General features: G+C 62.3%; 55 protein-coding genes, 1 pseudogene and 1 riboswitch (1 of these 57 cut by a window edge). Of the genes and pseudogenes, 18 read left to right on the forward strand and 38 right to left on the reverse strand.

Annotated elements, in window-relative coordinates; all coding sequences use genetic code 11:
• Window positions 1-243 precede the first annotated feature (243 nt).
• The 22 genes from pgsA to SKZ59_RS20580 all read right to left on the reverse strand — a co-directional run bounded on the left by pgsA (window position 244) and on the right by SKZ59_RS20580 (window position 20267).
• Window positions 244-828 (reverse strand): CDP-diacylglycerol--glycerol-3-phosphate 3-phosphatidyltransferase, encoded by a 585-nt coding sequence (pgsA, locus tag SKZ59_RS20475; protein WP_319992799.1) that lies wholly within the window; start codon window positions 826-828, stop codon window positions 244-246.
• A 127-nt stretch (window positions 829-955) separates the two neighbouring features.
• Window positions 956-2836: an excinuclease ABC subunit UvrC gene (uvrC, locus tag SKZ59_RS20480; RefSeq protein WP_319992800.1), complete on the reverse strand. Its 1881-nt coding sequence runs from the start codon at window positions 2834-2836 to the stop codon at window positions 956-958.
• Window positions 2833-3273, reverse strand: coding sequence for a holo-ACP synthase (acpS, locus tag SKZ59_RS20485; protein WP_051991009.1), 441 nt, complete (start codon window positions 3271-3273; stop codon window positions 2833-2835). The genes uvrC and acpS overlap by 4 nt, the downstream gene beginning before the upstream one ends.
• Before the next feature lie 20 nt (window positions 3274-3293).
• Window positions 3294-4055 carry a pyridoxine 5'-phosphate synthase gene (gene pdxJ, locus SKZ59_RS20490; protein WP_319992801.1) on the reverse strand — a complete coding sequence of 254 codons (762 nt, stop codon included), beginning with the start codon at window positions 4053-4055 and terminating at the stop codon, window positions 3294-3296.
• A 30-nt stretch (window positions 4056-4085) separates the two neighbouring features.
• Entirely contained in the window at window positions 4086-4928 is an 843-nt protein-coding gene (recO, locus tag SKZ59_RS20495; protein ID WP_319992802.1) for a DNA repair protein RecO, read from the reverse strand.
• A 28-nt stretch (window positions 4929-4956) separates the two neighbouring features.
• On the reverse strand, window positions 4957-5859 hold the full coding sequence (gene era, locus SKZ59_RS20500; RefSeq protein ID WP_046683972.1) for a GTPase Era: 903 nt from the start codon (window positions 5857-5859) through the stop codon (window positions 4957-4959).
• Window position 5860: 1 nt separating this feature from the next.
• Window positions 5861-6676, reverse strand: a complete 816-nt coding sequence (rnc, locus tag SKZ59_RS20505; RefSeq protein WP_034749615.1) for a ribonuclease III — start codon at window positions 6674-6676, stop codon at window positions 5861-5863.
• 74 nt (window positions 6677-6750) lie between these two features.
• Window positions 6751-7668 carry a signal peptidase I gene (lepB, locus tag SKZ59_RS20510; RefSeq protein ID WP_058051300.1) on the reverse strand — a complete coding sequence of 306 codons (918 nt, stop codon included), beginning with the start codon at window positions 7666-7668 and terminating at the stop codon, window positions 6751-6753.
• Window positions 7669-7671: 3 nt separating this feature from the next.
• Window positions 7672-9462: a translation elongation factor 4 gene (gene lepA, locus SKZ59_RS20515; protein WP_034749621.1), complete on the reverse strand. Its 1791-nt coding sequence runs from the start codon at window positions 9460-9462 to the stop codon at window positions 7672-7674.
• 315 nt (window positions 9463-9777) lie between these two features.
• On the reverse strand, window positions 9778-10023 hold the full coding sequence (locus SKZ59_RS20520) for a glutaredoxin family protein (RefSeq protein ID WP_046683970.1): 246 nt from the start codon (window positions 10021-10023) through the stop codon (window positions 9778-9780).
• Window positions 10024-10077: 54 nt separating this feature from the next.
• Window positions 10078-11568 carry a DegQ family serine endoprotease gene (locus tag SKZ59_RS20525; protein ID WP_413774582.1) on the reverse strand — a complete coding sequence of 497 codons (1491 nt, stop codon included), beginning with the start codon at window positions 11566-11568 and terminating at the stop codon, window positions 10078-10080.
• Window positions 11569-11804: 236 nt separating this feature from the next.
• Window positions 11805-12140 carry a sigma-E factor negative regulatory protein gene (locus SKZ59_RS20530; RefSeq protein ID WP_319992803.1) on the reverse strand — a complete coding sequence of 112 codons (336 nt, stop codon included), beginning with the start codon at window positions 12138-12140 and terminating at the stop codon, window positions 11805-11807.
• 71 nt (window positions 12141-12211) lie between these two features.
• A complete protein-coding gene (gene rpoE / locus SKZ59_RS20535; protein WP_034749631.1) occupies window positions 12212-12835 on the reverse strand; it encodes an RNA polymerase sigma factor RpoE in 624 nt (207 codons plus the stop codon).
• A gap of 66 nt (window positions 12836-12901) precedes the next feature.
• Window positions 12902-13444 carry a hypothetical protein gene (locus SKZ59_RS20540; RefSeq protein ID WP_319992804.1) on the reverse strand — a complete coding sequence of 181 codons (543 nt, stop codon included), beginning with the start codon at window positions 13442-13444 and terminating at the stop codon, window positions 12902-12904.
• 120 nt (window positions 13445-13564) lie between these two features.
• Window positions 13565-14815, reverse strand: a complete 1251-nt coding sequence (gene fabF / locus SKZ59_RS20545) for a beta-ketoacyl-ACP synthase II (RefSeq protein ID WP_034749634.1) — start codon at window positions 14813-14815, stop codon at window positions 13565-13567.
• A gap of 29 nt (window positions 14816-14844) precedes the next feature.
• On the reverse strand, window positions 14845-15084 hold the full coding sequence (acpP, locus tag SKZ59_RS20550) for an acyl carrier protein (protein ID WP_008449912.1): 240 nt from the start codon (window positions 15082-15084) through the stop codon (window positions 14845-14847).
• A gap of 178 nt (window positions 15085-15262) precedes the next feature.
• Window positions 15263-16006 (reverse strand): 3-oxoacyl-ACP reductase FabG, encoded by a 744-nt coding sequence (gene fabG, locus SKZ59_RS20555; RefSeq protein WP_070280212.1) that lies wholly within the window; start codon window positions 16004-16006, stop codon window positions 15263-15265.
• A 49-nt stretch (window positions 16007-16055) separates the two neighbouring features.
• On the reverse strand, window positions 16056-16997 hold the full coding sequence (gene fabD, locus SKZ59_RS20560) for an ACP S-malonyltransferase (RefSeq protein ID WP_035820249.1): 942 nt from the start codon (window positions 16995-16997) through the stop codon (window positions 16056-16058).
• A 95-nt stretch (window positions 16998-17092) separates the two neighbouring features.
• Window positions 17093-18091 (reverse strand): beta-ketoacyl-ACP synthase III, encoded by a 999-nt coding sequence (locus SKZ59_RS20565; RefSeq protein WP_034749645.1) that lies wholly within the window; start codon window positions 18089-18091, stop codon window positions 17093-17095.
• 15 nt (window positions 18092-18106) lie between these two features.
• On the reverse strand, window positions 18107-19174 hold the full coding sequence (plsX, locus tag SKZ59_RS20570; RefSeq protein WP_034749647.1) for a phosphate acyltransferase PlsX: 1068 nt from the start codon (window positions 19172-19174) through the stop codon (window positions 18107-18109).
• A 210-nt stretch (window positions 19175-19384) separates the two neighbouring features.
• Window positions 19385-19567: a 50S ribosomal protein L32 gene (rpmF, locus tag SKZ59_RS20575; protein WP_034749653.1), complete on the reverse strand. Its 183-nt coding sequence runs from the start codon at window positions 19565-19567 to the stop codon at window positions 19385-19387.
• 202 nt (window positions 19568-19769) lie between these two features.
• Complete coding sequence (locus SKZ59_RS20580) at window positions 19770-20267, reverse strand: YceD family protein (RefSeq protein WP_070302036.1); 498 nt, start codon at window positions 20265-20267, stop codon at window positions 19770-19772.
• Window positions 20268-20489: 222 nt separating this feature from the next.
• Here SKZ59_RS20580 and SKZ59_RS20585 point away from each other — a divergent pair, with 222 nt between their 5' ends.
• Together SKZ59_RS20585 and SKZ59_RS20590 are read left to right on the forward strand one after the other, a co-directional pair.
• Complete coding sequence (locus tag SKZ59_RS20585; protein WP_070302286.1) at window positions 20490-21098, forward strand: Maf-like protein; 609 nt, start codon at window positions 20490-20492, stop codon at window positions 21096-21098.
• A 94-nt stretch (window positions 21099-21192) separates the two neighbouring features.
• A complete protein-coding gene (locus SKZ59_RS20590) occupies window positions 21193-21942 on the forward strand; it encodes an SAM-dependent methyltransferase (RefSeq protein ID WP_034749662.1) in 750 nt (249 codons plus the stop codon).
• A gap of 186 nt (window positions 21943-22128) precedes the next feature.
• On the opposite strand, the gene SKZ59_RS20595 is transcribed toward SKZ59_RS20590, so the two are convergent.
• Window positions 22129-23046, reverse strand: a complete 918-nt coding sequence (locus SKZ59_RS20595) for a 23S rRNA (adenine(2030)-N(6))-methyltransferase RlmJ (protein WP_034749665.1) — start codon at window positions 23044-23046, stop codon at window positions 22129-22131.
• Between the two features lie 275 nt (window positions 23047-23321).
• On the opposite strand from SKZ59_RS20595, the gene SKZ59_RS20600 reads away from it, so the two are divergent.
• Window positions 23322-23750, forward strand: a complete 429-nt coding sequence (locus SKZ59_RS20600; protein ID WP_034749668.1) for a thioredoxin family protein — start codon at window positions 23322-23324, stop codon at window positions 23748-23750.
• A gap of 6 nt (window positions 23751-23756) precedes the next feature.
• On the opposite strand, the gene SKZ59_RS20605 is transcribed toward SKZ59_RS20600, so the two are convergent.
• Together SKZ59_RS20605 and SKZ59_RS20610 are read right to left on the reverse strand one after the other, a co-directional pair.
• Entirely contained in the window at window positions 23757-26030 is a 2274-nt protein-coding gene (locus tag SKZ59_RS20605; protein ID WP_319992805.1) for a xanthine dehydrogenase family protein molybdopterin-binding subunit, read from the reverse strand.
• A gap of 10 nt (window positions 26031-26040) precedes the next feature.
• Entirely contained in the window at window positions 26041-29166 is a 3126-nt protein-coding gene (locus SKZ59_RS20610) for an EAL domain-containing protein (RefSeq protein WP_319992806.1), read from the reverse strand.
• A gap of 263 nt (window positions 29167-29429) precedes the next feature.
• Here SKZ59_RS20610 and SKZ59_RS20615 point away from each other — a divergent pair, with 263 nt between their 5' ends.
• The gene (locus SKZ59_RS20615; RefSeq protein ID WP_034779265.1) at window positions 29430-29936 is read left to right on the forward strand and encodes a DUF1993 family protein; all 507 of its coding nucleotides are present in this window, start codon (window positions 29430-29432) and stop codon (window positions 29934-29936) included.
• A 107-nt stretch (window positions 29937-30043) separates the two neighbouring features.
• On the opposite strand, the gene SKZ59_RS20620 is transcribed toward SKZ59_RS20615, so the two are convergent.
• The gene (locus SKZ59_RS20620) at window positions 30044-30238 is read right to left on the reverse strand and encodes a DUF1289 domain-containing protein (protein ID WP_034749680.1); all 195 of its coding nucleotides are present in this window, start codon (window positions 30236-30238) and stop codon (window positions 30044-30046) included.
• Window positions 30238-30810 (reverse strand): DUF1415 domain-containing protein, encoded by a 573-nt coding sequence (locus SKZ59_RS20625; protein WP_319992807.1) that lies wholly within the window; start codon window positions 30808-30810, stop codon window positions 30238-30240. Before SKZ59_RS20625 ends, SKZ59_RS20620 begins: the two co-directional genes overlap by 1 nt.
• 327 nt (window positions 30811-31137) lie before the next feature.
• Here SKZ59_RS20625 and SKZ59_RS20630 point away from each other — a divergent pair, with 327 nt between their 5' ends.
• The 5 genes and pseudogenes from SKZ59_RS20630 (at window position 31138) to SKZ59_RS20650 (ending at window position 36058) form a co-directional block, all read left to right on the forward strand.
• Window positions 31138-32550: a transglycosylase SLT domain-containing protein gene (locus SKZ59_RS20630; protein WP_034749684.1), complete on the forward strand. Its 1413-nt coding sequence runs from the start codon at window positions 31138-31140 to the stop codon at window positions 32548-32550.
• A gap of 102 nt (window positions 32551-32652) precedes the next feature.
• Window positions 32653-33441: an enoyl-ACP reductase FabI gene (gene fabI, locus SKZ59_RS20635; RefSeq protein ID WP_319992808.1), complete on the forward strand. Its 789-nt coding sequence runs from the start codon at window positions 32653-32655 to the stop codon at window positions 33439-33441.
• Window positions 33442-33468: 27 nt separating this feature from the next.
• Window positions 33469-33745 (forward strand): annotated as a pseudogene (locus SKZ59_RS20640) (hypothetical protein).
• A 5-nt stretch (window positions 33746-33750) separates the two neighbouring features.
• The gene (locus tag SKZ59_RS20645) at window positions 33751-34272 is read left to right on the forward strand and encodes a DNA-binding protein (RefSeq protein ID WP_319992809.1); all 522 of its coding nucleotides are present in this window, start codon (window positions 33751-33753) and stop codon (window positions 34270-34272) included.
• A 379-nt stretch (window positions 34273-34651) separates the two neighbouring features.
• The gene (locus SKZ59_RS20650; RefSeq protein WP_035820280.1) at window positions 34652-36058 is read left to right on the forward strand and encodes a DEAD/DEAH box helicase; all 1407 of its coding nucleotides are present in this window, start codon (window positions 34652-34654) and stop codon (window positions 36056-36058) included.
• A gap of 87 nt (window positions 36059-36145) precedes the next feature.
• Here the strand turns inward: SKZ59_RS20650 and SKZ59_RS20655 are convergent, their stop codons facing one another.
• From SKZ59_RS20655 to SKZ59_RS20670, 4 genes are all read right to left on the reverse strand, one after another.
• Entirely contained in the window at window positions 36146-36604 is a 459-nt protein-coding gene (locus SKZ59_RS20655) for an acyl-CoA thioesterase (RefSeq protein ID WP_034750191.1), read from the reverse strand.
• Window positions 36605-36687: 83 nt separating this feature from the next.
• A complete protein-coding gene (locus tag SKZ59_RS20660; protein WP_034749696.1) occupies window positions 36688-37056 on the reverse strand; it encodes a hypothetical protein in 369 nt (122 codons plus the stop codon).
• A gap of 129 nt (window positions 37057-37185) precedes the next feature.
• The gene (locus SKZ59_RS20665; protein ID WP_162995739.1) at window positions 37186-37323 is read right to left on the reverse strand and encodes a hypothetical protein; all 138 of its coding nucleotides are present in this window, start codon (window positions 37321-37323) and stop codon (window positions 37186-37188) included.
• A 240-nt stretch (window positions 37324-37563) separates the two neighbouring features.
• On the reverse strand, window positions 37564-37737 hold the full coding sequence (locus tag SKZ59_RS20670; protein ID WP_175560443.1) for a hypothetical protein: 174 nt from the start codon (window positions 37735-37737) through the stop codon (window positions 37564-37566).
• 138 nt (window positions 37738-37875) lie between these two features.
• On the opposite strand from SKZ59_RS20670, the gene SKZ59_RS20675 reads away from it, so the two are divergent.
• The 3 genes from SKZ59_RS20675 (at window position 37876) to SKZ59_RS20685 (ending at window position 41390) form a co-directional block, all read left to right on the forward strand.
• Window positions 37876-39108: a glycosyltransferase gene (locus SKZ59_RS20675; RefSeq protein ID WP_319992810.1), complete on the forward strand. Its 1233-nt coding sequence runs from the start codon at window positions 37876-37878 to the stop codon at window positions 39106-39108.
• Between the two features lie 189 nt (window positions 39109-39297).
• Window positions 39298-40281: an EDSAP-1 family PEP-CTERM protein gene (locus SKZ59_RS20680; RefSeq protein WP_034749700.1), complete on the forward strand. Its 984-nt coding sequence runs from the start codon at window positions 39298-39300 to the stop codon at window positions 40279-40281.
• Window positions 40282-40391: 110 nt separating this feature from the next.
• A complete protein-coding gene (locus SKZ59_RS20685; RefSeq protein WP_319992811.1) occupies window positions 40392-41390 on the forward strand; it encodes an EDSAP-1 family PEP-CTERM protein in 999 nt (332 codons plus the stop codon).
• A 34-nt stretch (window positions 41391-41424) separates the two neighbouring features.
• Here SKZ59_RS20685 and SKZ59_RS20690 read toward each other — a convergent pair whose 3' ends face one another.
• From SKZ59_RS20690 to SKZ59_RS20710, 5 genes are all read right to left on the reverse strand, one after another.
• Window positions 41425-42525, reverse strand: coding sequence for a nitroreductase family protein (locus SKZ59_RS20690; RefSeq protein WP_319992812.1), 1101 nt, complete (start codon window positions 42523-42525; stop codon window positions 41425-41427).
• Entirely contained in the window at window positions 42526-43395 is an 870-nt protein-coding gene (locus SKZ59_RS20695) for a ThiF family adenylyltransferase (RefSeq protein ID WP_034749708.1), read from the reverse strand. It abuts the gene before it with no gap.
• An 82-nt stretch (window positions 43396-43477) separates the two neighbouring features.
• The gene (locus SKZ59_RS20700; protein ID WP_319992813.1) at window positions 43478-45052 is read right to left on the reverse strand and encodes a methyl-accepting chemotaxis protein; all 1575 of its coding nucleotides are present in this window, start codon (window positions 45050-45052) and stop codon (window positions 43478-43480) included.
• Between the two features lie 122 nt (window positions 45053-45174).
• Complete coding sequence (locus tag SKZ59_RS20705) at window positions 45175-45372, reverse strand: hypothetical protein (RefSeq protein WP_010399555.1); 198 nt, start codon at window positions 45370-45372, stop codon at window positions 45175-45177.
• 95 nt (window positions 45373-45467) lie between these two features.
• Window positions 45468-48302 (reverse strand): insulinase family protein, encoded by a 2835-nt coding sequence (locus SKZ59_RS20710; protein WP_319992814.1) that lies wholly within the window; start codon window positions 48300-48302, stop codon window positions 45468-45470.
• Window positions 48303-48486: 184 nt separating this feature from the next.
• Window positions 48487-48637: riboswitch (FMN riboswitch) on the forward strand.
• Window positions 48638-48732: 95 nt separating this feature from the next.
• Between SKZ59_RS20710 and ribB the strand changes: the two genes are divergently transcribed.
• On the forward strand, window positions 48733-49380 hold the full coding sequence (gene ribB / locus SKZ59_RS20715) for a 3,4-dihydroxy-2-butanone-4-phosphate synthase (RefSeq protein ID WP_046683947.1): 648 nt from the start codon (window positions 48733-48735) through the stop codon (window positions 49378-49380).
• Window positions 49381-49384: 4 nt separating this feature from the next.
• Here ribB and SKZ59_RS20720 read toward each other — a convergent pair whose 3' ends face one another.
• Window positions 49385-50755: an MFS transporter gene (locus tag SKZ59_RS20720; protein WP_319992815.1), complete on the reverse strand. Its 1371-nt coding sequence runs from the start codon at window positions 50753-50755 to the stop codon at window positions 49385-49387.
• A gap of 115 nt (window positions 50756-50870) precedes the next feature.
• On the opposite strand from SKZ59_RS20720, the gene SKZ59_RS20725 reads away from it, so the two are divergent.
• The 5 genes from SKZ59_RS20725 to SKZ59_RS20745 all read left to right on the forward strand — a co-directional run bounded on the left by SKZ59_RS20725 (window position 50871) and on the right by SKZ59_RS20745 (window position 55773).
• The gene (locus SKZ59_RS20725) at window positions 50871-51746 is read left to right on the forward strand and encodes a LysR family transcriptional regulator (protein WP_319992816.1); all 876 of its coding nucleotides are present in this window, start codon (window positions 50871-50873) and stop codon (window positions 51744-51746) included.
• A gap of 61 nt (window positions 51747-51807) precedes the next feature.
• Window positions 51808-52626: an MlaE family ABC transporter permease gene (locus SKZ59_RS20730; RefSeq protein WP_128142558.1), complete on the forward strand. Its 819-nt coding sequence runs from the start codon at window positions 51808-51810 to the stop codon at window positions 52624-52626.
• A 52-nt stretch (window positions 52627-52678) separates the two neighbouring features.
• A complete protein-coding gene (locus tag SKZ59_RS20735) occupies window positions 52679-53689 on the forward strand; it encodes an MlaD family protein (RefSeq protein ID WP_319992817.1) in 1011 nt (336 codons plus the stop codon).
• Window positions 53686-54357 carry a hypothetical protein gene (locus SKZ59_RS20740; protein WP_319992818.1) on the forward strand — a complete coding sequence of 224 codons (672 nt, stop codon included), beginning with the start codon at window positions 53686-53688 and terminating at the stop codon, window positions 54355-54357. Before SKZ59_RS20735 ends, SKZ59_RS20740 begins: the two co-directional genes overlap by 4 nt.
• Before the next feature lie 87 nt (window positions 54358-54444).
• A complete protein-coding gene (locus SKZ59_RS20745; RefSeq protein ID WP_319992819.1) occupies window positions 54445-55773 on the forward strand; it encodes an ATP-binding protein in 1329 nt (442 codons plus the stop codon).
• Between the two features lie 10 nt (window positions 55774-55783).
• On the opposite strand, the gene SKZ59_RS20750 is transcribed toward SKZ59_RS20745, so the two are convergent.
• On the reverse strand, window positions 55784-56059 hold the final stretch of the coding sequence (locus SKZ59_RS20750; RefSeq protein WP_319992820.1) for an HD domain-containing phosphohydrolase. 1074 nt of this gene lie beyond the right edge of the window; the window shows 276 of its 1350 coding nt (coding positions 1075-1350); its start codon lies beyond the right edge, outside the window; its stop codon occupies window positions 55784-55786.

Raw genomic sequence — 56059 nt, forward strand, 5'->3', positions numbered from 1 at the left:
CAACTGAGCTACTCCCGCGTCATCAACAACAGGCCAGCATTATAGAGGGATTACAGGGGCTGTCAACGGGCAATATCTGGTGTTTTGCAAAATATTCCGCAGAAAGTAGCCAATACCGTCTTAAGGTCCTCCGAATAGCGTAGCGAGCAAGCGCAATATCGTGTTGAGTAGCGGAGCTGTACGAAGGTACAGCGAGCAACGGAGACGCGAGAGTGCGCTGCGCAGTAGCTAGGCGGAGCGGCCTTAATGCAGGTTATCGGCCTTTTCCTTGATGAGCGGCCATGCCAGGCGCAAGTAATAGAACATCGACCACACCGTCAGCACGCAGGCGATCCACAGCAGTTTTTCGCCCCACACGTGGGTGTCGATCGCGCCAAAGATCACTTCGTGGTACAGCAGCAAGGGAATGGCCGTCATTTGCGCGGCCGTCTTGATCTTGCCGATCGAGCTGACGGCCACCGATTTCGATGCGCCGATCTGCGCCATCCATTCGCGCAGCGCGGAAATCGTGATTTCGCGGCCGATGATGATGAAGGCCAGCACGGCATTGACACGGTCCAGTTGCACCAGCACCAGCAAGGCGCCCGCCACCATCAGCTTGTCGGCGACCGGGTCGAGGAAGGCGCCGAAGGCCGACGTCTGGTTCCAGCGCCGCGCGAGGAAACCATCGAACCAGTCGGTCACGGCCGCAACGATGAAGACCAGGGTGGCAACCAGGTTCTGGTCGCCATGCAGCAGCATCGACGGCGGCAGGTAAAAAACGCCGACGACAAGCGGAATCAGGGCCACGCGCAGCCAGGTCAGAAGGATGGGAATATTAAAAGGCATAAGAGAGCAATCGGCCGACGGGTAAATTGAATATGAAGAAAGTATGAAGAAAGCGCCACTAGTCTACATGGCCCAGGGGTATTAGCCTAGTCCGCTTGCCGCAACACCGGACCAGGCCATTGATCCATCAATGTAATTGCTTGTAGATCTCTTCCGCGAGTTGCGTGGAAATCCCCTCCACTGACATCAGGTCCTCGACGCTGGCGTCGACCACGCCGCGCAAGCCGCCAAAGCGCGACAGCAGTTTCTGGCGGCGCTTGGCGCCGATGCCTTCGATCTCTTCCAGCCGCGAGGTCTGGCGCGTCTTGGCCCGCTTGGCGCGCATGCCGGTAATGGCAAAGCGGTGCGCCTCGTCGCGGATTTGCGCGATCAGCATCAGGGCCGCCGATTCCTTGCCCAGTTCCTGCGCCGCGCGGCCATCGACGAACAGCAGGGTTTCCAGGCCCACCTTGCGCCCTTCTCCTTTCGCCACGCCGACAATCAAGCTGATATCGAGTCCCAGCTCGGCAAACACCTGGCGCGCCATCTCGATCTGCCCCTTGCCGCCGTCGATCAAGACAACGTCCGGCATGACGCCGTCGCCATTCGCCACCTTTTCGTAACGGCGCATGAGGACCTGGCGCATGGCCGCGTAATCGTCGCCGGGCGTGATGTCGTTGATGTTGTAGCGCCGGTACTCACCGTTCTGCATGGCGTGGTGATAGAACACGACGCACGAGGCCTGCGTCGCCTCGCCCTGCGTGTGGCTGATGTCGAAGCACTCGACGCGCAGGCTGTCGAGATCTTCCGTTTCCAGGCGCAGTGCCTCGGCCAGCGCGCGCGTGCGCGACTGCTGCGACCCCTGCTCGGACAACAAGCGCGCCAGCGAAATCTCGGCGCCCTTCTGCGCCATCTCCAGCCACTGGCGACGTTGTCCCTGCGGCTGGAAAATCAGGTTGATGCGGTGGCCGCACTGCTCCATCAGCGCCACCATCAGGGCCGGCTGATCGAATTCGATATTCAGGATCAGGGTGCCGGGAATGAATTTTTCCGTGTAGTGCTGGGCCAGGAAGGCGGCCAGCACTTCCACCTCGATGGCTTCCTCGGCAATCGCCGCCGCATCGCTGAGCTGGCTGGGGAAATACGCGCGGTCGCCTAGGTGCCGTCCGCCGCGCACCATGGCCAGGTTGACGCAGGCGCGTCCGCCCTGCACCAGCACGGCGATAATGTCGACGTCGGCGTCGCCCGTCGTTTCCATGCTTTGCTGGTGCAGCACGCGCGACAGCGAAGCGATCTGGTTGCGCACCACCACGGCCTGCTCGAATTTCAGCTCGGCGGCAAACGCATGCATCTTCTTTTCCAGGTCGGCCAGCACTTCGCTCTGGCGCCCGCGCAGGAAGCGCGCCGCGTTTTCCACGTCGTTCTTGTAGTCTTCCTTGCTGATCAGGTCCACGCACGGCGCGCTGCAGCGGCCGATCTGGTGCAGCAGGCAGGGCCGCGTGCGGTTCGCGTAGACACTGTCCTCGCAGGTGCGGATGAGAAACACCTTTTGCAGGATCTGCATCGATTCCTTGACGGCCCAGGAACTGGGGAACGGCCCGAAATACTGGTTTTTCTTGTCCACCGCGCCCCGGTAATACACCATGCGCGGCGCATCGCCATTCGTGATTTTCAGATACGGATACGATTTATCGTCGCGGAACAGGATGTTGTAGCGCGGCTGCAGCGCCTTGATCAGGTTGTTTTCCAGGATCAGCGCTTCCGCCTCGCTGTGCGTGACGGTCGTTTCCAGGCGCGCGATGCGCTCAACCATCATGGCGATGCGGGGGCTGGCCAGGTTTTTCTGGAAGTAACTCGAGACGCGCTTTTTTAAATCGCGCGCCTTGCCGACGTACAGCACCTTGTCGGCGGCGTCGAAATAGCGGTACACGCCGGGCAGGTTCGGCAGCTTGGCGACGGTGGCCAGCACCTGCGCGCGTGGGTCGGGCGGCGTCTCCGCCAAGGTAGATTCTGGGCTTGCTTCGGTCATTGCTGGCTCGGTTTGGGGTCAGACCCGCCGGGTCTGACCCCGGCATCTGCTTGCTCCACGATCACGAACGCGACCGCATACTCTTCTTCATCGCTGATCGTCACTTGCGCGCTCAGGCGGTTTTTCTCCATGAACTCCGCCAGCACGCCGCTGCAGACGATCATCGGCTTGCCGCTCGGGTGGTTCAGCATCTGCGCGGCGGGCCAGGTCATCGGCATGCGCAAGCCCAGGCCGATGGCCTTGGAAAACGCCTCCTTGGCCGCGAAGCGCGTGGCCAGAAAGCGCACGCCGCGTACGGCATTCTTGGCGCTGCGGGCGCGGAATTTTTCCAGCTCCTGCGGCCCCAGTATCTTTTTCGCGAACCGCTCGCCATGGCGCGCCAGTGCCGCCTCGATGCGGGGGATCTTGCAGATATCGGTACCGATGCCGTAGATCATGCTACCTCCTTTGTGCGCGCTTATGCCTTGCCGGCGAGGCGCGTTGCCACCATGATGGCCTTCATTTCGCGCACGGCGTTTTCCCAGCCGACAAACACGGCATGCGCGACGATGGCGTGGCCGATGTTCAGTTCCGCAATATCGGGAATGGCGGCGATCGCCTGCACGTTGGTGTAATGCAAGCCGTGGCCCGCGTTGACCTTCAAGCCGCGGCCCACGCCGAACAGCACGCCCGCCTTGATGCGCTCCAGCTCGGCCAGTTGCTCGGTGCCTTGCGTGTCCGCATAGCGGCCCGTGTGCAGCTCGATCACGGGCGCGCCCAATTCAGCTGCGGCGGCAATCTGCTGCTCGTCCGCATCGATGAACAGGCTCACGCGGATGCCCTCGCCTTGCAATTGTTGCACGGCCGCCTGCACTTCCTTGAAATAGCGCACCACGTCCAGCCCCCCTTCCGTCGTCACTTCCGTGCGCTTTTCCGGCACCAGGCAGACGTCGGCGGGACGGATGCGGCAGGCGAAGTCGATCATCTCCTGCGTCACGGCCGCTTCCAGGTTCATGCGCGTAAGCAATTGCGGCGCGATGGCGATGACGTCCGCATCCTTGATGTGGCGGCGGTCTTCGCGCAAATGCAGGGTGATGGCGTCGGCGCCCGCCTGTTCGGCCAGCAGAGCCGCGCGGATCGGGTCCGGATACGCGGTGCCACGCGCATTGCGCAAGGTGGCCACGTGGTCGATATTGACGCCCAGGTCGATGACGGGGCCGGAAGGCTGCAAAAAGCTCATATGATGGTGTCCGTAAAGTGCTGAAATCTATTACAGCTGCATTAAATCGATCAGTATCTGGCGCGTATTCAAGGTGGCGCCACCCAGTTGATGGGCCAGCAAAAAACGCATCAGCAGCTTGCTTTGCGCCTGCGTGGCCACGTCAAGATAATCTTCGCGCTCCATGTCGAGCAGGGTCTTGCCCGTGATCTTGGGCCAGGCGTCGGCGGCGCGCGCCGGACGCGGTCCCCGTTCCGGGTCGACCACGTACACCTGCCCCGCATCGACGGCCTGGCGCGTGCCCGTGCAGCGCGTCAGGTCGGCCGCCACGCCCGTTTCCTTGAGCAGGGCGCGCTCGAACTTGCGCAGCACGATGGGCGGCGGCTCATTGTGCGCCAGTTGATTCAAGGTAGCAACGTAGTGGTCGAACAGGACGGGGTGCGGGTCGTCGCGCGCCAGCAGTTTCACCAGCAATTCGTTCAGATAAAAGCCGCACAGCAAGGCGGTCTTTTCCAGCGGCAGCATGCCCCCTACCCACTCGGCTCCCGTGAGGATGCGCAGTTCGGACTTGCCCGTCCAGCCCGCCTGCAGCGGCTGGAACGTCTGCAGCACGCCGCGCAACTGCGAATGGGGCCGCTTGGCGCCCTTGGCGACGAGCGCGATGCGGCCATATTCGCGTGTAAACACGTCGACGATGAGGCTGGTTTCTTTATGCGGATAGCTGTGCAGCACGAAGGCGGGCTGGCCCGTGACCTTCCCGTCGCGCGCGGGCGGACGGCTGCGCCGGGGCGCGGCGGATGCGGGAGTTGCGGCCGGCGGCGCAATGGCCACCGGCGCGGGGACAACGATGGAGGCTGGCGCAGGATCGTGCAGCGCTGGCGTGGTGGTGCTCATGCGTGTGGCGTCGCCCCCGGGTTGCGGATTACTCGTAGCCGTAGGCGCGCAAGCCCGCCTCGTTGTCGGCCCAGCCCGACTTGACCTTGACCCAGATTTCCAGGTACACGGGGCCGCCGAACAGCTTTTCCATATCCAGGCGGGCCTGGGTGGAGACTTCCTTCAGGCGCGCGCCCTTGTTGCCGATGATCATGGACTTGTGCGTATCGCGCTCGACCAGGATGGCGGCAAACACGCGGCGCAGATCGCCTTCCTGCTCGAATTTCTCGATCAGCACGGTGCTCGTGTACGGCAGTTCGTCGCCGACAAAGCGGAACAGTTTTTCGCGCACGATTTCCGAGGCGAGGAATTTCTCGCTGCGGTCCGTGATGTCGTCCGGGCCAAAGATCGGCTGGTTTTCCGGCAGGAAGCGTTTGATTTCGTTCTGTAAGCCTTCCAGCTGGAAGTGCAGCTTGGCCGAGACGGGCACGATGGCGGCGAAGTCGCGCATGGCGGCGACCTTTTGCGCGAACGGCAGCAGCACGGCCTTGTCTTTCACGCGGTCCGATTTATTGATGACGAGAATGCACGGCACTTCCTTCGGCAGCAGGTCCATCACTTGCTGGTCGGCCGGGCCAAACGTGCCCGCCTCGATCACGTACAAAATCACGTCCGAGGAAATCAGGGTGTTCGTGACGGTCTTGTTCAGCGTCTTGTTCAGCGCGTTCGAGTGGCGCGTCTGGAAGCCAGGCGTGTCGACGTAGATGAACTGCGCGTCCGGCACCGTCTGGATGCCCGTGATACGGTGGCGCGTGGTTTGCGCCTTGCGCGAAGTGATGCTGACCTTCGCGCCGATCAGCACGTTCATCAGGGTCGATTTGCCCACGTTCGGGCGGCCCACGATGGCGATATAGCCGCAGCGGAAGTTGTCGGGCATTTTGGTGGCTGTCATGCTAGTGTCGATTCTGTTTAGTGTGAGCGGCGATCGCCGGTGCAGCCGGGGCTTGCGCGTCGTCGCTCTGGATGGTGGCAATGCCGGCCAGCTTGAGCTGGGCGGCGCGCGGTTTGGGCTTGCGGCTGGCGGCAGGCGACTTCAGCAGCGCCTGCTCGGCCACGTCCAGCGCCAGTTTGGCGGCGGCTTGCTCACCGGCGCGGCGGCTTCCGCCACGGCCGTAAACCTGGATGTTCAATTTCGGCACCAGGCATTCGATCTCGAATTCCTGGCTGTGGGCGGCGCCGTGGGTAGCCACCACGTTGTACTGTGGCAGCGAAATTTTCTTGCTTTGCAAAAACTCCTGCAGCAGGGTCTTGGCATCCTTGCCCAGGGTTTGCGGATCGACCGAGTCGAGGATGGGGATGTAGAAGGCGCGGATCACCGTGCTGGCCGCATCGAAGCCCGTGTCGAGGAAGATGGCGCCCAGCAAGGCTTCCAGGGTGTCGGCGAGGATCGATGGACGGCGAAAACCGCCCGATTTCAGTTCGCCTTCGCCCAGGCGCAAAAATTGCGACAATTCCAGCTTTTGCGCGATTTCATACAGCGACTGCTGTTTCACCAGGTTGGCGCGCAGGCGCGACAAATCGCCCTCGTCGATGGACTTGAAGCGTTCGTACAGGATGGAAGCGACCACGCAGTTGAGGATGGAGTCGCCGAGGAATTCCAGCCGCTCGTTATGCAAACTGCTGTGGCTACGATGCGTCAAGGCTTGCTGCAACAGGCCAGCATCCTGGAACGTATAGCCTAAACGGGTTTGCAATAGCTGAAGATTCATTGTTGTTTCTGTGTCATCTGAGTAATTCGGCTGGCCGCCGCGCGGGGAATCGGCGCGGCTGCCATAGGGACGGCCTAGTGTATGCCGCCCACTCGTTTCGGATTGCTGAAGTTCATCCACACCAGGAAAGCCTTGCCGACGATGTTCTCGTTCGGCACGAAGCCCCAGTAGCGGCTGTCCGCGCTATTGTCGCGGTTGTCGCCCATCATGAAGTAATTGCCTTGTGGCACTACACATGTAAAGCCGTCTTCGTTGTAGTCGCACGCATCCTTGTGGGGGAAATCCTTCACTTCGCGCAAGTTCAACGTTGGAGCAGGCTCGTCGTTGAGGATGCGGTGGCTCACGCCCGTCAGGTTTTCTTCCAGCTGCTTGTGGTAGACCGTGCTTTCATCGTCCAGGTAGTCGTCCAGCGGCGTGTATGCCACTTCCTTGCCGTTGACCGTCAAGCGCTTGTTTTCATAGGTGATTTTATCACCGGGCACACCGATCACACGCTTGATATAGTCTTGCGACATATCTTTCGGATACTTGAACACCATCACGTCGCCGCGCTGCGGATCGTTGACTTCAATGATGCGCTTGTTGACGATGGGCAGACGAATACCATAGGTGAACTTGTTCACCAGTATCAGATCGCCCACCAGCAAGGTCGGCACCATCGAGCTCGACGGGATCTTGAACGGCTCGTACAAGAACGAGCGCAGGCAGAACACGAGCGCGATGACGGGGAAGAAGCTGCCCGAATACTCGACCCAGGTCGGCTGGCGCAACAGGGCCGCCTCGATGCTCGCGCGGCTGCCGCCGGCATCGGACTTGATGCCCTCGGCGGCCAGCTTGGACTGGCGCGCATCGAATTCAGCCAGGGCGCGGTCGGCCGCCTTGCGGCGCTGCTTGGACAGATAAAACACATCGAGGCACCAGACCAGGCCCGTCAACACCATCAGCACGAACAGGATTAAAGCGAAATTTCCTAAAATCACTTGCAGGTTCATTGATTAACCATCCACTTGTAAAATTGCCAGGAATGCTTCTTGCGGGATCTCCACGGAACCCACTTGCTTCATGCGTTTCTTACCCGCTTTTTGTTTTTCCAGCAATTTCTTCTTGCGGCTGATGTCGCCGCCATAGCACTTGGCCAAGACGTTCTTGCGCAAGGCTTTTACGTTCTCGCGCGAAATGATGTTCGCGCCGATGGTCGCTTGAATCGCCACGTCGAACATCTGGCGCGGGATCAGTTCGCGCATCTTGGCGGCCACCTGGCGGCCACGGTACTGGCTGTTCGAACGGTGGACGATGATGGCCAGCGCATCGACTTTTTCGCTGTTGATCAGCATGTCGACCTTGACCACATCGGCTGCGCGGTATTCCTTGAACTCGTAATCCATCGAGGCATAGCCGCGCGACGTCGATTTCAGGCGGTCGAAGAAGTCCAGTACGATCTCGGCCATCGGCATTTCATACACGAGCTTGACCTGGCGGCCGTGGTAGCTCATGTCCATCTGGATACCGCGCTTGCCGATACACAAGGTGATCACGGAGCCCACATATTCCTGCGGCATGTACAGATTGACCGTGACGATAGGCTCGCGCACTTCCTCGATGCGCGACGGATCGGGCATCTTCGACGGGTTGTCGACGTTGATCATGGTGCCGTCGCGCTGGATCACTTCGTATACCACGGTTGGCGCCGTGGTGATCAGGTCCATGTCGAATTCGCGCTCGAGGCGCTCCTGCACGATTTCCATGTGCAGCAAGCCCAGGAAGCCGCAGCGGAAGCCGAAGCCCAGCGCCTGCGACACTTCCGGCTCGTACATCAGGGCCGCGTCGTTCAGTTTCAGCTTTTCCAGCGAGTCGCGCAGCGCGTCGTACTGGTTCGCTTCCACGGGGAACAGGCCGGCGAACACTTGCGGCTGCACTTCCTTGAAGCCAGGCAATGGCGCGGCGGCAGGACGGTTGGCCAGGGTGACGGTGTCGCCCACTTTCGCCGCCTTCAATTCCTTGATGCCGGCGATGATGAAGCCCACCTGGCCTGCCGACAATTGCGGCAAGGATTGCGAACGTGGCGAAAACACGCCAATGTCTTCCACCAGCTGCACCGAATCAGTGGCCATCAGGCGAATCTTGTCTTTCGGTTTCAGGGTACCGTTGATGACGCGCACCAGCATGACCACGCCCACATAGGCGTCATACCAGGAGTCGACGATCAGCGCCTGCAGCGGCGCATCGGGGTCGCCCTTCGGTGGCGGCACCTTGACGATCAGTTGCTCGAGCACGTCCAGCACGCCAAAGCCCGTCTTGGCCGAGCAATGCACGGCGTCGCCCGCATCGATGCCGATCACGTCTTCGATCTCGGCAATCGCACTCGGCGGATCCGCGTTCGGCAAGTCGATCTTGTTCAGCACGGGTACCACTTCCACGCCCAGGTCCAGCGCCGTGTAGCAGTTGGCGACCGTTTGCGCTTCCACGCCTTGCGACGCGTCCACGACCAGCAGCGCGCCTTCGCACGCCGACAGCGAGCGCGACACTTCATAGCTGAAGTCGACGTGGCCCGGCGTATCGATCAGGTTCAGGTTATAGATCTGGCCATCGCGCGCCTTGTAGTGCAGGGCCGCCGTTTGCGCCTTGATGGTAATGCCGCGCTCGCGCTCCAGATCCATCGAATCGAGCACCTGCGCCTCCATCTCGCGGTCGGACAAGCCGCCGCACAATTGAATGATGCGGTCAGCCAGGGTCGATTTACCGTGGTCAATATGGGCGATGATGGAGAAATTGCGTATGTTGTTCATTAACTAATATATGTGCGAGTGACGACACTGCTTTAACAGGAATCATGGGGATCATGCTCGGGCCAAGCCGGGCCAAAACCGGGCACCCCACTCATGATGAAAAAAGCGCTCCGAGCAGGACATCTGCATGCCCAGGCGAGCGCTTTTGAAGCGACAGAAGCTGCTGCCTCGGACAGTAGCTTTTTCGACCTCCCCATTTTACCGGATTTCAGAGTAGAAAGCCCGTCTTATGAGGCCGACACCGGGGCAAGCCGACATTTTCGGCTGTTTTCAGCACCAGAATGGTGCAATGCAGTGTTAATATTGACAATCAAACTACACCAGGCAGCGGCGCACGGCCGCCTCGTCAAGGAAATAATGGCAGAGCTCGGGCTGGGCCAGGTCGCCGAACAGCACCGGCACCAGCTCATCGAAACGGGCCAGCAGCGAGGCGTCGGGCGATGCATCGATGTCGATCACGTCCACCGTGAACGGTTTTCCGGGCGGCTGCAGCAGGAGCAAAGCGTCGAGCATGTCCTGACAAAGGTGGCAATAACTGCGGGAATAGAGGGTGAAGTGCATGACGGGCAGGATACCGCATCCCGGCCGCGGCCGGAATGCGGGATGATCACATAGTTACTTCGCCGACGGGCGCAGCGAAACGAATTGCGCCACGTCGCCACGGCGCACCAGCAAGGCCGACGTCTTCTTCGGATCGAGCTTGGCGACCAGGGCATTGAACTGCCTGGCGTCTTTCACTGCAACGTTATTCAGTTGCAAGATCACATCGCCAGGCTGCAGGCCGGCCAGGGCCGCCACGCCATCGGCCTCGTCGACCTGCACGCCCGCGTCGATCTTCAGTTCCTGCTTCTTCGCGGCCGGCACGTCGCTGACCTTCAGCCCCAGGGCATTGACGGCTTGCGCTTCCGGCTCCTTGGCGCTCTTCTTCGCCGTTTTCTCGCTTTCCAGCTCGACGACGGTGACGGGGATGTCCTGCTGCGCCCCCTTGCGCCACACGGTGAGCGTGGACTTGCCGTTGACGGCGGCGCCACCCACCAGGCGCGGCAGGTCGGAGGAGCGCTCGATCTGAGCGCCGTTGAATTTCAGGATGATGTCGCCCGGCTTGATACCCGCCTTGTCAGCGGGACCGCCCGGCTCCACCATCGATACTTGCGCGCCCTTGGCATTCGGCAAGCCCAGCGATTCCGCCACGTCCTTGCTCACTTCACCGATCTGCACGCCGATGCGCCCGCGCACGACTTTACCCGTCTTTTTCAGCTGCTCGCCCACGCGCATGGCTTCATCGATGGGCACGGCAAACGAAATGCCATTGTAGGCGCCGGACAAGGTAGCGATCTGCGAATTGATGCCGATCACTTCGCCGCGCATATTGATCAGCGGACCACCCGAGTTGCCGGGATTGACGGCAACGTCGCTTTGAATCAGGGGCAAATAGTCGCCCGTGTCGCGTGACTTGGCGGAAATGATGCCAGCCGTCACCGAGTTTTCCAGGTTGAACGGCGAGCCGATGGCGATGACCCACTCGCCCACACGTATCTTGTTGGAGTCGCCGATGGTCAGGCGCGGCAAGTTGCCGCCCTCGATTTTCAGCAGGGCCACGTCGGTCCGCGCATCGGCGCCGATCACCTTGGCCTTGAATTCGCGCTTGTCCGTCAGGGTCACGTAGACTTCATCGGCGCCGTCGACCACGTGGGCATTGCTCAGCACGTAGCCATCGGCCGAGATGATAAAGCCGGAACCGACACCGCGCTGCACTTCCTGCTCCTGCGGCACGGCGCGGCGGCCGCCCCGTGGTGCCTGCTGGCGCGGCGTCGGCATGGCACCGCCAAAGAAGCGGCGCAGGAATTCCTGCATTTCCTGCTCATCCTGGCTGCCGGCGCCACCCATTTTCAGGCGCTCGGTGGTACGGATATTCACAACGGCCGGGCCGACGGCGTCGACCAGGTCCGAGAAATCAGGCAATTTCACGGCCGGCACGGCGGCCTGCGCCTGTGGCGCCAGGCCCAGCATGGAGGGGGCAAAAAAGACGCCAGCCGTACCGAACAATAAGGCGGAAAGCGTCTTCACTGAAAACGACTTGCTGGCAGCACACATGTTTTTTTTCATGGAAAAGATCTTCTCGAATATAGAAACGGATCAAACTGCGGATCAGACTATTGCCTGCGTGCATGATTGGCCGTCACGACGGAATCCCGGGGGCAAACACACCCGGCAGCGCGCATGGCAGCAACAATATATCGCAAAAGCAAGATATTGCCTGCGCACAGTGTCAATCGTACCGAAGGCCAGTGTCAAGAGGGCGACGGGAACGTTAAGCCTGGCATAAGATGGCGAACAGCCTCTTAGCGCTGCGCCAGCGGCCCCGCCTCCAGCGGCTCGGCAGTGCCCGGCGGCACGATGGCGGCGGACAGCGGCAGCAGCGGCTCGGCATGGGCAGCCGGCCCCTCAGGCGCCGCCTCGGCGGCCAGGCGGCGGGCCAGGCGCGCATCGAACTGGGCGCTCAGTGCATGGCCGCACTGCTCCGACCGCAGCACGTCACCGATATGGCGATAGGCATCCCAGATCTGCCGCCCCTCATCCGTGTCAAGGGCGGCAAAAGCCAGTTCGAGTTCGCTCGCCGCCAGCTCGCCATCGGCCAGGGCGGAAATAGTCTCGTGCAATCGTGTATGCGTATCCATGATGGGTCCTGCCATTTCAAAGGGATCGGTGCGGAAACCGGACACAGCCATGCCAACCTCATACTCCCAGATTACCAGCGCTTGTCAATTGGCATGTCCAGCAACGGTTTCAATTTCTCCGCAATCACTTCGCGCGCGCGAAAAATCCGGCTGCGCACGGTGCCGATGGGGCACGCCATGATCTCCGATATTTCTTCATAGCTCAGGCCCTCGATCTCGCGCAGCACGATGGCCGTGCGCAATTCGATGGGCAGTACATCCATGGCCGCATTGACGGTGGCCGCAATCTGCTTGCTGGCCAGCACCGATTCGGGTGTATTGTTGTCGCGCAATTTATTGCCATCATCGAAGGACTCCGCCTGCTCGGCGTCGGTATCGCTGGACGTGGCGGCGCGGCGCCCCTGTGTGACAAGATAATTCTTGGCCGTATTGATGCCGATGCGGTACAGCCAGGTATAAAAGGCGGCCTCACCGCGAAAATGGCGCAGCGCCCGGTATGCCTTGATAAAGGTTTCCTGCACCACATCTTCGGCCTCCGCCGGGTCATGCACAAGGCGCGACACGAGGCGCATCAAGCGGCGCTGGTATTTCGATACCAGCACATCAAATGCCCGTTTGTCGCCGGCCTGCACCCGCTCGACCAGTAACTGATCATACTCGCGCTCTGTCCTCACGCCCAATGTCCCTGTAGTCATGCAGCGTGGGCGCCTGTATGGATATAGAGTTGGCCCGCTGCAAGAAGTTCAGTGTTCGCCCCACTTTTATTCTTCCCCATTCCGCGCCGCGATGGCCCGGCACGCCACGGCCAGCGGGCGGAAGGCGGCGCAGCTGCCGCCGCGCTGCACCAGCACATCCGTACGCCGCCCGGCAGCATCTGCCAGGCACAGCACCAGCAGCGACGGCCACAGGGTCGAGCCCGGTAACAGGCGCAGCCCCGGCGGCACCAACGGCCCCGCGCCGGCCGACTCCATCACCGCGCTGGCATCCATCATTGGCACCCCGCCATGCTCCAGATATACCGCCAGCCGCAACTGGCCAACCGGCGAAATATCAAGCGTGTGCGGCTTTCTGCGCCTGCGCAGCAAAGCGAGCAACAACACGCCGCCAGCCGCACTCAGCAGCGCACCGCTCCAGCCCAGCGCATAAGCGCCCACCAACTGGACGGGGCCAGGGCCGGATACGGCCGCAACGCGCCACGCACCGCTCAAGGGCCAGGCAGCCAGCAAGGCACACAGTCCCAGCGCCGCTTGCAACAGGCGCAAACAGACAGGCGTGCGAATGACAGCCACTACCGCGATTGACATACTTCATGGGAAAAAAAGGCGCGCCGGCAACATGCCGGGCAAATTCAGGCGCCAACGAACGTTGGCGCCGAATCAGCGCTCACTACAGTTTGACCGTAGCGAGCGCTTGAAAGTTCCTGCTTATTTCGCTTTACCGAAAATCAGCGTGCCATTCGTTCCGCCGAAGCCGAACGAATTCTTCACTGCATAATCGATCTTCATATCCCGCGCCGTGTTGGCACAGAAATCGAGATCGCAAGCCGGATCCTGGTTGAAGATGTTGATGGTCGGTGGCGACACCTGATGGTGCAATGCCAGGACCGTAAACACCGCTTCCAGACCGCCCGCGCCGCCCAGCAAATGGCCCGTCATCGACTTGGTCGAGTTGACAACCAGATTCTTGGCGTGCTCGCCGAAGGTGCGTTTGATGCCCATCACTTCCGCCACGTCGCCTTGCGGGGTCGACGTGCCGTGCGCGTTCAGGTACTGAATCTGATCCGCGTTCAAGCCAGCGTTGTTGAGGGCCGCGATCACCGATTTGCTGCCGCCGCTACCATCTTCCAGCGGCGAGGTCATGTGATAAGCATCTGCGCTCATCCCGAAACCATGCACTTCGGCATAGATCTTGGCACCACGGGCCACCGCGTGCTCGTACTCTTCCAGCACCATGACGCCAGCGCCCTCGCCCAGCACGAAGCCGTCGCGGTCGGTATCCCACGGACGCGATGCCGTTGCCGGATCGTCGTTGCGGGTCGACAAGGCACGCGCCGAAGCGAAACCGCCCAGGCCCAGTGGCGACACGGTCGATTCAGCACCGCCGGCGATCATGACGTCGGCATCGCCGTACTCGATCATGCGCGCTGCGGCACCGATGCTGTGCAAACCGGTGGTACACGCTGTAACGATTGCCAGGTTCGGGCCCTTCAGACCATATTTGATCGAAAGGTTGCCAGAGATCATGTTAATGATCGAGGCAGGCACGAAAAATGGCGAGATACGGCGCGGACCGCGCTTTTCGTACTCGGACTTGGTTTCCTCGATCAGCGGCAAGCCGCCGATACCGGAACCGATGATCACGCCGATGCGCTCGGCGTTTTCTTCGGTCACTTCCAGGCCAGAGTCCTGCATCGCCTGGATGCCCGCAGCCATGCCGTAATGGATAAAGGTATCCATGTGGCGGGCTTCCTTACCGGAGATGTACTCTTCGATATTGAAGCCTTTGACTTCACCAGCGAAATGCGTGGTGAATGGCTGTGCATCAAACTTGGTAATCGTGGCAATGCCGGATTTACCTTCAATGATTGCGCCCCACGCCTCGGCAATAGTATTGCCGACAGGTGAAACGCAGCCCAGGCCGGTGACAACAACACGACGGTTTTTAGAACGGCTCAAGCGATTCTCCTGAAGTCGGTCAGACAGGCTTAGGCCTTGACGTGTGCGGTGGCGTAGTCGATCGCCTGTTGCACGGTGGTGATTTTTTCAGCTTGTTCGTCAGGGATTTCCATTTCGAATTCGTCTTCCAGGGCCATGACCAGTTCCACGGTGTCCAGGGAATCGGCGCCGAGATCGTCGACGAAGGAGGATTCGATTTTGATGTCTGCTTCTGCAACGCCCAGTTGCTCAGCGACGATTTTCTTAACGCGTTGTTCGATATCCGACATGTTATGGCTCCAAAGTGTGTGTTACGGAAAGTGCGCGCATTTTATCAGGTTTGCGCGTCCGAATACTAATTTCGGTGTCTGCTGCTAATTCGACCGAAGCTGCTGCTAAAAGATGCGATTATAGACAAAAACGACCGTTGAATCATGCCACAAACGCCCGCCCCGTCTAGCTTTCACATCAATTCATGTACATTCCACCGTTCACGTGCAGGGTCGTGCCCGTGATATAGGCCGCTTGCGGCGAGGCCAAAAAGGCTACCGCTGCTGCCACGTCTTCCGGTTTGCCCAGACGGGACAGGGGAATTTGCGTCAACAGGGCCGCGTGCTGCTCTTCACTCAGGGCCTTGGTCATGTCGGTATCGATGAAGCCCGGCGCGATGCAATTCACGGTAATGTTGCGGCTGCCGATTTCGCGCGCCAGGGCGCGGCTCATGCCTTCCACGCCGGCCTTGGCCGCCGCGTAATTCATTTGCCCCGGATTGCCCGACGAAGCCACCACCGACGTGATATTAATGATACGCCCAGTTTTGGCTTTCATCATGCCACGCAGTACGGCGCGCGACAGGCGGCCGACGGCCGACAGGTTGGTGGAAATGACGCTGTCCCACTCTTCATCCTTCATGCGCATGGCCAGCTGGTCTTGCGTGATGCCCGCATTGTTGACGAGGATCGACAGGCTGCCGTAGGTTTTCTGCACTTCATCGACGACGGCCGCGCAGCGCGCCGCGTCGGTCACGTTCAGGACCAGGCCCTTGCCCGTCACGCCTTCGGCGGCCAGGTAATCGGTGATCGCTTGCGCGCCGCTTTCCGAGGTGGCGGTGCCGACGACGGTAGCACCCTGTTTGCCCAGTTCGGTGGCGATGGCGCGGCCGATGCCGCGCGAGGCGCCCGTGACCAGCACGACTTGATTTACTAAATTCATGAGTATCCTTAAAAGCAAGCGCGGCAGGCAAGCTGCCGCGATCTGATGTTTATTTGAGCTGGGTCAAAATGCGTTCCAGCGATGCCTGGTCGACGATGGCGTCGCCCACGAGCACGGGATCGATGCGCTTGGCCAGGCCCATCAGGACCTTGCCCGGACCGCATTCGATCACTTGCGTGATGCCGTCGGCCGCCACTTTTTGCATGGTTTCCACCCAGCGCACGGGACTGGCCGCCTGGCGCACGAGCGCATCCTTGATGCCGGCAACGTCGTTGACGATGGCCACGTCGACGTTGTTGATCAGCGCGATCTGCGGCGCCGAGAACGTCAAGCCGGCCATGTATTCGCGCAAGCGGTCCGATGCGGGTTTCAGCAGCGACGAGTGGAATGGCGCGGAGACGGGCAGCTTCATGGCGCGCTTGGCGCCCTTGGCCTTGGCCAGTTCGCAGGCGCGCTCGACTGCCGCCGTATGGCCGGCGATGACGACTTGTGCTGGCGCATTGAAATTGACGGGCTCGACCACCAGGGCCGGGTTTTCCGCCGCCGCTTCCGCACAGGCGGCGCGCACGTCGTCATCCGACAGGCCCAGCACAACAGCCATCGTGCCCTGCCCCACCGGCACGGCTTCCTGCATGGCTTGCGCGCGGAAACGCACGAGCGGCACGGCATCCTTGAACGAGATGACGCCGGCGGCGACCAGCGCCGAGTATTCACCGAGGCTGTGACCGGCCACGACCGTCGGCACGGGGCCGCCGGCCGCCAGCCAGGCGCGGTAGAAGGCCACGGCCGCCGTCAGCATTACCGGCTGCGTATTGGTAGTCAGGTCCAGTTCTTCCTTCGGACCTTCGGCGATCAGCTTGCCCAGGTCGAATTGCAGGGCATCCGACGCTTCGGCCACGGTTTGCGCAACCACGGGGTTGCCGGCGAAACCGTCGAGCATCGCAATCGCTTGCGAGCCTTGGCCTGGGAAAACAAATGCAAATTGTGTCATGTCGACTCCGTTTTTTTTACTATTTACTCAGAGAACCAAATGCAACTGCTGGGGTACGACCCAACGGGTCGGCCCCCGAAATCAGCCTTCGGCCATCACATCTTTGCCAGCACGGCGCCCCAGGTAAAGCCGCCGCCCACGCCTTCCATCATGACGTTGTCGCCCTTCTTGACCCGGCCATCGCGCACGGCGATGTCGAGCGCCAGCGGGATCGAAGCGGCCGAGGTGTTGCCATGCTGGTCGACGGTGACCACCATCTTTTCCAGAGGCAAGCCGAGTTTCTTGGCCGTGCTGTTCATGATGCGGATGTTCGCCTGGTGCGGGATCAGCCAGTCGATCTGGTCCGACGTCATGTTGGCGTGTTCCAGGGCTTCGTGCGCGACTTTTTCCAGCACGGACACGGCCAGCTTGAAGACGGCCGGACCATCCATGTACAGGAAGGCGCTACCGTCGAGCGCGCCGCCAGCCAGGCTGCCCGGCACGCTGAGGATGTTCGAGTGGCGGCCGTCCGCGTGCAGCTTGGTGGCCAGGATGCCCGGCTCTTTTGACGCCGTCATGACGATGGCGCCGGCGCCGTCGCCGAACAGCACGCAGGTGCCGCGGTCGTCGAAATTGAGGATGCGCGAAAACACTTCGGCGCCGATCACCAGCACGTTCTTGTGCATGCCCGACTGGATGAAGCTGTCGGCCGTGGCCACTGCATACACGAAACCGCTGCAGACGGCTTGCACGTCGACGGCGGCGCAGTTGTTCGTGATGCCCAGTTTGTTTTGCACGATGCAGGCCGTGCTGGGGAAGCTGCCGAAGAAATCGGGAGTCGAGCTGGCGACGATGATCAGGTCGAGGTCGTTGCCGTTCAGGCCAGCCATTTCCAGGGCCTTCTTGGCCGCTTCCACGCCCAGGTCCGAGGAATTTTGCGTTGGCGCCGCGTAATGGCGCGCCGAGATGCCGCTGCGCGAGACGATCCATTCATCCGACGTCTCGATACCCTTGGCGGCGAGCTGTTCGGTCAAGTCCTGGTTGGTGACGCGCTTCTCCGGCAAGTAGCTGCCGGTACCGATAATTTTGCTGTAAGTTTTGCTAAAAACAGTCATGCAAGTACCCGTCCACTAAATGGTAGAGCTTGTTGATGTAGGTTCATCCGGAACTGGCGTGCGGGGCATCAGCTCGGCGATCATGCTGGCCAAGTGCGCTTGCACGTCATTTTTTGCCGCATCAAAAGCGCGACGCAAGGCCCATTCGAAGGAATAGGCATCGGCGCTGCCATGGCTCTTGAAGACGAGGCCACGCAAGCCCAGCAGGCTGGCGCCGTTGTAACGTGAAGGATTCAAACGGTTGCCGATGGCTTTCAGGGCCCCGCGGGCGATCAGTGCGCCCAGCATGGTAATCGGATTGCGCTTGAATTCGGAAGTGAGCACGTCTTTCATGAAGCGCGCCAGGCCTTCGATGGCTTTCAAGGTGACATTGCCGACGAAACCGTCGCAGACGACAATATCGGTCGTGCCCTTGAAGATATCATTGCCTTCCACGTTGCCGTAGAAGTTCAGCGCGCCACGCTCATGGTCGGCCTGCAGCAGCTTCGAGGTGAGTTTCACCACTTCATTGCCCTTGATATCTTCCGTGCCCACGTTCAGCAAGCCGATCGTCGGGCGCTCGATACCTTCCATGGCGGAAACGAGCACGGAACCCATGATGGCGAACTGGTGCAAGTGATGCGGTTCGCAATCGACGTTCGCGCCCAAGTCCAGCATGTAGGTCGGGCCGTTCTTTTGATTCGGCAAGATGCTGCAGATGGCCGGGCGGTCGACGCCGGACATGGTTTTCAATACATAGCGCGACACGGCCATCAGGGCTGCCGTATTACCGGCGGAAACGGAGGCTTGCGCCACGCCGTTCTTGACCTGTTCGATGGCCACGCGCATGGAGGAATCCTTCTTGCGGCGCAGGGCCACTTCCAGGGGATCGTCCATGGTAACTTGTTCGGAGGCATGCAATACCGACAGGCGCGGATGCGTGTCGGCTTTATGTTTCTTCAGTTCGGCACGGATCACGTCTTCCAATCCAACAAGGATCAGTTCGGCTTCAGGCTCATGTTTTACGAAGGAAATTGCTGCGGGGATAGTGACTGAGGGACCGTGATCTCCGCCCATGCAGTCGATAGAAATTTTGATTGTCATTTGTGTTGATTCAATACCGCTGCGGGCGTGCGGCAAGATGTGAATCGGACTGGAGCATATGCAGGGTGCAGCATGTCATGCACAGGCCTGGACAGCGTGATTCAAAATGACGGGTGTGCAAGATGAATTGCAGCCGATAAAAAAGAAGAAGCGGCGCCACGCCGAATAACCACGCAACACCGCTTTCATCTTACCCAACAAAAACGTCGATTACTCGTCGTTTTTGGTCTTCAACACTTTACGGCCACGATAGAAGCCGTTAGGGCTGATATGGTGACGCATGTGTGTTTCGCCGGTAACTGGCTCGACGCTCAATTGCGGCGCGACCAGGAAGTCGTGCGAACGGTGCATGCCGCGCTTGGAAGGGGTTTTCTTGTTCTGTTGAACTGCCATGATGACTCCTAATACATAAGTTCTAAAATTTTAGCACAATCGATTGGCAAATACATGCGAATCGAGTATCCCAGCGGCAAAGACTACCCGAAAATAGCCCGGACCGACATCGTTTATTACAATTACATTTCACTACACTTGCCATACTCGATTACAACACGCGTTTGACACGTTCTTTGATGGGGAAAACCCCTTTACTACTTTATTCTGGCTTCAAGTCTTTCAGGGCCGCAAACGGCGACTTCTTTTCAGTCTTGAGAGCATCGAGCTGCGCCGTATCGGGGCAGACGTCGTGTTTGGGTACCTGCGGCAGGGCCAGCAAGGCTTCATCTTCGATCAGGGCCGCGGCATCCATGTTGCGGCTGCCGACGATCACGTCGATCGATTCATCGTTGATGATTTCTTCGATCTCGTCCGCGTGCTCGTCATCCTTGCCCAGCATCAGAGTGGTCGTCGAATCAATTGCGTAAGCATACGGAGTCAGGCAGCGCTGGCAAACCAGCTGAACGGTGCCGTTGACCGACAAGGTCAGTTGTGGGTAGCCCAGCTTGCTGGTGCCGCCGACGATTTTCCAGGCGATCTCGCCGGAACTATCTGCACAATCCTTGGTCAACCGGGTCATTTCAGCGACAGGAGTTACACCCTCGCGGCTCCCGCTGATACGACAAAAATCAAAGGTGTCGATCACAAAAGCATTCATTGGTAGAAAATTTCCCCGGAAAACCTGCGATAATAACAGGGTTTTTAGCACGGAGTCAAAGGCTAAGCATCTTTTTTGACGCAATTATTGCCATCAACATGACATTTCATCAACACCGTCATGCCGCATGGAGCCTCAGTTGTGGGCTCTGCGCCCTGGAATTTGCGTGAAATTCCACTGACATCGACCAGCGCGGCCATGCCGGCCGCCATCCACTACCGAATGATACCAACTTCCGCCCCATCGCGCTTGATTCTTGCATCGAGTTCGACCTACCGCAAGGAATTGCTGCAACGCCTGCGCCTGCCCTTCGAGGTGGCCGTGCCCGATCTCGACGAAAGTCCCCTGCCAGGCGAAAGCCCCAGCGCCACGGCCCTGCGCCTGGCCCAGGCCAAGGCGCAAGCCGTGCTCGACCGCTATCCTGACAGCCTCGTCATCGGCTCCGACCAGGTCGCCACACTCGATGGCGCTCAGATCGGCAAGCCCGGCAACCATGCGAATGCCCTGCTGCAGCTGCAAACCATGCGCGGGCGCCAGACCGTGTTCCACACGGCACTGTGCCTGCTCGACGGCCGCCAGAGTCCGCCTGTAGCGCAAGTGGAAGACGTCCAGACCCTCGTCACCGTACGCGACTTGCCCGACGCGGAACTGGACGCCTACCTGCGCATCGAGCAGCCGTACGATTGCGCCGGCAGCGCCAAGAACGAAGGCCTGGGCATCGCCCTGCTCGAACGCATAGCCACCACCGACCCGACCGCCCTGACCGGCTTGCCGCTGATCGCCCTCACCGGCATGCTGCGCAAGGCGGGTGTGGCGTTTTTCACATTTTAATCACCCTGGGGTCAGACCCGACGGGGGAGTGCGTTCCAGTGGAGCGCACTCCGATCCCGAAGGGACTGACCCCGGCCAATACAAAGCTAACAATATGACCGGCACCCTGTACCTGATTCCCAACCACCTCGGCCTGTCCGACGGCGCAAGCGACCCGCTGGGCCACATCATTCCAGAGCAAGTGCGGCAGATCACGTCGCAGCTCGATTATTTCGTTGCGGAAAACGCCAAGACGGCGCGCGCCTTTTTGAAGTTGATCGGCAACCAGCATCCGCTGGCCAAGCCGCTGCAGGAAATCACGATTTCCGAACTGAACGTCAATACCCCGGCGCAAGCGCTGGCCGGCTTGCTTGCGCCGCTGCTGGCGGGACGCGACGCGGGCCTCGTATCGGAAGCGGGCGTGCCCGCCGTGGCCGACCCGGGTGCCGACCTCGTGCGTCTGGCGCATCAGCACGGCATTAAAGTGCGCCCGCTGGTGGGCCCGTCGTCGATCCTGCTGGCCGTGATGGCCAGCGGCTTGAATGGCCAGAGCTTCGCCTTCAACGGCTATCTGCCCACGGACGCCACCCTGCGCGCCAAGCGCATCAAGGAACTGGAAAGCCGCTCGCGCAATGAAAAGCAGACCCAGCTGTTCATCGAAACGCCGTACCGCAACGCCGCCATGCTGGAAGCGCTCGTGGCGCAATGCGCGCCATCGACGCTGATCTGCGTCGCCACCGACCTGAGCCTGGACACGGAAAGCGTGCAGACGTGGAATGGCGGACAGTGGAAAAAACAATTAGCCGCCGGCAAGGCGCCCGACTTCCACAAGAAACCGACCGTGTTCCTGTTGCTGGGACAGTAAACGACAAACGCCACGGAAATATTTGCCGTGGCGTTTGCTTTGCTTTGCCTCACTACGATAGTCACGACAACTGACAAAACCGTAGCGAGCGGAAGGGAGCGGTGGCTAAGAAGCGCAACCGTACTCTAGTACGGTGAGCATCGCAGGCCGCCTATACCGACGCGCAGTAGGTTTGGTCAGGTGTCTTCAGACGCGACGGGTGCCCGTGTTCTTCTGTCCGCCCTTGCCCGTTTCCAATACAAACTTCGCGCCATCGTCGCGGCCCAGCACCTTGACCAGGTACGGCATGACTTCGCGCAACATCGGCTCCAGGGTGTACGGCGGGTTCAAGATGAACATGCCGCTGCTGTGCAAGCCGAAACCGTCCGGCGACGGCGTGTTGACCGTCAGGGTCACGTGCAGCCAGTCCGAGCTGGGAAGCTGCTTGAGCTTGTCGGCGAACTGGCGCGATTCCATGCGCTGCAGCACCGGGTACCAGACGGCATACATGCCGGATGGGAAGCGCACGAGGGCGTCGGCCAGGGTATCCTTGACCTTGCGGTAATCCATCTTGTCTTCATACGGCGGGTCGATCAGCACGAGCGCGCGGCGCGATGGCGGCGGCAGCAGCGCTTTCAGGCTCTGGAAGCCGTCGGCCTTGGTGATGAGCACGCGCTTGCCGCGCACGGTCGGACGCTCACCCTGGGCCAGCGCATGCGCCTCGACCTTGCGGAAGTTGTCGGCCAGAATCTTTGCATCGGCTGGATGCAGCTCGAACAGGCGCAGACGGTCTTGCTCGCGGCTGACCTTGTCGGCGCAGTACGGCGAACCCGGGTAGTAGCGCATCTTGCCGCTCGGATTCATTTCCTTGATCAGCTTCATGTACTCGGCCAGCGAGGCCGGCAGGTCCGTGCGGTCCCACAGGGGCGCGATGCCCGTTTCGTATTCGGCGTTTTTCGAGGCATAACCGCCGTCGAGCGCATACACGCCTGCGCCGGAGTGGGTATCGATATAACTATAGGCGGTATCTTTTTGATTCAGATATTGCAACAACTGAATCTGCACATAATGCTTCAACACATCGGCGTGATTACCCGCGTGAAAGGCGTGGCGGTAACTCAACATAAGCTGGCTAATTCCATAATAAAAATAAATAAAGGCGGGAGCGCTGACACCGGGCAGGGCATGAAAACAGACTGGAGGGGTCAGGCTGCGGGGCCAGGAAACAGCATGGACCAGCGTAATCAGCGCGCAATTACCAGCATTATCCACCAGAAAGGTGGATTGCATCAAAAAACACGGCTAAACAAGCCCATGCATTCCCGGGACTGGCATCGCCGGGCGCGGTAGAATACGCGCATCGGGCGCCCGCGCCCATCCGCCTACCAATAGAAACGACCATGCACAGCCTGACCCTCACGACCGATAACCGCGCCGACGTCGCGGCAACCCTGGCCGGCCCGCGCTGGACGGTGGCCTGCCTGTGCGCGCTGTGGTGCGGCACCTGCGGCAGCTACCGCGCCACGTTCGAGGAACTGGCCGCGCGCCACCCGGACACCGTCTTCGTCTGGATCGACATCGAAGACCAGGCCGACGTGGTGGGCGACCTCGACATCGACAACTTCCCCACCCTGCTGATACAGCGCGAAGACAACGTGGCCTTCTTCGGCACCGTGCTGCCCGACGGCGGCCTGGCGCACCGCATGGTGCAGGCGCAGCAGGCGCTCAGCGCCGAGGAACTGGCCGCGCTGGCCGGCAGCACGCAGGAACGGCGCGACTGGCAGCGCGACTGCAATCTGCGCCACATGCTTGCCGCCACCCTGGCCTGATCCACATCAAGCCAGGCGCAGCGGCAGGCTGCGCAGCCTTTTCCCCGTCAGACTGAACACGGCGTTGGCCACGGCCGGCGCAATCGGCGGCGTGCCCGGTTCGCCCACGCCTTCCGGATGCTCGGCGCTGGCGATGATGATGGTTTCCACCTCGGGCGTCTGCCCCATGCGCAACACGGGGTAGTCATGGAAGTTGCCCTGCTCGACTCTCCCCTCCTTGAACGTGATCTCGCCGCCCAGCGCCGCCGACAGGCCGAACAGCACGGCCGACTCCATCTGCTGGGCGATGATGTTCGGATTGACGGCGATGCCGCAATCGATGGCGCACACGACGCGCTGCACGCGGATTTCGCCGTTTTCCACCGAGACCTGCGCCACTTGCGCGACGATGCTGCCGAACGACTGGTGCAAGGCCACGCCATGCGCATGGCCGGGCGGAGGGCTGCCCGCCCTGGCGACGGCCGCATCGAGTACGGCCAAATGGCGCGGATGCCGCACCAGCATGGCGCGACGGAAGGCGATGCCGTCCTGCCCTGCCGCATGCGCCAGCTCGTCGATAAAGCTTTCCTTGAAGAACGCGTTGTGCGAATGCCCGACCGAGCGCCAGTAGCCGACCGGCACGGCACTGTCGGCGATCACGTGGGCGATGCGCTGGTTGGCGATTTCATACGGCATGTCGAATTCGCCTTCGGCCGTCGTCTTGTCCGGCCCCGCGCCGGGCAAGCCGAAATTGCGCTGCAGGTACTGGTGCGTGATGGAGCCGCTGACGGATTTATTGTCCCAGGAAGCGATGCGGCCATGCTCGTCGAGGCGAGCCGCAAAGCGGGCCAGCGCGGCGGGACGGTACATATCGTGCTTTGTGTCCTGTTCGCGCGTCCACACCAGCTGCACGGGCGCGCCATCGCACTGCAGCGCGATGGCCACGGCTTGCGCCACCATATCCACTTCCAGGCGGCGGCCGAAACCGCCACCGAGCAGCAGCACCTCGATGCTGACATCCTTCGCGTCGACGCCGGCCACTTTCGCCGCCACGTCGACGGCGATGCCGGGCGCCTGCGTCGAGGCCCACAGCATCACCTTGCCATTTTTCACCTGCGCGGTGCAGTTGACGGGCTCCATGGCGGCATGCGCGAGGAACGGTGCGCGGTACTCGGCGCTGACCTGCCGCATGCCCTGCACGGCTTTACTTTCCACCTCGCCGCTGGCGTGATAGGCATAACCGGCTTCGGTGTCCAACAGGCGGGCAAATTCCGCGTAGACGCCGGCGCTGGACAAGTTCGCTTGCGGGCCAGCCTTCCACTGCGTCGGCAAGGCGGCCGCCGCCTGCTTCGCGCGCCACCAGGTGTCCGCCACCACGGCCGCGCACGAGACGCTGCGCTGCGCCAGCTGCGGCGTCAGGTCCAGCACTTTTTTCACACCGGGCATGGCGAGTATGGGCGCCGCGTCGAACGCGGACAGGCTATCACCCAGGCGCGGCGGCAGATGCAGGGCCGCGTACAGCATGCCGGGCGGACGCGCATCGATGCCGAAACGCGCGCTGCCATTGACTTTCGATGGCGTATCGCGGCGCGGCGCCGGCTGGCCGATCAGTTTGAAATCCTTGGGCGACTTCAGCACGGGCGTACCCGGATCGATAGCGGCGGCGCGCTGCGCCAGGCTGGCGTAGCTGGCGCGCCGGCCGTCCGGATGCAGCACTTCACCGTCCTGCGTGCGGCACTGCGCGGCCGGCACCTGCCACAACGCGGCGGCGGCGCCTACCAGCATGGCACGCGCCGACGCACCCGCCTCGCGCATGGGGCCCCAGCCATCTTTCACGCTCGACGAGCCGCCCGTGACGATCACGCCCAGTTCGCGCGCCGCCTTGGCCACCGTCCACTGCGCCAGCGCCTTCAAGCGCCCCTGGTCGTCCGGATGGAAAGGCAGGCTATCCTTGAGCATGGCGACATTGCCGAAGATTTTATCGTTCGGCGCCTGTATCAGTTTGACGCTGGCCAACGGCACGTCGAGTTCCTCGGCCACCAGCATCGGCAAGGCCGTATGCACGCCCTGCCCCATCTCGCTGCGCGGCATGGCCAGGGTCACCGTGCCATCCGTGCCGATGGCCAGCCAGCCGTTCAAGGCCACCGCGCCATCCTGAAGCGGCAGCGGCGCGCTGCCATGCAGGCGCTGGCGCGGCGGCAGCACGCCCCAGCCCAGCACCAGGGCGCCCACGCCGGCCACGCCGAGGCCAAGGCCGCCGAGCAGGAAACGGCGGCGCGACGGGGAGGAGTGTGCGGCCATGGGCTGTCCTTTATAGTAGTGAGTGATCGATCCAGCGCTCCAGCATATCCTGTGCCAGCACCGGACGGCTATAAAAATAACCTTGCGCCAGCTTGCAGCCATGGCGCAGCAGGAAAGCGGCCTGCTCTTCCGTCTCCACGCCTTCGGCAATCACGGACAAATGCATGCTCTTGCCCAGCTGGATGATGGCAATCGCAATCGCCTCGTCATTGACGTCCGTCGAGATATCCTTGATGAAGGAGCGGTCGATTTTCAAGGTTTGCACGGGCAGCTGTTTCAGATACGCGAGCGAGGAATAGCCGGTGCCGAAATCGTCGATGGCCAGGCCCACGCCGATGGCGTGCAGGTCGTTGATGAAACCGAGGGCGTCCCCCGTGTTCATGATGACGGATTCCGTCACTTCCAGCTGCAGGCGCTGCGGCTCGAGGCCCGTTTCCTTCAATATGGCGGCCACCATGCCGGCGATGCTGCCCCGCTCGAACTGTTTTACGGACAGGTTGACGGCCATCTTCGGCACGTGCAAGCCCTGCGCCTGCCAGCGCATCATCTGGCGGCACGCTTCGTCGAGCACCCATTTGCCCAGCTGGTTGATGAAACCGCTGTCTTCGGCCAGCGGGATGAAGCGGGCCGGCGGTACCAGGCCCAGTTCCGGGTGGTTCCAGCGCACCAGCGCCTCGACGCCGACCAGGCGGCCCGTGTCGATTTCCACCTGCGGCTGGTAATTGAGGAACATCTCGTTCTTTTCGATCGAGCGGCGCAGGAAGGTTTCCAGGCGCAGCCGCTCGACCCCCTCGCCCGTCATCGACGGCGCATAGAAGCGGTAGCCATTGCGCCCGCGCGCCTTGGCCTGGTACATGGCCACGTCGGCATTGCGGATCAACATGTTCAAGTCCAGCGCATCGTCCGGATACAGGCTGATGCCCACGCTGCAGGTGACGAACAGTTCGTGGCCGGCCACCGTGAACGGCTGGTCGAACATGGTCATCAGCTTTTCCGCCACCTGCGTGGCGCCATACTCGCCATCGATGCGTTCGAGCAGGACGATGAATTCGTCGCCGCCCAGGCGCGCCAGGGTATCGCCTTCGCGCAGGCGGGCCGCCAGCTGGCCGGCCACCTTTTGCAGCAATTCGTCGCCCACATGGTGGCCCAGGGTGTCGTTGACGTTCTTGAAGCGGTCCAGGTCGATGAACAGCACGGCCAGCTGCTCCTGGTCGCGCGCGGCGCGCAGCAGCGCGTGCTGCAGGCGGTCATGGAACAGCAGCCGGTTCGGCAGCGCCGTCAGCGGATCGTGGTGGGCCATGTGATCGAGCTTTTCCTGCGATTCCTTGATCAGGGTGATGTCGCTGAACACGCCCACGTAATGGGTGGTGACGGCACGCGTGTCGCGCACGGCGCTGATGGTCAGCCATTCCAGGTACACCTCGCCGTTCTTGCGCCGGTTCCAGATCTCGCCGCGCCAGAAACCCGAGACGGCCAGTTCATCCCACAAGGACTGGTAAAACGCGGCGTCGTGCCGCTCGGAACGCGTCAGCGACGCATGCTGCCCCAGCGCCTCGGCTTCAGCGTAACCGGTGATCTGCGTGAACGCGGGATTGACGGTGACGATGATGCCATCGGCGTCGACCACCATCACGCCGTCGGCGATGTGTTCGAGCACGGTGGCCGATAAACGCAGTTTCTCCTCGGCTTCCTTGCGCGCCGTGATATCGGCATACACCCAGATACTGCCTTCGTTGGGGCGCAGCGGATCGAGCGCGCAGCCGCTCACCAGCGCCCAGAACAGGCTGCCGTCGCGGCGTTTGTACTGGCGCTCCTCGCTGAAATCGCCACCCGCGGCCAGGGCCGGATACTGGCGCTCGCCCGCCTCTTCGAAGTCATACGAACTCGTAAACACGATGGCGGTGGAACTGCCCGTCATTTCGGCATGACCGTAGCCGAACAGTTCCTCACAGCGGCGGTTGACGGAAATGATGCGGCGGTGGCGCACGAACATCACGCCGAACATGACGTTGTCGAGGATGGCGCTCTGCTCCGTCAGCAGCGCTTCGATGCGCATCTCGTGGTGCTTGCGCTGGCTGATGTCGGCGATGATGCCGTCGATCCAGATGACGCCCTGCTCGCCCACCTGCGGCTGGCCATTCTCGGCCACCCAGCGCTCGATGCCGAAAGCGTCGACGATGCGGTATTCCAGCGCATATGGCCGTTCGTCGAGCACGGCCCGGCCGACGGCGCGGCGGTGCTCGCGGCGGTCTTCCGGGCAAATCAGGTCGGCCCAGGCATGCGTGGTGCCGCGCATGAACTGGCGCGCCGAATAGCCGGAAATGTCTTCGATGGCATCGCTGACGAAATCGATGGGCCCATCGGGCCGGTAGCGGAAGACGGCGCCCGGCACCTGCGTGACGATGGTGCGGAAACGCTCTTCGCGCTGGCCCACATCCTCGAACAGCTGGCCGATGGCCGCGCGCATTTGCTCGAGCTGGGCCGTCAGGCGACCCAGTTCGTCATTGCTGTGCGAAGCCAGCGGCGTGTCGAAATCGCCGTGCGACAGACGGTCGGAAAAACGCGTCAGGCGGCGCAGGGGCTTCAACAGGCGGCGGTTCAGGAACAGCACGATCAGTGCCATCGACACGGCCAGCTGCGCGCCCAGCACGAAAATATACGACATCTGCTTTTCGCGCAGCTCCTGCTGGCTGCGCGCGTCGTCCATCTCGACGACGACGTGGCCGATGCGTTCGCCGCGCACGAGGATGTCGCGCTCGGCGCGGTACAGATTGCCCACGGGCCGCTGCGGCGCCTGCAGGCTGATGAATTCCGTGTCGCCCTGCCCCAGCACCTTCACCAGCAGCACGGAACGGTCGCGCATCACCGACTCGACCAGCGAGTGGGCCGATTCCGCATTCATGTTCCACAGCGACTCCTGCATGCCCAGCGCCAGGATATCGACATTGCGCTGCAAGGCTTCGTTCAGGCTGGTGCGCGCCGACTGGCGCTCATGCACGCCGACGAGCACATAGCTGCCGAAGATGGCGGGCACGACAAGGCCGCCAAATACCACCAGCAGCAGGGCGCCATAGATCGACGAACCGTACAGCACACGCAGGCTGGCGCGCAGGCGCTGGTAAGGTGAATTAAACATGCGGCAACAGGGCAACAGGGATCAGGCGGGCGATCATTGAACTTTACAGGGGAATTCGGGTGGTCAGGCGGGAAGAAACTTTTTTCAGGAGCAATTATGCATGGAAAAAGCGGGGTAAGTCACCAATAAACACGCGCCAGCGGCAACCTCATGTCATATAAACAGGGTTGAAAAACCACACGCTGACCGGCGCGCCCGGCCGGCGCCAGCAGAAAAACGCTTAGCTTGCTATCATCGCGCCACTTTACCCTAGAGGAACCACCATGACCTTCTCCATCTACTCCGCTTCGATCCCCGTCTTCAAACAGATCCTGGGCAGCCTGGCCGCCATCCTGGACAAGGCGGAAACGCACGCGCAAGACAAGAAAATCGACCCGAACGCCCTGCTGCAATTCCGCTTGTTCCCGGACATGCTGCCGTTCGTGCGCCAGATCCAGATCGCCACCGACTTCGCCAAGGGCTGCGGCGCGCGCCTGGCCGGCGTGGCCGTGCCACCGTATGAAGACAGCGAGCAGAGCTTTGCCGAACTGAAAGCACGCATCGTCAAAACCATCGCCTTCCTGGAAAGCCTGCCGCAAGCGGACATCGACGGCAGCGAAACGCGCGCCATCACCACCGGCAGCGGCGAAAAGACCAAACACTTCACGGGCCAGACCTATCTGTTCCACTACGCGCTGCCGCACTTCTTCTTCCACGCGACGACGGCGTACGACATCCTGCGCCATAACGGCATCGAAGTCGGCAAGAAAGACTTCATCGGCAGCTATTGATCGTTAGCGTCAACACTACCGGGGTCAGTTCCTTCGGAATCGGAATGCTTCCCATTGGGAAGCATTCCCCCGTCGGGTCTGACCCCAGCAGTTGCCGTTGGGTTAAATCAGGTATTCCGGCGCGGATACCCTTGCGCCAGTATCCTCACCCACACCACTTCCTTCTCTTCATCCGTCATCGACACCCAGTGGGCCACTTCCACCACGGTGCGGCCGCAGCCGCGGCAGATTTCATCGAAAGTCGTCGAGCACACGGCCACGCAGGGCGTGTCTGGACGCGGCGGCAATTCCTTGTCAGCCATCAGGATACCTTCGGCAGGCCGAGCTTTTCCCAGCCTTCGGTGCCCAGCGCTTCCAGGGTGGCGATATTCTTGTCGAAGATGTCCGACGCTTCCGGGAACGCCTCGACGGCGCGCTCGATGCTGTCTTCGCGCAGCAGGTGCAGGGTCGGGTACGGCGAGCGGTTCGTGTAGTTGCTGATATCGTCCTCGAACGTTTCGGCAAACTGGTAGCTCGGGTGGAAGCTGGCCACTTGCAGCTCGCCGGCCAGGTGCATGTCTTCCACGGCCGCATCGGCCACGTCGAGAAACTCGTTGTAGTCGAGGAAATCGTTCAGAGTGTACGGGTGGATCAGCAGGGTCGTGTCGATCTGCTCGGGATCCGTGTCGGCCAGGGTTTGCAGCTCATCCATCAGCATCGCCAGCAGATCCTCGGGATTGCTCGATTCGCACACTACATAGCGGATCTGCTTCTTGACGTGCACGGCCTTGGCAAACGGGCACAGGTTCAGGCCGATCACGGCCTTTTCCAACCAGGCAACAGTATTGGCGATGATGACGGCGTTGTCGTCGTCGTGGCGCGGCGGGGTGTTCATATACTTGACTCTCTATCAATAAAGCGGCCGACGGCTGAATGGCCGGCCAAAGCCAAATTGTACGCACTTTTGCGCAGCCTCATACCGGACGGCCGCCAGGCTTGCGCCATGACCCTGGCCATATATGCTATAACAGCGGCCGAATCGCACATCTGGCAAATTAAATTTGTAATAATTACATTATTAGCGACTGGAAACATCGCTATTGACGCCTATGTGCTGTCATCATGCTGACATAATTCTTGACTCCGGCATGTGGATATACGTACACTCGCAGCTTAATCATGGGTCTGTCCGATGTTTCTCCGACGACAACAATGGAACACTATGCACGAAAACTCCTTTAAATCTACCGTCCTGGCGGCGTTGGCCCTGGCGCTTGCGCCCGCCCTCAGCCAGGCGTACGAAGCCGGTGTTGAGAGCGATAACGCGCCAGTCGCCGCCACCACGCCCGCCCTGATCCCGATGACCGCCCAGGTCACGGCGAAACTCCCCACCCTCGACAACCGCCTGCAAAAGACCGATCGTCTGCTGAAAAACCTCAGTGACAATTCCGATCCGCTGCGCGAAGCCGACGTCTGGGGCCGCATCCGCAGCGGCTATGCGATTCCCGACATCAACAACCAGCTGGTAGCGAATCACGTCAACTGGTACGCCACCCGCCCCGACTACATCGCCCGCACGACGGCACGCGCCTCGCGCTACATTTTCCACGTGGTGCAGGAACTGGAAAAACGCGGCATGCCGACGGAACTGGCATTACTGCCGTTCATCGAGTCCGCCTTCAACCCGCAAGCGTTCTCGAGCGCCAATGCGGCCGGCATGTGGCAATTCGTGCCCGCCACGGGACGCGATTTCAACCTCAAGCAAAACATGTTCAAGGACGAGCGCCGCGGCGTGCTGGCCTCGACCGATGCGGCCCTCACGTACCTGCAGCGCCTGTATGACATGTTTGGCGATTGGCAACTGGCCCTGGCCGCCTACAACTGGGGCGAAGGCTCGGTGCAGCGCGCCATCAAGAAAAACCAGGCGCTGGGCAAGCCAACCGACTTCGAAAGCCTGGCCGACCTGATGCCGGCCGAAACGCGCAACTACGTGCCGAAATTGCAAGCGGTGAAAAACATCATCGCCAACCCGGCCCAGTTCGGCCTGACCCTGCCCGTGGTCGACAACCAGCCCTACTTCACGGCCATCGACAAGACCAGCGACATCGACATCACCGTCGCCGCCCAGCTCGCCGAACTGTCGATGGATGAATTCAAGGCCTTGAATCCGCAATTTAACCGCCCCGTCATCATCGGTGGCGAAAAGACGAAAATTCTGCTGCCGCAGGAAAACGCCGCCAAGTTCACCACCAACCTGGCGCAATGGGGCCATGCCTTGTCGAGCTGGACCACGCACAAGATCACCAATGCGCGCGAACGCATCGAAACGCTGGCGTCGAAATTCGGCACCACGGCCGACGTGCTGCGCCAGGCCAACAATATTCCCCAGCGCACGCGTTTGCGCGCCGGCTCCACCATCCTCGTGCCGAAAACCTCGGCCACGATGAACAGCGACATCACCCAGGAAATCGCCGACAGCGCCACCATGCTGCTGGAAGCGGACCGTCCTGAACGGGTCGCCAAGGCCGTGCGCCGCGTCACCAAGGGCGGCAAGGTGCAAGCGGCGCCAATTTCCCTGGTGAAACCACGCATCCAGCGCGGCGGCGGTAACAGCCGAGCCAAGGCCCGTCACTGATCGCCTGATCCGTATAGATCCACCTCACCGGCCGCCACAGCTTTGCTGTCGCGGCCGGTTGCACATCCGCTTACCCGCCCACCTACCCAGACAGGAGTCGTCATGGCTTTCTTGCAAGGCAAAAAAATCCTCATCACGGGCTTGCTGTCGAACCGCTCCATCGCCTATGGCATCGCCAAGGCTTGCCACCGCGAAGGCGCCTCCCTCGCCTTCACGTATGTGGGCGAACGCTTCAAGGAGCGCATCACGGAATTTGCGGCGGAATTCGGCAGCGAACTGGTATTCGACTGCGACGTGTCCAGCGATGAACAGATCAGCGCCGTCTTCAGCGACCTGGCGCGCCACTGGGATCAGTTGGACGGCCTGGTGCACGCCATCGGTTTTGCGCCGCGCGAGGCGATCGCCGGCGACTTCCTCGACGGCCTGTCGCGCGACAGCTTCCGCATCGCGCACGACATTTCCGCCTACAGTTTTCCCGCCATGGCCAAGGCCGCCCTGCCCCTGCTGCATCCGGGCGCGTCACTCCTGACCCTGACTTACCTGGGCGCCGTGCGTGCCGTACCCTACTACAACACCATGGGCCTGGCCAAGGCGTCGCTGGAAGCGTCCGTGCGCTACCTGGCCGAATCGCTGGGTCCGCGCGGCATCCGCGCCAACGGCATTTCCGCCGGCCCCATCAAGACCCTGGCCGCTTCCGGCATCAAGGATTTCAGTAAACTGCTGGGATTTGTGGCCGAACACGCCCCGCTGCGCCGCAATGTCACCATCGAAGAGGTCGGCAACACGGCCGCCTTTCTGCTGTCCGACCTGGCCTCGGGCATCACGGGCGAGATTACCTATGTCGATGGCGGCTTTTCGCAAGTGATGGCCGTCAATCCCGAAATAGAGTGATGCGGTGACCTACATTGGAGGCATCGCATGACGCGCTCCTCGCACCCCAGGAAAGAAATCGAAGCGGCGCTGCGTCACGCGGAAAGCCAGGGATGGCGAGTGGAAGTGGGCGGCAGCCATGCCTGGGGCAATATCTCGCCCCTACAATGACGACGGCTGCCGCTGTGGCGAATTCTGTATCGCCTGCATCTGGAGCACGCCGAAAAACCCGGGCAACCACGCGCGGGCGATCCGCCGGGTGGTCGATAATTGCACTTTCAACACACTGATGCACGACTGCATGCAACGCAAATCCAGAGGATAGCCATCATGGATTACATCTTCACTCTCAAGTACCGCCTGCCCGACCACGAACACGACCTCGACGCGCTGGCCGGGCGCCTGGGCAGCGGCGGTTGCGACGACGCCCTGGTCGGCATCGGGCAAGCGGGACGCCTGGCGCTGGAATTCACGCGCGAGGCCAGCAATGCCAACGCAGCCTTGCTGAGCGCCCTGGCCGACGTCAAGGCCATCGTGCCCGAGGCCGTGCTGGTCGAGGCTTCGCCCGACTTCGTGGGCCAGACCGACGTGGCGCAAGTGCTGGGCCTGTCCCGGCAAAACCTGCACAAGCTGATGAGCAAATACCGCCACAGCTTCCCCGTGCCCGTGCATGAAGGCAGCGCCACCATCTGGCACCTGGACGACGTACTGGCGTGGCTGCACGCAAAGGGAACGTATCAGCTGGAACGCAGCCTGGTCGAACTGGCGCAGGTCACCCGGCAAATCAATCTGGCCAGGGAAACGCGACAGGCGCCGCCGCTGCCCGCCGACATCGTGGCCATGCTCAACTGAACGGGCGAAAACTACGTATTCCTACTGATTTCGCATAGGAAACATGCGAAAAACGTGGTAGGACTTTCGCTTCTTCCCATTTAGACCGTGCAAAACGACGTCAAATACGGTATAGTGTCGTTGTGCGCTGCAATATGTTCCCTTGAAGCGATGGCAACACCGCAGTCATGCACTACAAACTTAGCAGCTTCGCAAGCCTTAGCGCATCCACAGGATGCCGCTTATAAAGCCCTCCCGCCTTGTGTGTCGCACCTGACACCGTCCCGGCGCAAAGCTTTTGTGCCGAAATTTCTTTCTAGTTGAGTCATTTCGTTTTGGTTGGCGTTGCTATTTTGCGTTCTGCTTTTTGCAAGAACGCTGATTTTTACGAAAGAAAAGAATGACATTTGAATCCTTAGGCCTGCATCCGTCCATCATCGCCGCTCTGACCGAATCGGGCTACACCGCGCCAACCGCGGTACAGTCGCAAGCGATTCCAGCCGCGATCGAAGGCCGTGACCTGCTGGTCTCGTCGCAGACCGGTTCGGGCAAGACCGCAGCTTTCATGCTGCCGTCGCTGCACAAACTGGCCAGCGCCGAACAAAGCGCCGCCGGCAAGACGCCGAATCAGGAAATGCAAGCATCGCGCGCCCGCGGCGAGCGTCCACGTTTCAAGGCTGCCCAGCCAAAAATGCTGGTGCTGACGCCAACGCGCGAACTGGCCCTGCAAGTAACCACCAACACCGACAAGTACAGCACCGGTATCCGCCGCATCAAGGCTGTGTCGATTCTGGGCGGTATGCCTTACCCTAAACAGATGCAATTGCTGGCCAAGAATCCTGAGATTCTGGTCGCCACCCCTGGCCGTCTGATCGACCACATGGACTCGGGCAAGATCGACTTCTCGCAACTGGAAATCCTGGTGCTGGACGAAGCCGACCGCATGCTGGACATGGGTTTCATCGACGACATCGAAAAAATCGTGGAAGCGACGCCAGAAGGCCGTCAAACCATGCTGTTCTCGGCAACCTTGGACGGCGTCGTGGGTAACATGGCCCGCCGCATCACGAAGAACCCACTGGTCATCCAAGTGGCAAGCTCGAGCAACAAGCATGAAAACATCACCCAGCGCGTCCACTTCGTCGACGACCTGTCGCACAAGAATCGCCTGCTGGACCACCTGCTGCGCGACGAATCGCTGGACCAGGCTGTTGTATTCACCGCCACCAAGCGTGACGCCGACACCATCGCCGACCGTCTGAACATCGCCGGTTTCTCGGCTGCCGCCTTGCACGGCGACATGCATCAGGGCGCGCGTAACCGCACCTTGGACGGCATGCGCCGCGGCCAGGTCAAAGTGCTGGTTGCCACCGACGTTGCCGCCCGCGGTATCGACGTGCCAACGATCACCCACGTGTTCAACTACGATCTGCCGAAGTTCCCGGAAGACTACGTCCACCGCATCGGCCGTACCGGCCGCGCTGGCCGTAATGGCCTGGCCATCTCGCTGGTGAACCACGCTGAAGGCATGAACGTCAAGCGTATCGAACGCTTCACCAAGCAATTGATCCCGGTCAATGTCATCGAAGGTTTCGAACCGAAGAAAACGGCATCGGCACCACGTTCGAGCGCCCGTCCAGGCGGCTGGAAACCAGGCGACAACCGTGGCGGCGCGAAGCCAGGCCAACGCACGTTCAGCAAGCCAGGCGCACCACGCAAGGACGGCGCTCCTAGCACCGGCGGCGGCTACAAGGGTTCCAACCCGCGCAGCACCGACGGCGCACGCCGCAGCTACGGCGACCGTTAATCACGGCGCCATGCCGCCAGCCGGCGGCAAGCAATAAAAAACGGCCACCAGATCGCTCTGGTGGCCGTTTTTTCATGTCCGCTGCCTTTATTTCTTCGACACTTTCTGGCGCGACAGCTTGCGCAGCTTGGCCTGCTCGAAGCGCGCGTGCTGCTCCGGCGTCTCGAGCACCAGCGGCGGCACGGCCACCGGCTTGCGGTTGGCATCCACGGCCACCATCGTGAAATAGCAGCTGTTGGCGTGGCGCACCAGGCGCTGCTGGATGTTTTCCGTCACCACGCGGATACCCACTTCCATCGACGTCGTGCCCGTGTAATTGATCGAGGCAAGGAACGTCACCAGCTCGCCCACGTGGATAGGCTGCAGGAACATCACCTGGTCCACCGACAAGGTCACCACATAGCTGCCCGAATAGCGGCTGGCGCAGGCGTAGGCAACGCTGTCGAGGTATTTCAGGATGGTGCCGCCGTGCACGTTGCCGGAAAAGTTGGCCATATCGGGCGTCATCAAGACCGTCATCGTCAGTTCGTGGGCCGACCAGTTCATCGCGCTGTCCAAAGTATTCTCCAAGGGGGAAATTAAAAGTGAGGGAAGATGTGAAAACCGGCCCCAGGGGCCGGTTGCGAGCCTTACAGGCCCAGGGTGTCGATGTCGGCCAGCGATTCGCGGCCCTTGTCGGAAATGTCGTGGCCTTCGCCTTCGGCGCGCGCCACGATGTGGGCTTTCTTGCCCAGAAAATACGCCACGTCCGTATCGAGCTTGGTCAGCGGATCGGTGGCGACAGCGCGCAAACCCATGATGCAGCGGCGCAGGAACAGCAGTTGTTGTGCTTTCTCGGTGATGGACAGACGGCCGTCGCGCGCATAGCTGAGCAGCTTCAGACCCGACAGGCGCTTGGCATTGCGGGCAACGCAAGCACTGGGGCGCTCGGTCTTGATGCCGCGTGCAACTTGCTCCAGCGCGTCATATTCATCGGTTGTTAATTTCTCGTTCTTCATTACTTTTCCATAAAAGGCCAGGTGTTCGGCCCCCATGGTACGCGCCCCGCTGCGCATCGGCAACAGGCAACGTGAATCTACCGCCGCCCGCCATGCGGCCAGGCGACGGAAACACGAGCGTGACGAGCGTTATTTGTAGCTGCGCAGCAGCAGCCATGCCAGGCCGCAACCAGCCACGGCGCCCGCCAGGGCCAGCGCCACGAGGTGTTTGCTGGTGATCACAGGCCGCCGGCCCAGGTAGATTTTGTTATGCAAGGAATTGCCCACGATGGTCTCCTGTACAAGAATTTTTATGATGTCTCATTATAAGAACAGAATCGTGACGGCCGCATGACACTCAGCAGTTGGAGCTTGATTTGTATCCGCTCGGCAACATTTATGCGCATTTTTGTTGTTTAAATGGCGTGCCTCTGGCGAGGCCCGCGCCTTCCATTTCCGATTGGAAATAAACATCGCGCGCGCCTGCCCGCCGCCACCCATGGCGCGGCGCCACGGTCCGAGAACCGTTCAATGCATTTTCACGGGCGGTGGTGGCGGCGTTGGTTCCTCGACCGGCACGGGGTCGATGTGCGGCGGCGGTTCTGGCGGCGGCTTGAGGGGATCGCCTTCCGGCGGTGGCGGCATATCGGGTTCGGGCGTGCTGTGCGCACGCAGCGGGGCAAAGCGGAATTGTGGCTGCATGGTGGCCTCCTTTGCTCCACTGTAGCCGATACGGCCAAATCCTGGCGCCCGCCATTGGCCCGCTGCAGGGGAACTAAACGGCGTGGCGCCACTCCAACTTCGCAGGTATCCCCTCCAGCACGAGTGCAAGCGACCCCTATGGCGCGCAAGAAAATCCTCTTTATGGCCGAGGCAGTGACCCTGGCCCATGTTGGCCGTCCCCTGAGCCTGGCCCAGGGCCTGGACGAGGCAGAGTATGAGGTGCATTTTGCCTGCGCCGATGGGTATGACTTTTGTTTCAAGCAAGCCCCCTTCCGCCGCTGGCGCATCGACAGTATTTCATCGCTGCAATTTCTGCAGGCGCTGGCGCACGGCAAGCCCGTGTATACGGAAAGCACCTTGCACGCGTATGTGGAAGACGACTTGCGCCTGCTCAATGCCGTCCAGCCCGACCTCGTGATCGGCGACTTCCGCCTGTCGCTGTCGGTCAGCGCGCGCCTGCAACGCATTCCCTACATTACCGTCAGCAACGCCTACTGGAGTCCCTGGGTACGCCAGCACTACACGGTGCCCAACCTGCCCCTGACGGGCGTACTGCCCATCTGGCTGGCCGATCCCCTGTTCCGCCTGATCCGCCCGCTGGCCTTCGCTTCGCACGCCGTGCCCCTGAACCGCGTGCGCCGCCGCCATGGCTTGCCATCGCTGGGCAGCGACCTGCGGCGCATCTATACGGATGCCGACCGCACCTTGTACGCGGATATTCCGCAACTGTTCCCGCCGCACGGCATGCCGTCCACGCACGACTACCTGGGTCCCATCATCTGGGCGCCGCCGCTCGACTTGCCGGACTGGTGGCAGCGCCCGGAACTGAGCAGCGGACGGCCCATCATCTATGTCACCTTGGGCAGTTCCGGCCAGGGGCAATTGCTGCCACGCGTGCTGCGCGCGCTGGCGCCCCTGCCCGTCACCGTACTGGCGGCCACGGCCGGCACCATCCGCGTCGATGCCGTGCCACCGAATGCCTATGTCGCGCCCTTTCTGCCGGGCGACGCGGCTGCCCGGCGCGCCAGCCTGGTGATCTGCAACGGCGGCAGCCCCACCAGCCAGCAAGCGCTGACGGCAGGCGTGCCCGTCATCGGCATCGCCAACAACCTCGACCAATTTCTCAACATGCACGGCATCGTGGGCGCCGGCGCCGGCCTGCTGCTGCGCGCCGACCGCTTCCAGGAAACCGCTCTGCGCCATGCCGCCACGCGCATGCTCGACGATGGCCGGGCCAAGCTGGCGGCGCGCCAGCTGGCCACGGCCATGCGCGACTATGTGCCAGGGCAACGCTTGCTGCCCCATATGCACGCCCTGCTGGGCTCGTTGCCACAAGGCGGACAACCTTGAAAGGCTGGCGTCGGTTTTTCTTACAGCGCATCGGGCAAAGCTTGCAACGCGTCAACAAAAGCACGCCAAGTCATTGATTTCAAAAGAACCTCATGCGTTGGCATGGAAGTCGCTAGGTACTGGCCATGAGCACCTGCCGACAGGTCTCAGGCAAGACTTCCAGACTCACTCAACCATGAGGTGAATACAATGAAACTCTCGAAACTGAAACTGCTCCCGGCCGCAGCGGCATTGGCCATGCTGTGCGCCGCCGGTAGCGCACAGGCGGGCGCCTACGGCTATTCGTACAACAACATCTTCGGCCTGGTGATCGCCGTGCCGACGGGCCAGATCACGGTGGCCAACAGCACCACGATCTCGCGCAGCACGGCCACCCTGAATGGCGTGAGCGTCATCAATGGCGGCGCCGGCTCGCTCGATGCCCCACGCGCCAACGTCGGCCCCGTCATCAAGGGCGAAAACGACTTCACGCAACAAGGCCCAGCAGGCAACTATTCACGCGGCGATGCGCAAATCGTCAGCACGCAGTTCCCTTCGTTCCCGCCAGGCTCCACCTCCACCCAGGCCGTCAACGTGGCCGAAGCCCACCTTGACGGGCCTGCCGGCACGGCCGATGCGTCCGGGCGCAACGGCTCGACCACGGGTTTCTCGGTCGATTTCGTCGTCGGCTCGCCCACGGCAACCCTGAGCTTCGACTTCCTGGCGTCGCCCTTCATGCAGGTCTTCCTGCAAAGCACGGTCGGGCAGCTGTCGACGGCCACGGCCAACCTGGTCGTCACCTTCACCATCACGGACGCGGCCGGCGCGACAGTATTCAACTGGACGCCAGACGGCGTGATCGGCTCGGGCATCTTCGGCGGCACGGAAAACGCCGATGGCGCCAACCTGAACACCAGCCTGGCGACCAATTTCCTCACGCGCGGCAACCTGTTCACCTACGACCCTTCCGGCTGCGGCACGCCCACGGGCACCGGTGTGGGTACAGCGTGCGGCAGCAACTTCAGCTCCGTCAGCAATGCTTTGACGGCCGGCAACTACACCTTGACCTTGAATGCGGTAGAAAGCGTGGACTTGGTGAAACAGGCGGCGACACCCGAACCGGGTACCTTGGCCTTGCTGGGCCTGGGCCTGGCCGGCCTGGGCTACGCCCGCCGCCGCAAAGTTGCCGCCTGAACCAGGCAACAGGGGGGATTCACAGGCGAGGGAGTCTCCTCGCCTTTTTTTTATGCGGCAAGCCTGTCGGTTTTCCTTACAACGCGGCCGACCAGGAGATGAGGATTTTCATGACTACATTTTTATGCACCCGACTTTCAATGGCCCTGCTGGCCTTGCTGTTGCTGGCCGGCAGCGGCACTGCCAGCGCCGCCGCCTACGGCTATTCCTACACCAGCGTCTTTGGCCTGGTCATCAGCAATCCCACCGGTTCCACCACTTTGATCAGCAATATCGACCTGTCGCGCACCACCGCCACGCTCAACGGCAGCAGCGTCATCAACGGTGGCAGCAATGAGATCGACGCGCCGCAAGCGACACGCGGCGCCGTCACCAAAGGGCAAAACGATTTTACCCAGCAAGGCATGGGCAACGCCGCGTATGCGCGCGGCGAGGCGCAAATCATCACTTCGCAAATTCCCCCGTTCCCGCCGGGCTCGACCAGTACGCATACGGTGAATGCGGCGGAAACCTTCCTGACGGGCGGCGGCAGCGCCGACGCCTCGGGACGCAACGGTTCCAGCACGGCCCTGTCCATCAATTTCGTCGTCGGCCAGCCGGGCGCAACCCTGGCCTTCGACTTCCAGGCCCTGCCCTTCATGCAGCTGTACCTGGACGCGCTGGCCGGCACGGGCTCGGCGGCCACGACGAATATGGCGATGACGTTCAGCATCATCGATGACAATGGCAAGATCGTCTTCAACTGGGCGCCCGACGGCAGCCTGGGCTCCGGCATCCTGGGCGGCACCGAACTGGCCGACGCCGCCAACCTCAATACGGGCTACGCGCAAACGCCGCTCACCAGCGGCAGCGTATTCACGTACGACCCCAGCGGCTGCGGCGCGCCCACGGGCACGGGCACCGGCAAAACGTGCGGCGGGCAATATGGCGCCGTCACGGACAACCTGGTGGCGGGCAACTACACCCTCGTGCTGAACATGCTGAACAGTTCCGAACTGGCCTACGTGCCAGGCGTCACACCAGTCGCGCTGCCCGGCACCTTGCCGCTGCTGGCGGCGGGTCTGGCAGCGCTGGCGTGCCTGGCGCCACGGCGCCGGCACCGGCGCTGATGCTGACGCCGTGACGCGCACGGCGTCACGCGCGCTACTGCCCCGTTGTGGGCGCCACCAGCAAGTCTTGCAGCGGACGGCGCAAGGAGCGTGCACTGGCCGCCGGCCCCGCACCGATGCGTCCGAGGAACACGGCCCGTTCGACCGCCGCCGCCCCCAGCACGCCCTGGCATTGCACGGCCAACTCCTGCGCCATTTCCTGCATGCCATCGGTGCGCGAAAAGGTGCGCCGCTCGCGCACATAGCGGGCAAAGATCAGCGGCGTCAGTTCCGGCTGCAATTGCAGTCCCAGCTGCGTGGCCGTCAGCCAGAAGCGCTGCATGGCACGGCCGGCCGCCACATAATCGTCGATATGGCGCGGCGGCGCATCGGCCAGCAGCGCGAAATGCGCGGCGCAATACAGGCCCGGCAGCAAGTCCATCTGCAGCCGCGGGGCAATGGTGCCGCCCAGCCAGGTATTGAAAAAGTCCACGCGGCGCCAGCTGTGCATGACCCAGCGCATCAGGCGCGCCGTCATCGCATCGACGCCGAGCGCCTGCTCCGGGATGCGGTCGCTACTGAAGCGCGCGCCCCATTCGATCACGTCGCGGTGCACCTTGTGCGCTTCGGGCATGGTCAGGCGCAGCTTTGCATTGTCGAACATCAGCCGCGCGCAGGCCAGCCGCGCGCGCCCGCCCTCGAGCCACTGCACGCCATAGCCGGGCGGCAAGCTGGCCGCCAGCGCCGCCTTTTCGCTGGCCCGCAGGCTGCGCGTGCTGAGCCGCCGCCGCTGCACGCTGCGCTGCGGCAGGAACGCCGCCAGCGGATCGGGCAACATGCCGGGGCTGTCGATCAGGTGCACATCGAAGGTGGGCAAGGTATCGGGCATGGACAGGCGCCGGCGCGCTTCCATGCGCAAGCCGTGACAGCTGGCCGCCAGCGCCATGCTTTCAAGCAAGGCGCCCAGCGATAGCTGGCTGGGATGGCCGTCGAGGTCGTACACGCAGTGGCTGCGCGTATCGAAGCCATGCACGACCACGTGCCGCGGGTCCACGACTTCAAAACGCCACGGCTGCGTATTGTCGCCGCTGGGCGCCCAGCGCGCCTGGTCGAGGATGTTTTCCAGCACGGGATCGTTCAGCAGTGCTTGCGCCATTTATGCCCCCTGTGCGGCGCGACGCCGCTTGATGATGGCCATCGTCAGGCGCTGCAGCGGATGACGGTTGCCGCCGGGACGCCAGGTATGCACGAGCTTGTTGCGATAGGCGTCGAAATGCACGCCGTGCGGCGCCGCCATCACCTTGCCGCGTTTCAACAGAATTTTCAAGGCTTCCGTGGCGGCCGCGCCCGCGCACAGCTGGCAGCCCATGATGGTCGACGGCCCGCGCCGCTCCTTCAGGTTGATGGCGGACGGGTCGACCAGGTAGGGGCCGTGCAAGCCGGCCGGCGCCAGCCCGACGAGAAAGCGCAGCGCTTTTTCTTCTTCGGGCAAGTCGCCCCAGCCAAAATACTCTTCGAACGTCATGCCGCCCGGCATGAAGCTGAGCACGGCCGTGCCCATGCCCAGCGGCGCGGCCGTGATGGCGGGAATGCCCAGGCGGGCGCACGTGGCGAAAGTGGCCTGGCGCGCGGGAAAGGCGAAGAAATCCAGGCCGTCCACGTACAGGTCGACACCGGCAAAGAACTCGGCCAGGTTGCTGTCGTGTATGCCGTCGGGAAACTGCTTGATGTCGAGTTCGGGATTGATGTCGCGCGCCATCTGCGCCAGCACGGCCACCTTGGGCTGGCCCAGGGTGGACACCATGGCGCCGGCCTGGCGGTTGAAGTTGGCGATATCAAAGGTATCGAAATCGGCGATGTGGAAAGCGCCGATGCCCAGCCGCGCCAGGGTCAGCAAGTGCACGCCGCCGACACCCCCCATGCCGGCAATGGCCACGCGCTTGCCGCGCAAGCTGTTTTGCTCCGCCTGCGTGACCCAGCCCAGGTTGCGGGCAAATGCCGCGTGATAGGAAAAACCATCTGTCATGCTCACCTCTACTATGCGTCCGCCAAGGACCAAGAAGAGTTCGACAGATGGTCAGGCGATAAGTTCCCGCTATGACGAAAACTTAGCGGGCCAGCCGGCGCTGAGCCGCCTGCGCCGGGCGCGGCGCCCCTGCCACTGCACCCACCTTGAACACGCTGACGATCTGCGCCAGCCCGGCCGCCTGCTCGTTCATGGCCTGCGCCGCCGCCGACGCCTGCTCGACGAGGGCCGAGTTTTGCTGCGTCATGTTATCCATCTCGACGATGGCCTGGTTGATCTGCTCGATGCCGGCGCTTTGCTCGGCGCTGGCCGAGGAAATCTCGGCCACGATATCGGTCACGTGCTGCACGCTGGAAACGACTTTTTCCATCGTCTCGCCCGCCAGCGCCACCAGTTTTTCACCGGCCCCCACTTGCTCAGCGGAACTGTCGATCAATTGCTTGATCTCCTTGGCGGCCGCGGCCGAACGCTGCGCCAGGTTGCGCACCTCGCTGGCCACGACGGCGAAGCCACGGCCCTGCTCGCCCGCGCGCGCCGCTTCCACGGCCGCGTTCAGGGCCAGGATGTTCGTCTGGAAGGCAATGCCGTCGATGACGGCGATGATGTCGCCGATCTTTTTCGACGAGGCATTGATGGCGCCCATGGTGTCGACCACCTGGCTCACCACGCCGCCCGCCTGGCTCGCCACTTGCGAGGCGGAAATGGCCAGCTGGTTGGCCTGGCGCGCATTGTCCGCATTCTGGCGCACGGTCGAGGTCATTTCTTCCATCGTCGACGCCGTTTCTTCCAGTGAGCCCGCCTGCTGCTCCGTGCGTGCCGACAGGTCGTGGTTGCCCGAGGCGATCTCGCCCGACGCCGTGGAAATCGATTCCGCATCGGTGCGCACCTGGCTCACCAGATGGGCCAGGTTGTCGCGCATGGCCTTGATCGCCATCAGCAAACTCGACGTGTCACCGGGGCGCGTATCGATGTGCGTGGTCAGGTCGCCCTGGGCGATTTGCGCCACGATGGCCGCTGCATAGTCGGGTTCGCCGCCGAGCTGGGCCAGGATGCGGCGCAGCATCAGGGCCGCCAAGGCGCCCACCACCAGCATCAGCGCCCCGCCGATGGCCAGCAGCACGCCCGCCTGGGCCCAGAATTTGTGGTTGATGTCATCGATATACGTGCCCGTGCCGATCAGCCAGTCCCACGGCGCAAATTTCACCACGGCATACATCTTTGCCACAGGGTCGGGCACGCCGGGGCGCGTGCCGTCCGCCTGCACGAGGCCGATGCGGCTGGCAGCCAGGGCCACGCGGTAGCGGTCACCCGACTGCTTCATGTTCTTTTGCGGCACGCCGATGCGCGAGGCATTCGGATGCACGTACAGCAAATCGGTGCTGAAATCGCGCACGAAATAATACATCTCGTCCTTGGCGAAGCTGCCGATGGCCAGCTTGGCCTGCTGCTGGGCCTGCTCACGTGTGAGCTTGCCCGATTGTTCCAGCGCATAGGCCTTTTCCACGGACGCGTTGGCCAGCTCCACCAGCACCGTCAATTGCTCGACCCTTTCCGCCATCATGGTCTGGCGCAAGGAATACAGGGAAAATGAAGCGATGAGGACGATGCCCAGCAAGGTGCTGAAACACAGGAGGAGAATGCGCGAACGGAGTGTCATGGGTGCCTGGAAATAAATAGGAGAATTAATTGCCCAATGGAAATCTTTTCAGAAAAGCAAAACGGGCGGCGCTACCGGGCTGTGCCCGGCAGGCACCGCCCGCTGTAAGTTACTGTTGAAGGTCAGGCCAAGGCTTCCTTGGCCGCCTCTTCCGGCGTCAAACCGTCGTAGAATTGGTCGGTAAACCACTCGACCTGCTCTTCGATGTGGTCCTGCGCCTGCGCCACGGTGGCGCCGCCAGCCACGAGGAAGCCTTCGACCTCGATACACCAGTTGATCAACTCCAGGGTTTCCGGATCGAGCTCTTCTTTCTTAGCCATCGTATTTCCTTGCTTGTTAAATTGCGATATCACATCAATAAGCGGCAGTTTAACAGCTTCGCCACGCTGCCGCCCATGCAGATCAAACACGAGGATTACTTGGCTGCAACGTTTTTGCGTTCCGGATACAGCACCACCTGCACATAATTGTGCATGTCCAGGTAGCGCTGCGCCGCCAGCTTGACGGCTTGCGGCGTGATGGCGCGCACGCGCTGTTCGTAGCGCAGGATGTGCGCGGGGTCGCGCCCTTGGGTCACGGAACCCATCAACTGACTCATCCAGTAGCGGTTTTCGCGCAGCGACTTTTGCTGGCGCGTGATCCAGTTCAGCTTGACCTTTTCCAGGTCGGCCGCCGATGGCCCGTCCGTCTTCATCTTGTTGATTTCGGCAAAGGCGGCGGCGATCACCTTGTCCACGTTTTCGGGTCCCGTCGGCAAGTTCAAGGCCACCGAATAATGGCCGTACGGATGCTGGCCCATCGAGGTTTCAAAGCCGCCGCCATAGATCATGCTCATCTTTTCACGCAGCACTTCGATGACTTTCAGGTTCAGCACTTCGCCCAGCGCTTGCAAGGTGAGCTTTTGCTCGTCCGAATACGCCACGTCGCCATTGAAGGTGATGGAAATCGTGCTCTTGGGCTCGCTACCCATGTAGATATCCTTCTTGACGACGCCGGTCACCGGGCGCATGCCCACGTCGCGGTAGGCATGCGGCACGTCGCCCACGGGCAAGGTCCCCAGATAGCTGGCGATCAGCGGCTTGATCTTGTCGAGCTCGAAGCTGCCCGCAAAGATGAAGGTCATGCCGCGCGCGCTGGAAAAGCGCTGGCGGAAGATGTCCAGCGAACGGTCCAGGCCCACCTTGTCGAAGTCGGCCACGCGCGGCACGCCGTCGACGCGCGGGTTGTCGCCAAACATGGCGTGCTGGATGGCGTCGTAAAACACGGCTTCCGGCTGCGCCATGCTGTTTTTCGCCAGGTCCTGCTGCTTGCCGATGAAGGACTGGTACAGGCCAGCATCCTTGCGCACGTCATTGAAATACAAATACACCAGTTGCAGCATGGCTTCCACGTCGGCGCTGCTGGCCGAGCCGCCAAAACCTTCGCTCAGCTCGCCCAGCGACGCGCCCACGTTGACCGTCTTGCCGGCCAACACTTTTTGCAAGTCCAGCGGTGCCAGATCCTTCAAGCCCATGCTGCCGACCACGGCGCTGGCATAGCGGGCGTTGTAGATGTCGGCGTCGCCAAACAGCGACTGGCCGCCGAAGCGTGTCGAACCCATCAGCACCTGGTCATTCTTGAAGTCCGTCGGTTTGAGCAGCACGCGCACGCCATTGCCCAGGGTCAGTTCCGTCACGCCGATGGCGCTGTTCAACTTTTCCGAGACGATGCTGCCGCCGGCCGGCGGGCCATCCATCAGCTTGCTGGCCAGGACTTTTTCCGTGCGCGGCTCGACCTTCTGCTGCTCGGCCTTCGCCACGGCGTCGAGCAATTGCTGCTGCGTCGGCACGCTGGCGCCCGGTTTCGGCTCGGCGCCCATGAAGACCACCAGTTTCTTTTGCTGGTCGGGAATCACCTTGGCCACCGTTTCGTTGATTTCCTGCAAGGTTACCTGGGGCAAGAGTTCCTGCGCGTACAGCAATTCATTGGCGATGCCGGGGATGGCTTCCTGCTCCAGGAAGTTGCGCGAATACTCGGCGACGAAACCGGCCGAATCGGACTTGTCGCGTTCGCTGTAAGCGCGCTCGTAATTGCGCAGCATGTCCTTGCGCGCGCGGTCCAGCTCATCCTGGCTGAAACCGAAGCGGCGCGCCCGCTCATCTTCCTGCACCAGCGCATCGACGGCTGGCTGCACGCCGCCCTTGCCCAGCAAGGCATACGCGCTGAACGATTCATAGCCGCGCACCAGCTTGCCCATGCTGCTCCCGCCCTGGATGAACGGGGGATTGGCTTGCTGCGTCAATTCCTGCATGCGCGCGCTGAGCATTTGCCCGTACAGGTTTTCGATCATCTGGCGGCGGTAGTCGGCAATGGTGACGGGCTCCTGCGCTGCGCGGATCGGGTAGCGGATGAAGACACTGTCGTCCGGCGCTTCCTTGTCCGTGATCACCAGCGCTTCCGTCTGCGAGCGCTGCGGCACTTCCGCATACAGGCGCGGGCGCGGTTTCGCGGGGTTTTTCAGCTTGCCGAAATGCTGGCGGATCAGCTTTTCAGCCTGTTTCGGCTCCACATCACCGACCACCATCACGGCCATCAGGTCAGGACGGTACCAATCCTTGTAGAAGCGTTTGATGGCTTCCGGCTTGAAGGTTTTCAGCACGGATTCCTTGCCGATCGGCATGCGTTCCGCGTAGCGCGAACCGTTCAGCAGCTTCGGATACAGCACCTTGTTCATGCGGTCGCTGGCGCCCTTGCCCAGACGCGCCTCTTCCAGCACGATGCCGCGCTCGCTGTTGATGTCGGCCGGGTTGAATTTCAATCCATGCGCCCAGTCTTCCAGCACGAGAAAACCTTTTTCCAGGTTTTCCTTCTTGTTCGTCGGAATCGGCAGCACGTACACGGTTTCATCAAAGCTCGTGTAGGCGTTCAAGTCGGCACCGAACTTCACGCCGATCGATTGCAGATATGAAATCAGTTCATTGCGCTTGAAATGCGTGGAACCGTTGAAGGCCATGTGTTCCGTGAAATGGGCCAAGCCTTGCTGGTCGTCGTCTTCCAGGATGGAACCGGCTTTCACCACCAGGCGCAATTCCACTTTCTGCGCGGGACGGGCATTTTTCTTGATGTAATAGGTCAAGCCATTCGGCAGTTTTCCGACGGTAACTTCTGGTGCCAGCGGCAGGGGATCGCTCAAACGGATTTCCGCCTGGGCCATGCAGGCGCACGCCAATAAGACGGCACCCGAGATCAGGCGTAATTTACTCAGCTTCATGTATTCTCAACGGTAAGATTCAGTAAGCGTACCTTACACTGAAATCCTGTTTCCGCCATTAAAAACAGCTTAGGAAAACTGCTTTCCCCAAGCAACTTTGCCGAATGACAAACTCAGCAGTGCCCCGCCCCTTTTGTTCAATTGTGCTAAAGTATTGCCGCCGGTCATGTGGACCGGCACAACAATACGTCTTCGGGGCGGGGTGCGATTCCCCACCGGCGGTAAGACCGGCAACGGTCAAGCCCGCGAGCGCCTGTCAAACTTCGTTTGGCAGGGTCAGCAGATCTGGTGTGACTCCAGAGCCGACGGTATAGTCCGGATGAAAGAAGATGTGCAGTAAACGCGATGTCCGCTCGACCTGTCGATGCGGCCGGCTGCGTCTATTCGCTTGCCCTGCAGCGTTTTTCGCCTATGCGAGGAGCGTTTCACCATGTTAGTCAACAGCTATACCCTGCTTTCCAACGACCTCGAAGGTCGCATCCAGTCCGCCCTGGCCGCCATGCGCGCCGGCATTCCCGTCATCCTGCTCGACGATTTCGACCGTGAAAACGAAGCCGACCTGATCCTGTCTGCCGAAAAACTCACGCACGAAACCATGGCCCTCTTGATCCGCGAATGCAGCGGCATCGTCTGCCTGTGCCTGCCGACAGACGTCGTCAGCGCGCTGGAATTGCCACCCATGTCGTCCGACAACGGCAGCCGCTACGGTACGCCATTTACCGTCTCCATCGAGGCGCGCGACGGCGTCACGACGGGCGTGTCGGCCGCCGACAGGGTTACCACCATCCGCGCTGCCATCGCGCCGAACGCCAAGCCCGCCGACCTGGTGCGCCCCGGCCACGTCTTCCCCTTGCGCGCCGCGCCCGGTGGCGTGCTCGAGCGCCGCGGCCACACGGAAGGCTCCGTCGACCTGTCGCGCATGGCCGGCCTGAACCCGGCCGCCGTGCTGTGCGAGCTGATGAATCCGGACGGCACCATGATGCGCGGCGACGATATCGAACGCTTCGCCGAACTGCATGGCATGCCGATACTCACCATCGAAGAACTGGTGGAATGGCGCAGCACGCGCGAGCAATAAACTGTCAGGCGGCGACGGTCTTCGGCAGATGTACGTGCCGGTAGACCAGGCCCGCCGCCAGGCCATACGCGACGGCAATCGTCGCGTAGGCCAGCGGCAAGCGCAGCGACCAGTCCTGCACCATGTGCAGGATGCTGCCGATCAAGGCCACGCCCACGAGCGCGCCGATTTGCCGGTTCGCATTCAGGGCGGCCGCCGCGCTGTTCGCATGCTGCTTGCCGGCCACCCGCATCACGGTGGCCGTCATGGCGGGAATGGCGATGCCGATGGCCACGTTCATGACAGCCGTGCCCAGCGCCAGCAGCGCAAACGGCGTGCCCGGACGCAAGCCCATCAGCAACAGTGCCATGACGGCGCCTACCAGCAAGCCAGCCAGCATGGGCAAGCGCGTGCCATGACGGGCCGCAATGCTTCCCGCCATGAAATTGCCTACCGTATAGGCCGCCATCATGGGCAGCAGGCGCAAGCCCGACTGCAAGGCGTCGGCGCCGCCCGACTGCTGCAGGAACAGGCTCAATAAGAACAGCTGGCCGAAGACGCAGAAATTGATCAAGAAACCCACGCCATTGGCCGCGCCAAAGCTGCTGCTGTGAAACAGTGCGCGCGGCAACAGCGGATGGCTGCCGCTGCGCTCGCGCCGCAGCAACTGTCCAGCCGACAGCACCGTCAGCGCCACCGCCGCCAGCACGCCGGGCGACAGCCAGCCCAGCACGGGCCCTTCGATCAAGGTAAAACTCAAACCCGCCAGCGCCGCCACACCCAGCGCATGGCTGAACAGCGACAAATCGCGCGGCTGGCGCGCCGGCGCGGCCAGCAGCAGTTGCGCCATGACGATGGCCAGCACGCCCAGCGGCACATTCACCCAGAACACGCTGCGCCAGCCGAACTGGTGCACGAGGATGCCGCCGATCAGGGGGCCGGACGCACCGGCCACGCCCACCAGCGCCGACCAGGCGCCCAGCATGCGCGTGCGCTCGCGCTCGTCGTCAAAGCTGTGCGTCAGCAGGCTCAGGGAACTGGGCATGAACAGGGCCGCGCCGGCGCCCTGCAGCAGGCGCGCCGCCGTCAAAAAATGCCCGTCGGGCGCGGCGCCGCACAGCACCGAACCGAGAATGAAGACGCCGAGGCCGCCCTGGTACACGGCTTTCGGCCCGTAGCGGTCGGCCAACGCGCCGCCGGCCAGCAGCAGCGCGGCAAACGTCAAGGTGTAGCCGTCGACCACCCACACGAGACCCGTGAGGGGTATGGCCAGGTCCAGCGCGATATCGGACAAGGCCACGTTGACGGCCGTGACGTCGAGCATGGCCATGACGAAGCCGAAGGCCAGGGTCAGCAGGATCAAGCCGCTGGCGCGGGGCGGTGTGGGGACAGACATGGAATTCCTTGCAGGGACAGCGGGGCAGCCATTATGCGAGCGTTGCGAAATGCAGTAAACAGGCATAAAATCGGCGCCTTGATGCAAAAATGCATCACCAATCACAAGGAAACGGATGGACTGGGATAACGCGCGCATCTTTCTCGCCATCGGCCGGGCCGGCACCCTGCGCGGCGCGGCCGCCCTGCTGCGCATCGACCAGGCCACCTGCGGGCGCCGCCTGGCCGCGCTGGAAAGCTCGCTGGGCGCCACCCTGTTTCTGCGCACGCCGTCGGGCTACGTGCCCACGCCGGCCGGCGAACTGGCGCTGACGGCGGCCGAAGCGATGGAGCGGGCGGCCGACAAGCTGCAGCGCGAGATGCAGGGCGTCGACAACCGTTTAAGCGGCCTGGTGCGCGTGGCCACCACCGACACCATGGCCAGCCATTTCGTCATCCGCGCCATGCAGCAGCTGCATGCGGCCCACCCGGACATCCGCATCGTGCTCAACGTGGCGCCGGCGCTGGCCAGCCTGACGCGGCGCGAAGCGGACCTGGCCGTGCGCGGCGTGCGCCCCACCGACCCGGACCTCATTTCGCGCCACCTCGTCAAGCGCAGCCTGGGCCTGTACGCGTCAAAAAGCTACCTGGCCGAGCGGGGCGAACCCGTGCGCGGCACGGCGCTGGCCGGGCACGACATCGTCATCTACCACCATGCCGTCACGCCGCGCCATGGCGACAAAATCGCCGGCGAGTCCGTCGCCAACGCCCGCGTCGCCATGGAAGTCAATTCGGCGGCGATGCTGCAGGAAGCCACGCGGGCGGGCCTGGGCGTGGCCGAGCTGGCCACCCACCTGGGCGACATCGACCCGCAGCTCGTGCGCATCTGGCCCGAGCGGGCTGAAGCGTATGACGTGTGGCTGGTCATGCATGCGGACCTGAACCGTTCTGCCCGCGTGCGGGCGGCGGCCGACGCGATTATCCACAGCGTCGCCAGCGTGGCCGGTCAATAAAGGGACTGCCGTGCACGGCTGCACAATCGCTTGTATCGAACGCATCCAATGTTAAGATGCCATGATGACCCTATCCGTCTCCCTCATCATCAGCCTGCGCCGCCTGCACCGGGCCACCATGGCCTGGCTGGTCAGCTGGTGGCGCATGCTGCATTTCGCCATCCTCGTGTTTTCGCTGGCCCTGTCGCCATCGAGCTATAACCGCGACAACCGCCCCATCCTCGCGCACCGACTCGTGACGAACACGGCGCCCAATCTCGTGTGGTTCAGCGTGGCCTGCGCGCTCGTCAGCCTGGTTCTGATACGCATCGTCGTCGTCAGCGCGCAAAGCTACGGCCTGTCGCGCTATGCGCTGGAAATGGTCGTGCGCGTGCTGGTGCTGGAACTGATACCGCTGACGGCCGCCCTGTTCGTCGCGCTGCGCCTGACCCTGCCCGACGGCATTGCGTTCGCACAAATGCGCTCGTCCGGCATGCTTGAGAAAATGCAGCGCCAGGGCGTCGACCTGCTGCGCCGCGAATACTTTCCGCGCGTCATGTCCGGCATCTTCGCCGTGTGGATGCTGGCCATCGTCAGCTGCGTCACCTCGCTGATCCTCGCCTACATCACCATCTACGGCTTTACGCCGTGGGCGCTGCAGGGCTACACGCGCGTCGTGGGACAGATCTTCAATCCGGCCGTGGCGCTGATCCTGATGCTCAAAGTCATCTTCTTCAGCTTTGCCGTGGCGCTGATTCCACTGGCCTCGTCGTATTATCCGGAAGAACCGCACGGCCGGCGCAACCGCCTGTGGGCCGCGCACGGCCTGTCCGAAATGCTGCGCCTGTTTTCCGTCATCCTGCTGGTCGAAGTGGCTTCGCTGATGGGCAATTACTACTGATGCCCGCCACCGCCCAGCTAACCTTGAACCACCCATACCAGAGCCAGAAGCCATGAGCCAACCTCAAAATCCCGACCTGACCGACGTCACGGCGCCCGACGCTGTGCTGCCCGCCCCGCCGCCCGTGCGCCACGCCGAACTGAAGGCGGCCATCCTGCTCGTCTTCATGTTCGTGCTGGTGGTCGGCTCCGTCGTCTACCTGATGTATGCGCGCGGCGCCTTCGAAGCCACCCAGACCCTGGTGCTGACGGCCGACGATTCCGACGGCGTCGGCGTGGGCGCCGACCTGACCTTTTCCGGCTTTCCCATCGGCCGCGTGCAGCGCATCGAGCTGGCGCCGGACGGCCGCGCGCGCGTCATCATCGACGTGCCGCGCAAAGACGCGCACTGGCTGCGCACCAGCTCCATCTTCACCCTGGAACGGGGCATCGTGGGCGGCGCCAAGCTGCGCGCCTACAGCGGCATCCTGACGGACCCGCCGCTGCCCGACGACGCCACGCGCGACTTGCTGGTGGGCGACATGGCGGCGGAAATTCCCCGCCTGCTGGCCGCCGCCAAGGACTTGCTGAACAACCTGGGCAACCTGACGGGCACCGATTCCGCACTCGACGGCACCATGCGCAACGTGCAGGCCGTCACCGGCAAGCTCAGCGGTCCGGGCGGCGCCATGGGCTTGCTGACGGGCGACGACAAGCAGTCGCGCCTGTTGATCGAACGGGCCAATGCCCTGCTGATCACGGCGGACCAGCTGGCGCGCCGCACGGATGGCCTGGTGGCCAATGCCGATACGCGCGTCTTCGGCGACAAGGGCGTGATGACGGATGCGCAGGCGACCATCGTGCAGCTGAACGCCCTGCTGGCCGACACGCGCAACAGCCTGAAAAAAGTCGACGCCGTACTGGTCGAGGCGCAAGCCGTGGGCGCCAACGCCAAGGCGGCCACCGCCGACCTGGGCCCGCTGCGCGCCGATGTGGAAAGCAATCTGCGCAAGGTCGAGCAGCTGGTCAATGAAATCAACCGCAAATGGCCGTTCAAGCGCAATCCGGAGATCAAACTGCCATGAGAAAACTCAACGCCACCTTGTCCGCACTGGCCCTGACCACGCTCGCCGCCTGCTCCAGCGGCCCGCCCGTGCCGGACTGGAAAATGAATGCGCAAAGTTCCGTCGAACGGTTTCAAGCCGCATATTTGAATGGCAACGCCCTGGTCGAGCAGACGGAATTCCGGCGCGCCCGCAGCCAGGTCGCCGGCACGGGCAAGCTCGAACTCGTGGCGCGCATCGAACTGCTGCGCTGCGCCGCGCGCGTGGCCACCCTTGCCTTCGAGGACTGCGCCGGCTTTGACGCCCTGCAGGCCGACGCGACAGACGCCGACCGCGCCTATGCGGCCTACCTCGCAGGCAAGGCGCAGGCGGCCGACGCCGCCCTGCTGCCGGAAGCGCAGCGCGCGGCCGCCAGCGCCAGCTCGGATACGGGCGCCGCCAGCGCCGTGGCCGCCATCAAGGACCCGCTGTCGCAGCTGGTGGCGGCCGGCGTGCTGCTGCGCTCTGGCCACGCCACGCCGGAGTTGCTCGACACGGCCGTGGCCACCGCCTCGGACCAGGGCTGGCGCCGTCCGCTGCTGGCATGGCTCGGTGTGCAGCGCCTGCGCGCCGAACAGGCGGGCGATGCGCAAGCGGCGCAGCGCATCGCGCGGCGCATGGCGATCGTCGAGCAGCCGCTGGCCCCTTGAGCACACCGATGACGGCCCAAGGCAGGCAGAATCAGGCATAATCGAGCCAGGATGACATCAATGCCGTGCAGGCCGCGAGGTGTGACAATGCAGTTCGAGGATTTCGACCTTTCCACTCCCGATACCGGACGGCATGCCGGTGAGGCGCCTGACGCCGACACACCGGCCGCCACGGCCGTGCGCCTGCAATACCTGCTCGACAATACACCCTCCATCATCTATTGCACCGTGCCCAGCGGCGACTTCAAGATGACGTTCGTCAGCAACAATGCCCTCAATGTCCTGGGCTACCAGCCCGAGGAGATGGTGGCCGACCCCAACTTCTGGTTCGACCACATCCACCCCGACGATGCGCCCGGCATTTTCTCCAGCCTGGCGCAGATCTTCGTCGAAGGCGCGCGCGCCTATGAATACCGCTTCCGCGTGCACGACGGCAGCTACCTGTGGATGCACGACAGCCTGCGCCTCGTGCGCGACGAACACGGCGTACCGTTCGAGGTGATCGGCTCGCTGACCGATATCACGGAACGCAAGCGCATGGAAGCGATGCTGCAGGCGCGCGGCGAAGAGCAGCAACTACTGATCAGCAAGTTGCAGGAAGCGCACGACCAGCTGCTGCAATCGGAAAAGATGGCGTCCATCGGCCAGCTGGCGGCCGGCATCGCGCATGAAATCAATAACCCGATCGGCTTCGTCAACTCCAACATGAGTTCGCTGCAAGGCTATGTCGGCACCCTGTTCGGCGTGATCGGCCAGTACGAGGAGGCGATGCGCGAAACGCCCGATGGCCCGGCCCTGGCCGCGCGCGTGGCCCAGGTGCGCGACCAGGCCGACCTCGCCTTCCTGCAGGACGACATGGTGGACCTGGTGCGCGAATCGATGGATGGCCTCAAACGCGTGCGCGACATCGTGCAGGCGCTGAAGGATTTTTCCCATGTGGGCGAGACGGACTGGCAAGTGGCCAGCCTGCACGCGGGCCTGGACAGCACCCTCAACATCGTCGCCAACGAATTGAAATACAAGGCGCGCATCGAGAAGCAATACGGCGAGCTGCCGCAGATACTCTGCCTGGCCTCGCAGCTGAACCAGGTGTTCATGAACCTGCTTGTCAACGCGGGCCAGGCCATCAGCAGCGATGGCGTGATCAGCATCCGCACGGGCCACGCCGGCGATTGGGTGTGGGTGGAGATCGGTGACACGGGCGCCGGCATCGCGCCCGAGCACCTGAACCGCATCTTCGAACCGTTCTTCACCACCAAGGCCGTGGGCAGCGGCACGGGCCTGGGCCTGTCGCTGTCGTACGGCATCGTCAACAAGCACGGCGGACGCATCGAGGTGGCCTCGGAAGTGGGCCGTGGCACGCGCTTTACCGTGCACCTGCCCGTCACGCCGCCGGCGGCCCCGCCAGCGCCCTAGCCTTCCCGCCCTAGCCTTCCTTGACGGGCGCGTACACGCGGATGCTCAGGCGCCCGCCATTCTTGCCTTCGAAATCGAGCAGCTGGGAAATCACGCGGGCCGTCAGCACGTGTTCGGCCGCCAGCAGCATCAGGCCATCGCGGCTGATCAGGTCGCGCGACAGCACCATGCCCGGCTCCAGCTGGCCCGACAGCACGGTCAGGTCGCGCGCCGGCGGCTCCGTTTCATCCATGATGCTGCGGAAAGCGGCCACGACGGCCGGGTCGTAGCGCTTGCCGACGCTGTC

The sequence above is a fragment of the Janthinobacterium sp. GMG2 genome (assembly GCF_033949445.1).
GTDB classification, from domain to species: domain Bacteria; phylum Pseudomonadota; class Gammaproteobacteria; order Burkholderiales; family Burkholderiaceae_D; genus Janthinobacterium; species Janthinobacterium aestuarii.

Excerpts from the sequence above, each read along its gene's own strand:
- rpmF (WP_034749653.1), bottom strand. The coding sequence starts at position 19,567 with ATGGCAGTTCAACAGAACAAGAAAACCCCTTCCAAGCGCGGCATGCAC.
- SKZ59_RS20530 (WP_319992803.1), bottom strand. The coding sequence starts at position 12,140 with ATGGATACGCATACACGATTGCACGAGACTATTTCCGCCCTGGCCGAT.
- SKZ59_RS20690 (WP_319992812.1), bottom strand. The coding sequence starts at position 42,525 with ATGGCGCAAGCACTGCTGAACGATCCCGTGCTGGAAAACATCCTCGAC.
- acpS (WP_051991009.1), bottom strand. The coding sequence starts at position 3,273 with ATGATCTACGGCATCGGTACCGATATCTGCAAGATCCCCCGCATCGAG.
- SKZ59_RS20660 (WP_034749696.1), bottom strand. The coding sequence starts at position 37,056 with ATGAAGAACGAGAAATTAACAACCGATGAATATGACGCGCTGGAGCAA.
- rnc (WP_034749615.1), bottom strand. The coding sequence starts at position 6,676 with ATGAATCTTCAGCTATTGCAAACCCGTTTAGGCTATACGTTCCAGGAT.
- SKZ59_RS20740 (WP_319992818.1), top strand. The coding sequence starts at position 53,686 with ATGAGAAAACTCAACGCCACCTTGTCCGCACTGGCCCTGACCACGCTC.
- SKZ59_RS20730 (WP_128142558.1), top strand. The coding sequence starts at position 51,808 with ATGATGACCCTATCCGTCTCCCTCATCATCAGCCTGCGCCGCCTGCAC.
- fabG (WP_070280212.1), bottom strand. The coding sequence starts at position 16,006 with ATGAATTTAGTAAATCAAGTCGTGCTGGTCACGGGCGCCTCGCGCGGC.
- SKZ59_RS20630 (WP_034749684.1), top strand. The coding sequence starts at position 31,138 with ATGCACGAAAACTCCTTTAAATCTACCGTCCTGGCGGCGTTGGCCCTG.
- pdxJ (WP_319992801.1), bottom strand. The coding sequence starts at position 4,055 with ATGAGCTTTTTGCAGCCTTCCGGCCCCGTCATCGACCTGGGCGTCAAT.
- SKZ59_RS20745 (WP_319992819.1), top strand. The coding sequence starts at position 54,445 with ATGCAGTTCGAGGATTTCGACCTTTCCACTCCCGATACCGGACGGCAT.
- SKZ59_RS20610 (WP_319992806.1), bottom strand. The coding sequence starts at position 29,166 with ATGTTTAATTCACCTTACCAGCGCCTGCGCGCCAGCCTGCGTGTGCTG.
- pgsA (WP_319992799.1), bottom strand. The coding sequence starts at position 828 with ATGCCTTTTAATATTCCCATCCTTCTGACCTGGCTGCGCGTGGCCCTG.
- SKZ59_RS20700 (WP_319992813.1), bottom strand. The coding sequence starts at position 45,052 with ATGACACTCCGTTCGCGCATTCTCCTCCTGTGTTTCAGCACCTTGCTG.
- lepA (WP_034749621.1), bottom strand. The coding sequence starts at position 9,462 with ATGAACAACATACGCAATTTCTCCATCATCGCCCATATTGACCACGGT.
- SKZ59_RS20710 (WP_319992814.1), bottom strand. The coding sequence starts at position 48,302 with ATGAAGCTGAGTAAATTACGCCTGATCTCGGGTGCCGTCTTATTGGCG.
- SKZ59_RS20600 (WP_034749668.1), top strand. The coding sequence starts at position 23,322 with ATGCACAGCCTGACCCTCACGACCGATAACCGCGCCGACGTCGCGGCA.
- SKZ59_RS20720 (WP_319992815.1), bottom strand. The coding sequence starts at position 50,755 with ATGTCTGTCCCCACACCGCCCCGCGCCAGCGGCTTGATCCTGCTGACC.
- SKZ59_RS20725 (WP_319992816.1), top strand. The coding sequence starts at position 50,871 with ATGGACTGGGATAACGCGCGCATCTTTCTCGCCATCGGCCGGGCCGGC.
- SKZ59_RS20520 (WP_046683970.1), bottom strand. The coding sequence starts at position 10,023 with ATGCACTTCACCCTCTATTCCCGCAGTTATTGCCACCTTTGTCAGGAC.
- recO (WP_319992802.1), bottom strand. The coding sequence starts at position 4,928 with ATGAGCACCACCACGCCAGCGCTGCACGATCCTGCGCCAGCCTCCATC.
- SKZ59_RS20605 (WP_319992805.1), bottom strand. The coding sequence starts at position 26,030 with ATGGCCGCACACTCCTCCCCGTCGCGCCGCCGTTTCCTGCTCGGCGGC.
- SKZ59_RS20650 (WP_035820280.1), top strand. The coding sequence starts at position 34,652 with ATGACATTTGAATCCTTAGGCCTGCATCCGTCCATCATCGCCGCTCTG.
- SKZ59_RS20590 (WP_034749662.1), top strand. The coding sequence starts at position 21,193 with ATGACCGGCACCCTGTACCTGATTCCCAACCACCTCGGCCTGTCCGAC.
- SKZ59_RS20625 (WP_319992807.1), bottom strand. The coding sequence starts at position 30,810 with ATGAACACCCCGCCGCGCCACGACGACGACAACGCCGTCATCATCGCC.
- SKZ59_RS20585 (WP_070302286.1), top strand. The coding sequence starts at position 20,490 with ATGATACCAACTTCCGCCCCATCGCGCTTGATTCTTGCATCGAGTTCG.
- SKZ59_RS20540 (WP_319992804.1), bottom strand. The coding sequence starts at position 13,444 with ATGTCAATCGCGGTAGTGGCTGTCATTCGCACGCCTGTCTGTTTGCGC.
- SKZ59_RS20735 (WP_319992817.1), top strand. The coding sequence starts at position 52,679 with ATGAGCCAACCTCAAAATCCCGACCTGACCGACGTCACGGCGCCCGAC.
- uvrC (WP_319992800.1), bottom strand. The coding sequence starts at position 2,836 with ATGACCGAAGCAAGCCCAGAATCTACCTTGGCGGAGACGCCGCCCGAC.
- SKZ59_RS20680 (WP_034749700.1), top strand. The coding sequence starts at position 39,298 with ATGAAACTCTCGAAACTGAAACTGCTCCCGGCCGCAGCGGCATTGGCC.
- SKZ59_RS20525 (WP_413774582.1), bottom strand. The coding sequence starts at position 11,568 with ATGAAAAAAAACATGTGTGCTGCCAGCAAGTCGTTTTCAGTGAAGACG.
- SKZ59_RS20670 (WP_175560443.1), bottom strand. The coding sequence starts at position 37,737 with ATGCAGCCACAATTCCGCTTTGCCCCGCTGCGTGCGCACAGCACGCCC.
- ribB (WP_046683947.1), top strand. The coding sequence starts at position 48,733 with ATGTTAGTCAACAGCTATACCCTGCTTTCCAACGACCTCGAAGGTCGC.
- SKZ59_RS20565 (WP_034749645.1), bottom strand. The coding sequence starts at position 18,091 with ATGACTGTTTTTAGCAAAACTTACAGCAAAATTATCGGTACCGGCAGC.
- SKZ59_RS20675 (WP_319992810.1), top strand. The coding sequence starts at position 37,876 with ATGGCGCGCAAGAAAATCCTCTTTATGGCCGAGGCAGTGACCCTGGCC.
- SKZ59_RS20615 (WP_034779265.1), top strand. The coding sequence starts at position 29,430 with ATGACCTTCTCCATCTACTCCGCTTCGATCCCCGTCTTCAAACAGATC.
- SKZ59_RS20685 (WP_319992811.1), top strand. The coding sequence starts at position 40,392 with ATGACTACATTTTTATGCACCCGACTTTCAATGGCCCTGCTGGCCTTG.
- fabD (WP_035820249.1), bottom strand. The coding sequence starts at position 16,997 with ATGACACAATTTGCATTTGTTTTCCCAGGCCAAGGCTCGCAAGCGATT.
- SKZ59_RS20705 (WP_010399555.1), bottom strand. The coding sequence starts at position 45,372 with ATGGCTAAGAAAGAAGAGCTCGATCCGGAAACCCTGGAGTTGATCAAC.
- acpP (WP_008449912.1), bottom strand. The coding sequence starts at position 15,084 with ATGTCGGATATCGAACAACGCGTTAAGAAAATCGTCGCTGAGCAACTG.
- SKZ59_RS20655 (WP_034750191.1), bottom strand. The coding sequence starts at position 36,604 with ATGAACTGGTCGGCCCACGAACTGACGATGACGGTCTTGATGACGCCC.
- lepB (WP_058051300.1), bottom strand. The coding sequence starts at position 7,668 with ATGAACCTGCAAGTGATTTTAGGAAATTTCGCTTTAATCCTGTTCGTG.
- plsX (WP_034749647.1), bottom strand. The coding sequence starts at position 19,174 with ATGACAATCAAAATTTCTATCGACTGCATGGGCGGAGATCACGGTCCC.
- SKZ59_RS20695 (WP_034749708.1), bottom strand. The coding sequence starts at position 43,395 with ATGACAGATGGTTTTTCCTATCACGCGGCATTTGCCCGCAACCTGGGC.
- rpoE (WP_034749631.1), bottom strand. The coding sequence starts at position 12,835 with ATGACTACAGGGACATTGGGCGTGAGGACAGAGCGCGAGTATGATCAG.
- fabI (WP_319992808.1), top strand. The coding sequence starts at position 32,653 with ATGGCTTTCTTGCAAGGCAAAAAAATCCTCATCACGGGCTTGCTGTCG.
- SKZ59_RS20645 (WP_319992809.1), top strand. The coding sequence starts at position 33,751 with ATGGATTACATCTTCACTCTCAAGTACCGCCTGCCCGACCACGAACAC.
- SKZ59_RS20595 (WP_034749665.1), bottom strand. The coding sequence starts at position 23,046 with ATGTTGAGTTACCGCCACGCCTTTCACGCGGGTAATCACGCCGATGTG.
- SKZ59_RS20580 (WP_070302036.1), bottom strand. The coding sequence starts at position 20,267 with ATGAATGCTTTTGTGATCGACACCTTTGATTTTTGTCGTATCAGCGGG.
- era (WP_046683972.1), bottom strand. The coding sequence starts at position 5,859 with ATGACAGCCACCAAAATGCCCGACAACTTCCGCTGCGGCTATATCGCC.
- SKZ59_RS20620 (WP_034749680.1), bottom strand. The coding sequence starts at position 30,238 with ATGGCTGACAAGGAATTGCCGCCGCGTCCAGACACGCCCTGCGTGGCC.